This is a genomic window from Tunturibacter gelidoferens (genome assembly GCF_040358255.1).
Taxonomy (GTDB): Bacteria; Acidobacteriota; Terriglobia; order Terriglobales; family Acidobacteriaceae; genus Edaphobacter; species Edaphobacter gelidiferens.
The window spans coordinates 3,747,577-3,804,665 of sequence record NZ_CP132938.1 but is presented as its reverse complement, the minus strand read 5'-3'; the positions used below and the strand labels follow the sequence as shown (position 1 = coordinate 3,804,665).

54 protein-coding genes (1 of these 54 running past the window's edge) are annotated in these 57,089 nt (G+C 57.7%); 39 read left to right on the top strand and 15 right to left on the bottom strand.

What is annotated here, in order from left to right; all coding sequences use genetic code 11:
- Positions 1-37: 37 nt before the first annotated feature.
- The 11 genes from RBB81_RS16635 (at position 38) to RBB81_RS16585 (ending at position 11,470) form a co-directional block, all read left to right on the top strand.
- A complete protein-coding gene (locus tag RBB81_RS16635; RefSeq protein ID WP_246373430.1) occupies positions 38-859 on the top strand; it encodes a flagellar basal body L-ring protein FlgH in 822 nt (273 codons plus the stop codon).
- Between the two features lie 11 nt (positions 860-870).
- Positions 871-2,046 carry a flagellar basal body P-ring protein FlgI gene (locus tag RBB81_RS16630; RefSeq protein WP_353071422.1) on the top strand — a complete coding sequence of 392 codons (1,176 nt, stop codon included), beginning with the start codon at positions 871-873 and terminating at the stop codon, positions 2,044-2,046.
- On the top strand, positions 2,043-2,369 hold the full coding sequence (locus RBB81_RS16625; RefSeq protein WP_179583916.1) for a hypothetical protein: 327 nt from the start codon (positions 2,043-2,045) through the stop codon (positions 2,367-2,369). The genes RBB81_RS16630 and RBB81_RS16625 overlap by 4 nt, the downstream gene beginning before the upstream one ends.
- Positions 2,370-2,409: 40 nt before the next feature.
- Positions 2,410-2,718: a flagellar biosynthesis anti-sigma factor FlgM gene (flgM, locus tag RBB81_RS16620; RefSeq protein ID WP_353071421.1), complete on the top strand. Its 309-nt coding sequence runs from the start codon at positions 2,410-2,412 to the stop codon at positions 2,716-2,718.
- 250 nt (positions 2,719-2,968) lie between these two features.
- A complete protein-coding gene (flgK, locus tag RBB81_RS16615; RefSeq protein WP_353071420.1) occupies positions 2,969-4,381 on the top strand; it encodes a flagellar hook-associated protein FlgK in 1,413 nt (470 codons plus the stop codon).
- A 49-nt stretch (positions 4,382-4,430) separates the two neighbouring features.
- Entirely contained in the window at positions 4,431-5,333 is a 903-nt protein-coding gene (gene flgL / locus RBB81_RS16610) for a flagellar hook-associated protein FlgL (RefSeq protein ID WP_353071419.1), read from the top strand.
- A gap of 957 nt (positions 5,334-6,290) precedes the next feature.
- Positions 6,291-6,980 carry a dienelactone hydrolase family protein gene (locus tag RBB81_RS16605; RefSeq protein ID WP_353071418.1) on the top strand — a complete coding sequence of 230 codons (690 nt, stop codon included), beginning with the start codon at positions 6,291-6,293 and terminating at the stop codon, positions 6,978-6,980.
- Between the two features lie 119 nt (positions 6,981-7,099).
- Complete coding sequence (gene rpsO / locus RBB81_RS16600; RefSeq protein WP_158944128.1) at positions 7,100-7,366, top strand: 30S ribosomal protein S15; 267 nt, start codon at positions 7,100-7,102, stop codon at positions 7,364-7,366.
- Between the two features lie 300 nt (positions 7,367-7,666).
- Positions 7,667-10,081: a polyribonucleotide nucleotidyltransferase gene (pnp, locus tag RBB81_RS16595; protein WP_353071417.1), complete on the top strand. Its 2,415-nt coding sequence runs from the start codon at positions 7,667-7,669 to the stop codon at positions 10,079-10,081.
- A gap of 68 nt (positions 10,082-10,149) precedes the next feature.
- Entirely contained in the window at positions 10,150-11,019 is an 870-nt protein-coding gene (locus RBB81_RS16590) for a hypothetical protein (protein ID WP_353071416.1), read from the top strand.
- Between the two features lie 52 nt (positions 11,020-11,071).
- On the top strand, positions 11,072-11,470 hold the full coding sequence (locus tag RBB81_RS16585; protein WP_257025646.1) for a hypothetical protein: 399 nt from the start codon (positions 11,072-11,074) through the stop codon (positions 11,468-11,470).
- 481 nt (positions 11,471-11,951) lie between these two features.
- Here RBB81_RS16585 and RBB81_RS16580 read toward each other — a convergent pair whose 3' ends face one another.
- The 6 genes from RBB81_RS16580 to uvrB all read right to left on the bottom strand — a co-directional run bounded on the left by RBB81_RS16580 (position 11,952) and on the right by uvrB (position 21,182).
- Positions 11,952-15,026 carry an SBBP repeat-containing protein gene (locus tag RBB81_RS16580; protein WP_353071415.1) on the bottom strand — a complete coding sequence of 1,025 codons (3,075 nt, stop codon included), beginning with the start codon at positions 15,024-15,026 and terminating at the stop codon, positions 11,952-11,954.
- 175 nt (positions 15,027-15,201) lie between these two features.
- A complete protein-coding gene (locus tag RBB81_RS16575; RefSeq protein WP_353071414.1) occupies positions 15,202-15,987 on the bottom strand; it encodes a dienelactone hydrolase family protein in 786 nt (261 codons plus the stop codon).
- Between the two features lie 68 nt (positions 15,988-16,055).
- Positions 16,056-16,400 (bottom strand): hypothetical protein, encoded by a 345-nt coding sequence (locus RBB81_RS16570; RefSeq protein WP_353071413.1) that lies wholly within the window; start codon positions 16,398-16,400, stop codon positions 16,056-16,058.
- A gap of 283 nt (positions 16,401-16,683) precedes the next feature.
- The gene (locus tag RBB81_RS16565) at positions 16,684-17,334 is read right to left on the bottom strand and encodes a DNA-3-methyladenine glycosylase (protein ID WP_353071412.1); all 651 of its coding nucleotides are present in this window, start codon (positions 17,332-17,334) and stop codon (positions 16,684-16,686) included.
- A 37-nt stretch (positions 17,335-17,371) separates the two neighbouring features.
- A complete protein-coding gene (locus RBB81_RS16560) occupies positions 17,372-19,129 on the bottom strand; it encodes a hypothetical protein (RefSeq protein ID WP_353071411.1) in 1,758 nt (585 codons plus the stop codon).
- Positions 19,130-19,193: 64 nt separating this feature from the next.
- The gene (gene uvrB, locus RBB81_RS16555) at positions 19,194-21,182 is read right to left on the bottom strand and encodes an excinuclease ABC subunit UvrB (protein ID WP_353071410.1); all 1,989 of its coding nucleotides are present in this window, start codon (positions 21,180-21,182) and stop codon (positions 19,194-19,196) included.
- Positions 21,183-21,334: 152 nt separating this feature from the next.
- On the opposite strand from uvrB, the gene RBB81_RS16550 reads away from it, so the two are divergent.
- Positions 21,335-21,922, top strand: coding sequence for a histidine phosphatase family protein (locus RBB81_RS16550; RefSeq protein ID WP_353071409.1), 588 nt, complete (start codon positions 21,335-21,337; stop codon positions 21,920-21,922).
- Between the two features lie 106 nt (positions 21,923-22,028).
- Here the strand turns inward: RBB81_RS16550 and RBB81_RS16545 are convergent, their stop codons facing one another.
- From RBB81_RS16545 to lexA, 5 genes are all read right to left on the bottom strand, one after another.
- Positions 22,029-23,246, bottom strand: coding sequence for an FAD-dependent oxidoreductase (locus RBB81_RS16545; RefSeq protein WP_353071408.1), 1,218 nt, complete (start codon positions 23,244-23,246; stop codon positions 22,029-22,031).
- A 48-nt stretch (positions 23,247-23,294) separates the two neighbouring features.
- Entirely contained in the window at positions 23,295-23,999 is a 705-nt protein-coding gene (locus RBB81_RS16540; RefSeq protein ID WP_353071407.1) for an HAD family hydrolase, read from the bottom strand.
- A 196-nt stretch (positions 24,000-24,195) separates the two neighbouring features.
- Positions 24,196-25,056, bottom strand: coding sequence for a DUF4097 family beta strand repeat-containing protein (locus tag RBB81_RS16535; RefSeq protein WP_353071406.1), 861 nt, complete (start codon positions 25,054-25,056; stop codon positions 24,196-24,198).
- 119 nt (positions 25,057-25,175) lie between these two features.
- Positions 25,176-26,384 carry an efflux RND transporter periplasmic adaptor subunit gene (locus RBB81_RS16530; RefSeq protein ID WP_183788105.1) on the bottom strand — a complete coding sequence of 403 codons (1,209 nt, stop codon included), beginning with the start codon at positions 26,382-26,384 and terminating at the stop codon, positions 25,176-25,178.
- 181 nt (positions 26,385-26,565) lie between these two features.
- On the bottom strand, positions 26,566-27,171 hold the full coding sequence (gene lexA, locus RBB81_RS16525) for a transcriptional repressor LexA (protein ID WP_179583881.1): 606 nt from the start codon (positions 27,169-27,171) through the stop codon (positions 26,566-26,568).
- Between the two features lie 117 nt (positions 27,172-27,288).
- Between lexA and RBB81_RS16520 the strand changes: the two genes are divergently transcribed.
- From RBB81_RS16520 to RBB81_RS16390, 27 genes are all read left to right on the top strand, one after another.
- Positions 27,289-28,338: an alpha/beta fold hydrolase gene (locus RBB81_RS16520; protein ID WP_353071405.1), complete on the top strand. Its 1,050-nt coding sequence runs from the start codon at positions 27,289-27,291 to the stop codon at positions 28,336-28,338.
- A gap of 163 nt (positions 28,339-28,501) precedes the next feature.
- Positions 28,502-29,245, top strand: a complete 744-nt coding sequence (locus tag RBB81_RS16515; RefSeq protein WP_179583877.1) for a response regulator transcription factor — start codon at positions 28,502-28,504, stop codon at positions 29,243-29,245.
- On the top strand, positions 29,232-29,495 hold the full coding sequence (locus RBB81_RS16510) for a hypothetical protein (RefSeq protein ID WP_179583875.1): 264 nt from the start codon (positions 29,232-29,234) through the stop codon (positions 29,493-29,495). Before RBB81_RS16515 ends, RBB81_RS16510 begins: the two co-directional genes overlap by 14 nt.
- Before the next feature lie 5 nt (positions 29,496-29,500).
- Positions 29,501-30,901 carry a sigma-54 dependent transcriptional regulator gene (locus RBB81_RS16505; RefSeq protein WP_353073947.1) on the top strand — a complete coding sequence of 467 codons (1,401 nt, stop codon included), beginning with the start codon at positions 29,501-29,503 and terminating at the stop codon, positions 30,899-30,901.
- Between the two features lie 433 nt (positions 30,902-31,334).
- Positions 31,335-31,703, top strand: coding sequence for a flagellar basal body rod protein FlgB (flgB, locus tag RBB81_RS16500; RefSeq protein ID WP_179583873.1), 369 nt, complete (start codon positions 31,335-31,337; stop codon positions 31,701-31,703).
- Between the two features lie 3 nt (positions 31,704-31,706).
- Positions 31,707-32,234: a flagellar basal body rod protein FlgC gene (flgC, locus tag RBB81_RS16495; protein ID WP_179583871.1), complete on the top strand. Its 528-nt coding sequence runs from the start codon at positions 31,707-31,709 to the stop codon at positions 32,232-32,234.
- Positions 32,235-32,311: 77 nt separating this feature from the next.
- Complete coding sequence (gene fliE / locus RBB81_RS16490) at positions 32,312-32,647, top strand: flagellar hook-basal body complex protein FliE (RefSeq protein ID WP_348641529.1); 336 nt, start codon at positions 32,312-32,314, stop codon at positions 32,645-32,647.
- 32 nt (positions 32,648-32,679) lie between these two features.
- Entirely contained in the window at positions 32,680-34,470 is a 1,791-nt protein-coding gene (gene fliF / locus RBB81_RS16485; protein ID WP_353071404.1) for a flagellar basal-body MS-ring/collar protein FliF, read from the top strand.
- Complete coding sequence (fliG, locus tag RBB81_RS16480) at positions 34,470-35,558, top strand: flagellar motor switch protein FliG (protein WP_353071403.1); 1,089 nt, start codon at positions 34,470-34,472, stop codon at positions 35,556-35,558. The genes fliF and fliG overlap by 1 nt, the downstream gene beginning before the upstream one ends.
- Positions 35,539-36,279, top strand: a complete 741-nt coding sequence (locus RBB81_RS16475; RefSeq protein WP_179583865.1) for a FliH/SctL family protein — start codon at positions 35,539-35,541, stop codon at positions 36,277-36,279. The genes fliG and RBB81_RS16475 overlap by 20 nt, the downstream gene beginning before the upstream one ends.
- A complete protein-coding gene (locus RBB81_RS16470; protein WP_353071402.1) occupies positions 36,276-37,616 on the top strand; it encodes a FliI/YscN family ATPase in 1,341 nt (446 codons plus the stop codon). The genes RBB81_RS16475 and RBB81_RS16470 overlap by 4 nt, the downstream gene beginning before the upstream one ends.
- 3 nt (positions 37,617-37,619) lie before the next feature.
- Entirely contained in the window at positions 37,620-38,102 is a 483-nt protein-coding gene (locus tag RBB81_RS16465; RefSeq protein ID WP_183788111.1) for a hypothetical protein, read from the top strand.
- A 68-nt stretch (positions 38,103-38,170) separates the two neighbouring features.
- Entirely contained in the window at positions 38,171-39,904 is a 1,734-nt protein-coding gene (locus RBB81_RS16460) for a hypothetical protein (protein ID WP_353071401.1), read from the top strand.
- Between the two features lie 46 nt (positions 39,905-39,950).
- Positions 39,951-40,415 carry a flagellar hook capping FlgD N-terminal domain-containing protein gene (locus tag RBB81_RS16455; protein WP_179583859.1) on the top strand — a complete coding sequence of 155 codons (465 nt, stop codon included), beginning with the start codon at positions 39,951-39,953 and terminating at the stop codon, positions 40,413-40,415.
- Between the two features lie 83 nt (positions 40,416-40,498).
- On the top strand, positions 40,499-41,944 hold the full coding sequence (locus RBB81_RS16450) for a flagellar hook protein FlgE (protein ID WP_179583857.1): 1,446 nt from the start codon (positions 40,499-40,501) through the stop codon (positions 41,942-41,944).
- Positions 41,945-42,143: 199 nt separating this feature from the next.
- A complete protein-coding gene (locus tag RBB81_RS16445) occupies positions 42,144-42,728 on the top strand; it encodes a flagellar basal body-associated FliL family protein (protein ID WP_353071400.1) in 585 nt (194 codons plus the stop codon).
- A gap of 41 nt (positions 42,729-42,769) precedes the next feature.
- Positions 42,770-43,111 carry a FliM/FliN family flagellar motor C-terminal domain-containing protein gene (locus RBB81_RS16440; RefSeq protein ID WP_179583853.1) on the top strand — a complete coding sequence of 114 codons (342 nt, stop codon included), beginning with the start codon at positions 42,770-42,772 and terminating at the stop codon, positions 43,109-43,111.
- Between the two features lie 85 nt (positions 43,112-43,196).
- Positions 43,197-43,502: a flagellar biosynthetic protein FliO gene (locus tag RBB81_RS16435; protein WP_179583851.1), complete on the top strand. Its 306-nt coding sequence runs from the start codon at positions 43,197-43,199 to the stop codon at positions 43,500-43,502.
- A gap of 68 nt (positions 43,503-43,570) precedes the next feature.
- Complete coding sequence (fliP, locus tag RBB81_RS16430) at positions 43,571-44,386, top strand: flagellar type III secretion system pore protein FliP (RefSeq protein ID WP_246373433.1); 816 nt, start codon at positions 43,571-43,573, stop codon at positions 44,384-44,386.
- Between the two features lie 18 nt (positions 44,387-44,404).
- Complete coding sequence (locus tag RBB81_RS16425) at positions 44,405-44,686, top strand: flagellar biosynthetic protein FliQ (RefSeq protein WP_257025771.1); 282 nt, start codon at positions 44,405-44,407, stop codon at positions 44,684-44,686.
- Positions 44,687-44,694: 8 nt separating this feature from the next.
- Positions 44,695-45,477, top strand: a complete 783-nt coding sequence (locus RBB81_RS16420; RefSeq protein WP_218892452.1) for a flagellar biosynthetic protein FliR — start codon at positions 44,695-44,697, stop codon at positions 45,475-45,477.
- Between the two features lie 54 nt (positions 45,478-45,531).
- A complete protein-coding gene (locus RBB81_RS16415; protein WP_183788114.1) occupies positions 45,532-46,713 on the top strand; it encodes an EscU/YscU/HrcU family type III secretion system export apparatus switch protein in 1,182 nt (393 codons plus the stop codon).
- 35 nt (positions 46,714-46,748) lie between these two features.
- A complete protein-coding gene (gene flhA, locus RBB81_RS16410; RefSeq protein ID WP_353073946.1) occupies positions 46,749-48,833 on the top strand; it encodes a flagellar biosynthesis protein FlhA in 2,085 nt (694 codons plus the stop codon).
- 55 nt (positions 48,834-48,888) lie between these two features.
- Positions 48,889-49,827 carry a sigma-70 family RNA polymerase sigma factor gene (locus tag RBB81_RS16405; RefSeq protein ID WP_353071399.1) on the top strand — a complete coding sequence of 313 codons (939 nt, stop codon included), beginning with the start codon at positions 48,889-48,891 and terminating at the stop codon, positions 49,825-49,827.
- A 49-nt stretch (positions 49,828-49,876) separates the two neighbouring features.
- Positions 49,877-50,890, top strand: a complete 1,014-nt coding sequence (locus RBB81_RS16400) for a flagellar motor switch protein FliM (RefSeq protein WP_179583847.1) — start codon at positions 49,877-49,879, stop codon at positions 50,888-50,890.
- A 26-nt stretch (positions 50,891-50,916) separates the two neighbouring features.
- Positions 50,917-51,213, top strand: a complete 297-nt coding sequence (locus tag RBB81_RS16395) for a FliM/FliN family flagellar motor switch protein (protein WP_353071398.1) — start codon at positions 50,917-50,919, stop codon at positions 51,211-51,213.
- Entirely contained in the window at positions 51,201-52,208 is a 1,008-nt protein-coding gene (locus tag RBB81_RS16390) for a hypothetical protein (RefSeq protein ID WP_353071397.1), read from the top strand. Before RBB81_RS16395 ends, RBB81_RS16390 begins: the two co-directional genes overlap by 13 nt.
- A 70-nt stretch (positions 52,209-52,278) precedes the next feature.
- Here RBB81_RS16390 and RBB81_RS16385 read toward each other — a convergent pair whose 3' ends face one another.
- From RBB81_RS16385 to RBB81_RS16370, 4 genes are all read right to left on the bottom strand, one after another.
- Positions 52,279-52,701 carry a peptidoglycan-binding domain-containing protein gene (locus RBB81_RS16385; protein ID WP_353071396.1) on the bottom strand — a complete coding sequence of 141 codons (423 nt, stop codon included), beginning with the start codon at positions 52,699-52,701 and terminating at the stop codon, positions 52,279-52,281.
- Between the two features lie 223 nt (positions 52,702-52,924).
- On the bottom strand, positions 52,925-54,589 hold the full coding sequence (locus RBB81_RS16380) for a trypsin-like peptidase domain-containing protein (RefSeq protein ID WP_353071395.1): 1,665 nt from the start codon (positions 54,587-54,589) through the stop codon (positions 52,925-52,927).
- A 162-nt stretch (positions 54,590-54,751) separates the two neighbouring features.
- Positions 54,752-55,678: a DMT family transporter gene (locus tag RBB81_RS16375; RefSeq protein WP_353071394.1), complete on the bottom strand. Its 927-nt coding sequence runs from the start codon at positions 55,676-55,678 to the stop codon at positions 54,752-54,754.
- Positions 55,679-57,089, bottom strand: partial view of an amidohydrolase gene (locus RBB81_RS16370; protein WP_353071393.1) — the 3' portion only. The gene runs 383 nt beyond the window's last position; 1,411 of the gene's 1,794 nt are visible here — the last part of the coding sequence; its start codon lies beyond the right edge, outside the window; it ends in the stop codon at positions 55,679-55,681. It abuts the gene before it with no gap.

The following is a 57,089-nucleotide window of genomic DNA, read 5'->3' as shown; positions in this document are numbered from 1 at the left end:
CTGATGTGGAGATGAAACCATGAGGGGGATCCCAGGGATGAGTTTATTTACTAGTTTCATCCGTAAGCCAGTGCTCGATAAGGTCGAAATACTTACAAATCAACCCTCTTTGGTGTTGTTGGGCCAGAAAAGATCAAATCGTTTCGCAGCGAGAATCGCTGTCCCGGTGATGTTGTTTTTGACGTTTCCCTCGCTGCAGGCACAGATCGAAGCGATCCATAAATTGATTGAGCCGAAGCCTAATGTGGCTGCAGCCTCCCTGTCCTCTTATTTGGAGAGAGTGCGGGCGGAGAACTCCAACATCCAGCCTGCACCAGGATCTATCTGGACTGACAGTGGAAGGCTTACTCGCATCAACACGGATGTACGGGCTATGCGGCCACATGATCTGATTTCGGTCGTGGTCTCCGAGAGCCTTGCAGCGTCGACGGACGGCACGGTGAAGAACTCGCGAGCGTCCAACGCCAGTTCTTCCATCTCTGGTCTAATCGGCACTCTGCATGCGGGGAACGCGTTGCAAAACTTAATCAATCAAACGTCCTCGTCAGGACTTAACGCGCAGGGAACAAGTGCAACTAATTCGAGCCTGAGCACTACGTTTGGAGGGCAAGTGATAGAGGTTCTTTCGAATGGGATGCTCGTGATAGAGGCAGCTCGACAGGTGGAGTTTAGTCAGCAGACACAGACGATCGTTTTGAGAGGACTAGTCCGTCCCGAGGATATATCCCAACAAAATCAAGTTCTATCGACAGCGATCTCTAGTCTGGAGCTTGAAGTACGCGGGAAGGGAATTATCAACGATTACACCCATCGTCAAAATGTCTTGGTTCGTCTTCTCCAAAAGGTGTTGGTTTTTTAATGAGGAATTCCATGCATGTTGCTAACAAGCCGGAAAAACTAGAGTTAGATGAAAACCTCCCAAGACTCCCAATCTCCTTTGCATGTCTATTGATTCTTTTTATTGCTTCGGCTCGGTGTGCTCTTCCTTCAGATGCGACAACATCTACGTCAAGGCAGGCGCGCGTTAAAGATGTCGCTTCAATCGAGGGTATTCGTGACAATCAATTGGTTGGATACGGCATAGTTGTCGGCCTTCAAGGTACCGGCGACAGTCAGCAAACAACCTTTCCTGCTCAAACATTGGCGTCAACGTTGCTGCGCATGGGAGTCAGCGTACCAGCATCGGCGATTAGAGTACAAAATCTTGCTGCAGTCTTTGTTTCGGCCACGTTGCCACCCTTCGCTCGTCCAGGCACCAAACTGGATATTACGGTCTCCTCGGCGGGTGACGCGAGAAGCCTCGAGGGCGGACTACTCCTAATGACCCCTCTCTATGGATCGGACGGAAAAATATATGCACAGGCGCAAGGACCATTGGTAGTCGGGGGATATTCGATTAACGTTAATGGAAACGTAAAACAATACAATCACCCCAATACTGCAAGAGTACCGTTCGGAGCGATGGTAGAACGCGGCGTCCCGCTTGATTTGGAAGGGAAAAAGCAATTCTCAATATTGTTGAACGACGCCGATTTTCGTAGCGCAGAAGCGATGGCTCTTGCGATTAATCATTCGTTAGGACGACCTGCTGCCCACGTTCTCGATAGCCGAAGGATTGATTTGCTGGTGGCCGTCGGTGAAGAGGTTCCAGCCCTATTGGCTCAGGTTGAGTCCATAGAAGTACCTGTCTTTCCTCGCGCAAAGGTGGTTGTCAATGAGCGTACAGGAACGGTAGTTATTGGCGGGACCGTCGTCTTGCAGCCGGTGTCTATCCTTCATGGTGGATTAGCTGTCAACGTGGTGAGCGAATTTCAAGTATCACAACCAAACGCATTTTCCTCAGGTGGCACGACACAGGTCGTTCAGCAGACAAGAGTCGACGCTCAAGATAAACCGGTCAACCGAATTGAGCTAAAGCAAGGAGCTACTGTGGACGACCTGGTTCGAAGCCTCCAGACGATCGGGGCCTCCGCGCGGGACGTCATTTCGATTCTTCAGGCGATGAAGTCTGCGGGCGCATTGGAAGCGGAGATTGAAGTCCTATGAAAATAGAGTTAGATGTCTCAATCCCATCTGTTTCCGACGTCCCAAGACAAAAACAAGCCAAGCTGGTGGATGCTGCACAACAATTCGAAGCGACAATGTTGCAGGAGCTGTTAAAACCAATGCAGCATGGGCAAAGTAGTTGGGGAGAAGAAGAGAAGAATGACGACTCTGCTTCCGACACGATGAGCAGCTTCGGGACGGAGTCTATTGCAAAGGCGATATCGAAGGGTGGCGGCTTCGGGATCGCTCGAAGCGTAGTGAAGCAGATCACTAAAGAGCATCAACAAGACTCAGAAAGAAAACCTTCGGGTACTAAAGTTTGAGGGTTGGATGTCGATATAGTCATGTAGACGGAGGCTCATCATGAGCTATATAAGTGGAATTGGCAGTCAACAGACAGCCAACGCGGTCACTCTATCTGAAGCGCAGCCGGTTGTAACCGTGAACGCGCCCGGGACCGTGGACGACAAATCTGAAGCACTTAGCGCAAATGTAGGCCGCGCCGACGATACGGCTTTGAGTTCAACGGGCGGCCTCGTACTTCAGTCTCTTGGAGCTTCAGATACACGAACTGCGAAGGTTTCATCTTTGCAGGAAGCGATCGCCGCTGGAAGGTACACGGTGTCTTCGTCAGACGTGGCAGACAAGATCATGCGGTCCTTACTGGAATAACTATGGCAATTGATCAGACAGTGGCTGACGCACTCGATGAGACGATTAAGGCTCTCACCATTTTGGATCTGAATAGACTACAAACCCTGGAAGAGCGGATCTCAGCGCTTGCGAAATACAGCATCGTATGTAGCACAGGTAGCCTAAGTTCAATTTTGGCAAAGAAGCATCTGCTTGAACTCATTGTTCAAAATTGTGAGTCGAATCTGGCTGCACTTCACCACCTGCACGGGAGAGACACGAGAGACCAATGGGCACACTAACGTCATTATTGAATATAGCCAGCGAAGCTTTACTGGCAGACCAGGCTGCGCTGAACGCGACCGCTAACAACGTTGCGAATCAACTCACGCCTGGCTACACGCGCGAGGTCGTAAGTTTCCAGTCGGGGGATTCCGTCTCTCTCAGTGGGATGGCCCAGAGCTCAGGCGTCACTGCTACGGTTTCGTCTCAGAGGGATCGCGTTCTTGAACAGCGCGTACAGCAGCAAACACAGGCCACGGCGCAGAGCACAGCGCTTCAAACTGCTTTGCAGCAGGTAGAAAACATATTCGGGTTGACCTCGGCTTCAACGGGGTCGGGAGCCGTAGCGTCGTCTCAGCTTGGCACCGCAATTAACGGGTTCTTCAGTTCTCTGTCTTCACTGGAGGCTAATCCGTCTGACACAGCAACGCGGCAAAAAGTACTAACAGCAGCGAGCGCGTTAGCCGGCGCATTCAATACCGCATCGAGTCAGCTTTCCCAGATATCGACTAGTCTCAATCAGAAAGTCAGCGGCGATGTCAGTCAGATAAACTCCCTCACATCTTCGATAGCCTCTCTTAATTCTAAGATCGCCAGCAGCAATCCAAATGGGGATGCTGGCAGTCTCGAAGACCAACGGCAGGAGGATATCGATCAACTGTCTCAGCTCGTTGGACTGGATCAAATTTCAACTTCAAACAACGGCATTGCTCTGACAACAAGCAGTGGAGCAGTTTTGGTTAGCGGTGATCAGTCCTTTCAAGTGAGCACGACGCAGGTGGGAGGCAACACGGACGTGCTGGCAGGGGATCCTCCTCAGGACGTAACTTCAAACCTCAGCGGCGGAGACCTGGGTGGTGCTTTGCAGGCGAGGGATCAGTACTTGCCGGCTTATTCAGCGGCATTAGATAACTTAGCTTTTTCCCTTGGAACTGCAGTAAATCAGCAGAACGAGCTGGGTGTTGACAGTAGCGGAAACCCAGGATTGGCGCTCTTCAGCCTGCCGGGCAGTGCGACTGGTTCTGCTGCATCGATTGCGGTGTCTGCAACTGCCCCAGGGGCCGTCGCGGCCGCTTCTGCGGGCGAGGGGTCTTCGGGCAACGGCAATGCCACTACTCTCGCCGATCTTTCTACGACGAACGTGGTTGGGAGCCAGACGGCCACAGGTTTCCTCGCCTCATTCCTCGATCAGGTTGGCAGCGATGCATCTGGAGCGACCACGGAGAATACAACCCAGCAGGCTACGCTCACTCAGCTTACGACGCAGCGCAATTCGCTCTCGAGTGTGTCTTCCGATGAAGAAGCATCGAATCTAACGCAATATCAGCGCTCCTATCAAGCGGCATCTCAGGTGTTCTCGATCGTTGACACTCTGATGGCGAGCGCAATCAATCTTGGTGAACAAACGACAGTGACCTAGTAGGCCCAGGCACTCTTCGACTTAACGAACTACCAATCAGGAGCGCATCTTGCGAGTAGATCCAACTTATCTCAGCAGCCTTACCGGGGCACTCAACCAGTCCAGCTCCATGATTAACAACCTGACGTCCGAGCTATCAAGCGGACTAAGTATCCAATCTCTTCAGGACAATCCGGTTGCCGTTGCGCAAAGCACCCTCCTGGCCAGTCAGATCGAACAAGCGGACACGTTCGTTCAGTCAGCTACCGGGGTGGGATCGATGATGCAGGTGGCAGACTCGACTTTGGGCGACGTGGTGACTCAGATCGACAAGGCGCTCTCGCTCGCGGTGGAAGCCAACAACGGAACGCAGAACGCATCGAACAACGCCAGCGTTGCTCAATCGCTCAGCGGAATTCTCAGTGAGGTGGTCTCGCTGGCGAATACCAGTTATCAGGGGCAATATCTGTTCAGCGGTAGCCAGGGGTCCGTTCAGCCTTTTACGCTCAATACCGTCGCCACTCCAGCGACAGCTACCTACGCCGGCGACACCAATGTGCAAACCGTCGAAGTGCCAGGCGGACAAAAGCTTCCAATCAATCTGCCGGGCTCCTCTGTCTTCGGTTCGGGAACCACCGGGATTATGGGCGCTCTGAGTCAATTGATCGGCGATATTTCGAGTGGCGCCTCGACCGCGAGCCTCTCGACCGATACGGCCGCGCTCACCACCGCTCTTGGTCAACTGTCCGATCAGCGGCAAATACTCGATAGCTCTTTGAGTCGGCTCAACTCCGCCAGTACCTTTGCACAGACCAGTGAAAGTCAGCTTCTGGTGGCGCAGGGCAGTCTGGTCTCCGCAAATCCGGCGGTAGTGGCGACGCAACTGTCGTCTGCCGAGACTCAACATCAGGCCTTGCTTAGCGTCATGAATACCCTGGCAAACCAACAAGACCTCTTTCAGCTCATGAGATAAACGGATTCCGGCAGTTTGTCCCGCTGCTCCAGGATGCGAGCAGTTCGTTGGCCGCGGCGGGACGCTTGCTGGCTATCTAGCTCCGAAGATGGACTTTATGTACCACCCCGTACCCTTCAATTGATAAAGTATCTGTTTTCATGTGTTTGCGCCCCGCTTTGAGTGCAGAGTATTCATTATAAAAGGTTTGAAGCTAAAGTATTCAATTCAGGTGACTTGCTGCTTTAAACGCGTCGGACAAAAATAAGCCCCGATTCTTATCGGGGGCTTCCTAACAATCTCTTATTTAAGTATAGCTGAATGGTATGACTCATGCGCCACGCGTATGTGACTGTGTAGGCTGGAGTTAGGAGTTTTTGGGGTTGACAGAAACTGCAGGGCTGAGCGGTTTTGCCTGCGATTGCTCTTGAACTGTGCAACTGTCGCTTTTGCCTGAGTTAGAAAAAGTAATTGTCATGGCCGGGGGCTGGACGATAGAGAAGACAAAAGACAGGCAACGGCAAATGCTTACGACAACCGCAACCGCAGATCCCCTTCGGGGATGACAACAAAAGAACAGGCAACGGCAAAACACCTTTGAGGTAGTGCCTATACTTTTAATTTGAGGACTCCTGATGGGTGCAGAGGTGAGATTTCTTTGGAACGCGACGCGCGGTAACAGATTGAGGCCGTGGCGAAGCCCCTATCTGCGATGGAGACTCGAGACCTATTCGGGCCAACGCGCGGATACCGTACGCGCGCTCGATTTCTGGAACCTGTTCTGGAGAGAAAAAAAACAACTCTTTCGATTTCTTCGCTGGACGCGCGAGATCAAAAGTTACACCGACTCAACAAACAATTAGAACCAGGAGACAGCAGATCTCCCTTGAAGATCTCGCGGCTTCAAAGGGTGACTTTTACCTTTATTTGACAACCCACCGGGGCCAGACAGCTCGATGGATTGGATATGATGGAGTTATGAATGAGTGGATCAAGCTGAAGGCAAAAGACGGTCATGAACTGGGAGCGTATGTTGCAAGGCCCAGTGGGGAAGCAATCGGGGTTTTAATTCTTGTGCAGGAGATATTTGGCGTCAACGCCCACATCCGCAGCGTGGCGGATGGGTATGCCAAAGATGGGTTTCTGGTGGTTGCGCCTGCGATCTTCGACCGGTTCGAGCCTGGTGTACAGCTGACGTACCAGCCCGAGGATATGAAGCGGGCCTATAACTTCTATGGCATGTTGAAGCCCGAGACGACGCTGATGGATGTGGCCGCGGCGTATCAGTGGGCTAAGCAAGCCGGCAAGAAGATTGGTGTTATCGGCTATTGTTACGGCGGGTTGACTAGTTGGCTGGTGGCAACGCGCGGCAAAGACTATGAAATGCAGCCTTCCGGCTGCGTCGGCTACTATGCGGGTGGGATTGGGTCGGTGGCGAAAGAAGATCCTAGCTGCCCGGTGATGTTGCACTTCGGAGCGAACGATAGCCATATTGGGCAGGATCAGGTAGAGGCAGTTCGTTCGGCTCATCCTGAGGTGAAGGTCTTCCTCTACGAAGGTGCGGGGCACGCCTTTAACCGTGACGTCGATCCGAGCAGTTACCACGCCGCGTCGACCAAGCTGGCACGAGAGCGTTCGCTCGAGTTTTTGAAGACGCATATCGCATAAATGCTCCCAAAAATCGTTAGCATCGCTGGCGGCTCTCGATTGCCCGGTTTCGCCAGCGGTGCTATCCTTATGTGGACACTAAGAGTGAATTAGAAAGAAGATTAGGAGTAGAAACAGCTGTGTTGGCATCCGCTAAAAAGACAGACATTATTGAGAAGTTCCGCACGCACGACTCAGATACCGGGAGTCCAGAGGTTCAGATCGCCATTTTGAGCGAGCGTATTGGCGAGTTGACGGAACACTTCAAGGCACACAAGAAGGACCACGGATCGCGTCGCGGGCTTCTGATGCTTGTGAGTAAGCGTCGCCGCTTGCTTGATTACCTGAAGAAGTGTGACGCGGACCGTTATCGCGAGGTCATCGGCAAACTCGGAATCCGCAAGTAACCGCAACATCCCCGGAGAAACCGTTCAAACTATGGGAGCATACACGGCCCGTTCTCATTCGGCTGCCAACTTCGTGCAAGGTCCAGTAAGACCTTGTCGCCGGGGTTGCTGACGATGGGACGCCGCGGTGCCGTATCCCTGGTTTTCAAGTCACGCGGGTGTTGGCTCATGAACAACCTACTCCAGCGCAGCTTGCTGGCGGCTTACTAGTCGCCAGCGTCGAGCTGCGCTTTTTCGCGCCCGATCAACGGATGACGCGATTCAAGCTTAATCGATAGAACACGAGAGAAGAGAGGCAACATGAAACAGGATGTGACAGTTGAGCTTGCCGGCGGCAAGCAAATTAAATTCGAGACCGGACGCATGGCGAAGCAAGCCCCCGGTGCGGCCCTTACTTCAAGCGGCGATAACGTAGTTCTGGCGACGGCAACCGCCTCACCCGATCCGAAAGAGGGAATCGATTTTTTCCCGCTCACAGTTGAATACCGCGAATTTACCTATGCCGGCGGCCGTATCCCGGGTGGGTTCATCAAGCGCGAAGGCCGTCCGAGTGAAAAGGAGATCTTGACGAGCCGTCAGATCGACCGCCCTATTCGCCCGCTATTCCCTGAGGCGTTTCGCAATGAAACTCAGGTTGTTGCCTTCGTCTACTCCGCGGATAAAGAAAATGATCCCGATGTGCTTGGCATCAATGGCGCCAGCTGCGCTTTGGCGTTGAGCGATGTTCCTTTTCACGGTCCGGTTGGTGCGGTGCGAATCGGTCTGATCGACGATCAGTTTGTCGTGAATCCTACGTACGCCGAACGGGCGCAGAGCAAGTTGAACATTATGGTCGTCGGTACGAAGGACGGTATCGTGATGATCGAGTCCGGTGCAAAGGAAGTCGCAGAAAACCGTGTGGTGGATGCGATTGAGTTTGCTCATGAGCAGATCAAGAAGATTTGCGCGGCGATTGAAGACCTCGTTACTCGCGCGGGTAAGACCAAGCGCACCGTCAGCGAAGTTGAAGTTGATGACGAGTATCTGAATCAGCTGACGGCAAAGGTTGGTTCGCAGTTGAAAGATGCCCTCGACACCGAGAAGCACCCGAAGTTCGAGAGCTATGCGCTGGTCAAGACGATCAAGGATGAACTGAAGAAGGATCTCCCTGAAGGGGATGCAGCCGCTGCAAAGAAGCTCAGCAAATACTATGAGCTTTTGCGCGAGAAGATCTTCCGCGACCAGGTTTTGCATGATCGAATTCGTCCGGATCATCGGGCCTTCGATAAGATTCGTGACCTGAGCATCGAGGTTGGTGTGCTCCCGCGCGTTCACGGTTCGGCCCTCTTTACACGCGGTGAGACGCAGGCGCTGGTGAGTGCAACGCTGGGCACCACGGATGATGCGCAACGCCTTGAGAGCTATGAGGGAGAGCAAAAGCGCCGCTTTATGCTGCACTACAACTTCCCGCCGTTCTCGGTTGGTGAAGTCGGTCGTATGTCTGGCGTGGGCCGGCGAGAGATCGGTCACGGTGCGTTGGCTTCGCGTGCGATTGAGGCAGTGCTGCCGGCTGAGGATGAGTCGCCTTATACGCTGCGTGTCGTTTCAGACATCCTGGAGTCGAATGGATCGTCCTCAATGGCTACGGTGTGCGGAGCGTCGCTTGCGCTGATGCAGGCTGGTATTGCGATCAAGGGATCGGTCGCGGGCGTTGCGATGGGTCTTGTGAAGGAAGGCGAGAACTATGCCATTCTGACCGATATCGCCGGCGCGGAAGATCACTATGGCGATATGGACTTCAAGGTCGCGGGTACGCGTAACGGAATCACGGCGCTGCAGATGGATATCAAGATCATGGGCATCACTCCGCAGATCATGCGGGAGGCTCTGGAGCAGGCGCGTAAGGGTCGGCTCTTCCTACTGGATACGATGGATGCTGTGATCTCGGGCGCGAACCAGGAGAAGTCGCAGTTTGCTCCACGCATTCACACGTTGCAGATTCCAACCGATAAGATCCGCGATTTGATCGGACCGGGAGGCAAGGTGATTCGCGGCATCATTGATGCCACGGGCGTTAAGATCGACGTGGACGACACTGGGCGGGTCAATGTGGCGTCGAGCGATGCGGATGGTCTTGCGCGCGCGATCCAGATGATCAGCGATCTGACTGCTGTGCCTGAGATTGGGAAGACCTATCTCGGGAAGGTGGTTCGTCTTGCGGAGTTTGGGGCGTTTGTCGAGATCTTCCCCGGAACCGATGGTCTTCTGCATGTCTCCGAGATTGCAGAGCATCGCGTGAAGGAAGTGAAGGATGAACTCCGCGAAGGCGATCAGATTCTGGTGAAGGTTCTTGCGATAGAAGGGAATCGGATCAAACTTTCCAGAAAAGCTGTTTTGCGTGAACAGCGCGCCAAGCTTGGTCTTCCGGAGCCAGGTCAGATTGGTACGGATGGAGGCAGCGTCGCAGCCGGTGGACAGGGTCGTCAAGACGCTGTTGTCGGTGATGTTGCCGGAAGCGACGATGACGGTGAGGACTTCGACGATGATGGGGACGAGTCGACGGAAGAGCCCAACTTTAACCGCGAGGAGGGCGCTGTTCCTGTTCAGGCGGGCGGAGCTCCGGGGCCGAATGGACCTGGTGGGCAGCGGCGGCCGGGGGGCGGAAGACGTCGTCGCGGCGGTCGTCGACCGGGCTCCGGGTCCGGTGCTCCTCCTTCGGGCGGCGGCAATCGGTAAGGTTTCCTAACGGATTGGAGAGACCGCGCACTTTCGCGCGGTCTTTCTGTCTCTGGGTGAGAGTCGAGATGGTTAGACGCGTGTGGCTTGCGTTTGCAGCGCTTTGTATATTGTCGGCTACGTCCTGGGTCGTTCCTCGAGCGGAGGGTTTGCCTGCGCTTGAGTTGCAGGGGCTTCGTTATGGGTTGATTGGGTTAGTTGCGTTTTTGTTTGTGCGAGGCCGGGTTCGGTTTCGGAGGGTGGGGCCGCGGGTGGCTGCGGGTGGGGTGGGGTTCTTTGGGGTTCCCATGGTGGTGGGGGAGTGGGCGCGGGTTGGTGTGCCGGAGATCAGCCGGTCGGCGTTGTTTGCCATGGTTCCTGTGGTTGTGGTGATGGTGGTTGCGGCTGGAGACGAGGAGCGTGGGGCTCGGCGGTTTCTTGTTCCAGCTTTGGTGGGACTCGGCGGACTTCTTCTGCTGTTGCCGCTCGAGTTCTCTGGATCGCTTCGTGGGCGGTTGATGCAGGGGGCGGTGTGTCTTGCCGTGGTGTCGGTTGGGCTTTCGAGCGTGTGGCTTTTTCGGCTGCTGCGTGGGTTGGTTCTGACGGAGGCGGTTGCGATCATTTGTCTGAGCAACGGTGTGTTTCTGCTGGTTTCCAGTGCGGTTAGGGAGGAGTTCGTTTGGCGGTGGAGCGGGTTGGCTTCGGTGGTGTCGCTTTCTTCGCTGGTGGATGTTGCGGAGGTGGTGTTGCTGGTGTGGTTGCTGCGGGAGATGATGCCGGTGCGTTTTGCTGCTCGGTACCTGGTGATTCCGTTACTGACCTTGCTGGAGAGTTATGCTCTGATGCGGCCTGAGCTGACGGTGAGGGTGATCTGCGGAGTGGTACTGCTTGCGGCTGGTGCGGGGATGCTACTGGCTTTGAAGACTGGCGAGGAAGAGACGATGCTGTCTCTTCGTTGATACTTTTCTGTGTAGACTTCTGCGCGGTACACTTTGGGCAATGGCTGCTTCCATGTACATTGTGGTCGAGGGCGACGACCCTGGGTTCGATATCTTTGTAAACGGGCGATCGCTGGCGCGACATGAAGATGCGCTGGAGCGTCTGGCTCTGCGACTTGGAGTCAGGCCACTGATTGAATTCTTTTCGGCGGATGAGAATTCGATGTCACTGCTGATCGAAGAGGGTGCTGGGAACCAGGAGCTTCTTCGTCGGCTGCCCCCGCCGCAGTGGTACTCGCCTGCGGATGGATTGAAGACCGTGCGTGCTCTGTTGAGGACGCTGGAGGCTGATCCGCAACAACTGGGGACCGAGGGCGAGCAGGTGCTCTCGGAGCTGCTGGAATACGCCCACGTGCTCGAGAAGACGATGGATCGGAAGATGCGGTGGCATCTGGCTGTAAGCTGGAGATAGTACGGATCCTGCGCTGGACTGCGGCGGGTACCCCCCTCCCCCATATGCGCTCACAAGTAACTTATTATCATATAGTTAGCGAAATGGCGCTTTTGTAAAATAGTCATTACAAAAGGTTTACACTCAAATACGTCCAAACAAAGGGTTTGCAGTCGTTTGCTCCTTCTTAATAACAAGAGCCCCGGCGGTAGCCGGGGCTTTTTTTGATTCTTTATTGATTATAGCGTTTGGACCATAACTCATACGCCACGCGAATGTGCTGGACTGGCGCGGGGATTTTCGGTTTGGGGGCTTGACAGGAATTTTGAGCTGGAAGGACGCAAAGAGGCAGGCGGGAAGCATATAGGGACAAAGTCTCAGAGACATCGATCGAAGATTGATCCCTGGCGTTGATCCCGTTGCACCGGTCGACGCAAACGTTAGAGGGCGGATGCGGCGGTGGTCCTCTGAGTGGAACGCCGCCGGCTCATACGAAAGGTCATCAGGGCGTCGATGAGGTGATGGTCAAAGTTCCGTCTACAAAGTTGAAGGTGTAGTCGGACGCTTCCAGAGTTCCCTTTCCAATCTCGATGGTGTAGACACCTGCAGGCGATCCTTGTCTGGCATGCGTGACTTCTCTGGCATCTCCTGTGACTACTGTCGGCTTGTCGCCGTTTACGAAGCCGGCGATAGAAGAGGTGAGCGTGGGGATTGCGTGGCCAACGGGCACGCTCACACTTTTCGCGGTGACCGTTAGTTGGGCTCTGGTTGCTGTCAGTGCGAATGTGGCCGGGGCCGATACGCCAGAGACCGATGCCTCCGCCGTGAGGTTGCCGGATGCTTCAGCGGTTGCGTCTACAGACGCTTCGCCGTTCGCACCGGTGACGGCGGTAGCGCTTGAGAACTTGATCCCTGCGCCGCTGAAGGTAATTTTGACACCCGAGACCGGAGTGCCATCGATGTCCTTTACGAGTGCAATGAGTGGCGCTGCAAACTTCGACCCGTAGATGGCTTTCTGATGAGAGCTTGAGACGGCGTCTATTCGGGTTGGGGGGCCGATGACCTTCTCCGAGAGGGCGTCGCTGCTGCTGGGCAAGTAGACTTCATCGCCAAGGTAGCGGGCCTTGAATCTGAATTTGCCGGGTGTTCGAGCGGTCCAGGTGACGGTCGCTTGGCCAGTCTCGTTCAACGGCACTGTGGCGAAGGTGACAGCATCAACATTGATCCTTAGATATCCGGTTGGAGTTCCGGTTCCCGAAGCCGCTCGGACATAGGCTGTGAAGGTGATTTTGTCGCCTACTCTGACGGGATTGGCATTGGCAGTCAGTTGGGTGGTCGTCTCGAGCCGGACTGAATGTTTGGCAAAGACAAATTTGGAGACGAACGCATTGGCGTTGTCGGTCGAGCCGGTCGGATCGACTGGTTGAAATGCTCCGGCGGTGGTCGGGAAGTTCTGTGAAGAAGCTATTCCGGTCAAGTAAGCGTTTCCTGCGAGGTCGAGAACGATGGCTCTTCCATAGTCTCCAAATGCAAATGAATAACCTCCGTTTCCGCCGAGATAGGTCGAGTAGTCGAGAGCTGTGCCGTTGGGAGCGAGTTCCGTGACGAAGGCGTTGGAGGTACCGGCTGGTTCGGACCCTCCGTTGGAGCTTTGAAAGGCATCCTCGGTAACAGGGAAGTCGTGAGACTGTGTGTATCCGGTGACGAGTGCGTTTCCGAAGCGATTGACTGCCATGCCAAGTATCGAGTCGGAGTAGGTTCCGCCGAGATAGGTGGAGTAGATGAGAGCGGTCGCGTCGGGATTGAGCTTTGTGATGAAGCCGTTGGTCTCTTCGATGCCGGTGCTGCGCTTGATCGATTGAAATGCTCCGGCGGTGACGGGGAAGTCGGTAGATGCTGTAGATCCCGCCACGTAGGCGTCGCCTGACGAGTCGATCGCGATGGCGTTGCCGGAGTCCCCGCCGCTTCCGCCGAGATAGGTGGCATAGATCAGCCCCGTGCCTTGTGGATTCAGCTTGGCAACGAAGGCGCTTCCATTGAAGGTTTTGGCGGTTGTTTGAAAGACTCCGCTGGTCACGGGAAAGTCAGAGGAGCCAGAGACGCCGGTGACGTATGCGTCGCCTGAGTCATCGATCGCAATGCCGTTACCGTAGTCCTGCGTGCTGCCACCGAGGTAGGTGGAGTAGAGGAGCGCGGAGCCGGTTGGATTGAGTTTGGACACGAAGATTGACTTGCCGTAATCGTATCCAGCGGTGTCTGGGTTTTGGGTCTGAAAGGCTCCCGGAGTTACTGGGAAATTAGTCGATCCGGTATCTCCTGCAAGGTAGAGATCGCCAGCTGCATCTACTGCGATGCCTTCGACACCGTCGGGTCCGTTGGCCTGATCTCCGCCCAGGCGAGCTGAATAGAGCAGCGCGGTTCCAGCCGGGTTGAGCTTCACAATGAAGAGGCCACCGCCTGGAGCCTGGAAGGAGCCTGGTGTTACGGGAAAGTTGCTGGACGCGCCACCTGTGACGTAGGCGTTTCCGGAGCTGTCTACTGCAATGTGTGAGGGAGTTGAGTCGCCAAAGATCGCAGAGTAGACAAGTGCTGTGCCCGTCGGATTGAGCTTTGTGACGAAACCTCTTTCGATAGACGTCGATGGTCCTGCAAAGGCTCCGGGGGTGGAAGGGAAGGTATCGGATTCGGTGTATCCGACGACGTAGGCATTGCCCTGTGGATCGACGGCCATGGAGGACGGTGAGGTGTAGTAAGGAGTCACTCCTCCCAGATAGGTGGAGTAGGCGAGGGTGGGGTCGATGACCAGGGTTTGGTGGTGATCGTAGGCGCCCAGGGTGAAGGTGATGGAGTTGTCAGCCAGTAGTTTGAATTTGCCATCGATGGTTTGGCGGCGGCCGTTTTTTTCCTGGTAGACGAGTGGCTTCTGGAAGGCTATCTCGCCATTTTTTGCGCGGACGGTGAGGTTGCCGCTGGGGTCGAGCGTGAGCCTTTGCGCGCCGGTGAAGTGGAGGCGCAGTGGTTTGGGGTCGGCTCCGGGAGCCAGGATGAAGTCGTACTCGAGATGCTGCTGGTTGCCGTAGTAGACCAGGTCGACTCCGGGGTAGACGCCTGTGTAACTGACCCGGGCGTAGGTTGGGATGTTGGTATGCCACTTAGTGGAGTCGCGTCCGATGAAGTAGTTGGCCGTCCCTGACAGTTGCTCGGCGCCGGTGACTCGTTGGGGGTGCGATGCTCCGACCAGTTCCATGCACACTGCGTCGGTGTTTATGGATCTGGCGGCGTGATTCTTTTGCGGTGGAGACGAGTAGTCGGAGGCTGCTGGCGGTTCGGGCCTGGCGAGCGTGAGGACCGCTGCGGAGTCGGTGAGGAAGAGCGAATAACCATGGCCGCGCGAGAGAAACCTGACCTGGGAATCGGTCTGGCCCTGATTGGCTTCGAAACTTAACGGTAATTTTCCGTAGTCTGTCGCTGGGACAGGGTGGGCAGGATGATTCGACGCGGCCGCAGACGTCTGGGCCATTGCGGGTAGAGGAAGAAGGATGACGAGAAGGAGGGGTAATGATAGGTGCGGGTTCATAGACGCTCCATGGGCGCGATCAGAGGAGGAGGGAGAAATGCTACAGAGAAATAAAGGCCCAGGGGAGGAACGCGCAACGATAGTCTCGCAAATACTTGTGCGAGTCAACTGAAGTGTGAGCAAAGATTCAGGCCGGAACGTTGTGCGTGGGCTGCCGGTCCGGGGCGAGCCGATTTTAGTGGCGGGTCTCGGTGGAGGCGGTGGTTTGGGTGGTCTGGTCGCCTTCGCCTAGTTTGCGATGGAAGAGATTAAAGACCAGGCCGTAGAGGGTATGGGCGAGTTCGGGGTCGTAGCGGATGCCTTCGTCGCGCATGAAGGCGTGGGCTCCGTTGACCTCGTGCCAGCTGAATTTCTTTTCGAGTTCGTTGAGACGGGCGAGGACGGTCATGCGGCCTTCGAGGGGGATGTGCGGGTCTTGGCGGCCCCAGATTAGGAGGAGTTCGCCTTTGATGTCGGCGGCGCGTTGGAGGGAGTCGTCGCCGCCTTTGCCGAGGGAGCCTTTGTGGATGTCGGTGGCGTAGAAGCAGGCGGTGGCGAGGACGTCGGGGTTCATGGCGGCGCGGAAGGCTAGGTGGCCGCCGATGCAGATGCCCATGGCTCCGAGATGGCCGGTGCAGTCGGGGCGGGATTTGAGGTGGTCGAGAGCGGCGCGGGCGTCGGCGTCGTAGCTGGAGAGTTCTTTGGTGGTCTTGAGGACGTTGCCGCGGTCGGAGCCGGTTTGGTCGTAGGCGAAGACGGTTCCGGCGGATTCGAACTCGTGGTAGATCTCGGGCATGGCGACGATGTAGCCGTGGCCGGCGAGCATGGCGGCGGTGCGGCGGATGGGCGCGGTGATCTGGAAGATCTCGGAGTAGAAGACGATGCCGGGGTAGCGGCCGGGGGCGGCGGGGCGGACGATGTGGGTCCGCATGGGGCCTTTGGGGGTGTCGAGTGTGACGTACTCGTCGTTGACGATGATCATTTTTCCTCTGAGTGTTGCTGGGGATTCGGGTTATTCCGCAAAATGATCTTACTGTTTCGTGGCGCAGGTTACTGCGGTGAATGATTTTTGATTTGTGGCGAGTTCCGGTTGATATTGTCCAGGGCAGTGAGGATCATGCCAGCGCGGCGGTTGCTGATCTGGTTGGCGGCGAGACGCCGGATCACTTCGTAGACGGCTTGCTGGAGGTCAGACTGGCCCGAGGGGAGCGGAAGATCGAAACCGTGAAGGCGGCTGCGGCGTCGGCTGGGGTTCTGGACGGGCTTGCGGGTGGGGTGGTGGTAATAGCAGAAGGTCTCGCGCTGGAGGGCGGGCGAGGCGCATCGGTGGCCTCCTTCGAAAACGTGGGTGCAGAGGGTGCGGATGTCCTTGATGACTTCTATTGTCTTGTTCATGAGTGCCCCCTCCCCGGGATCCTTTGTTGCGCAAAGTCTAGTGAAGAAAAGGCTTAGGTCTGGACTTCGGTATGTTGTGAGGCATACCTGATCCGGACCTAAGCCTTTTTGTTGGGTTAAATGCGAAAGCCCGGCAGGTGGCCGGGCTCAATCTTGACTCTATAAGTTAAGTATATGTGGGCGAGTCAAGCTTTTGGTTGTGGAAATCGTTGTAAGTGATTGGTGGGGATGCAGTAGTCAGCTGGACTTAAGATGCAACTAGAGGGGTCAGGTAACACACATCTCAGGAGCGGGAGGTGGAGCGCCTGGCTTTAGCGACTTCGCCGATGAGGAAGCGGAGGGGGCGGTCGGCGGCTTTGCTGATGCCGATGCGTGGGGTGGTTTGGATTTCGGTGGGATGGTGGCCGTCGTCGGCGATCCGGATGGCGGAGATGGGTGAGGTTACGTCGAGGCCACTGGAGTTGCTGCGGGTGATGTCGAGAGCCTGACAGAGACGGCCGGGGCCTCCGGTGAGGAGTTTGGGTTTTGCGTTGTGGGGAAGGCCGCGGAGATCGGCCATGGTTTCGCGGCCGTCGATTGGATCGAGGGCTCGGATGAGGACTCCTCCGGCTTCGCCGGGAAGATGCGCGGCGACGTTGAGGCAGTAGTACATGCCGTAGATGAAGTAGACATAGACGTGTCCGGATGGGCCGAAGAGTATTGCGTTGCTGGGAGTGAGACCGCGCGATGCGTGTGATGCCGGGTCGATGAGGCCGAGGTAGGCTTCGACTTCGGTGATGCGGGCGGTAAGGCGCTTGCCTTGGAGGTCGCGGATGAGGATCTTGCCGAGGAGGGCTTTCGCGACGATCTCGGGGGAGCGGGAGTAGAAGGTTCTTGGGAGGACCTTAGGGAGGTGATGGGCTTGTAGGCGGGCGTTCATATTTTTGAGTGCCAATGTTTTTTAGCTTGCATCCTATCCGCACCTGTTTTCGTCATTTGGTAGCCGAAGGAGGTTCAGCGTTTTTGTATTTCATCACTAGATCTGCCAGCCGCCCCTCCCAACTGTAGACAGAGACAAAATGAAAGTGTGTGGGGACATAAGATTGACGCTGGTATTGTTGGAGACTATCTAGAAATTGGCCCAAGATGACGAGTCGTTGGTCGGGTGTCTTTCCTTGGAATGCAGAATTGAAAAGACCCTGTTCTACAGTAAGATTTGTGGGGAATATATCGCGTGTCGCGATGAAATCGCAGAACTGTTCGGCCATGGGAACTGTCAAGTGCAATGAGTATGCGAAGAAATCGGGGTTGTATAAAAAAGATCGCTTTGCAGCATTTTGTTCGAGCCATCGTTTAAGAACGGCATTGTGAATGGCGTTCACTCCTAAGAAAGAGTTGAATTCAATTATGAATTCCAGCTGGCACGAGGCATTTATAAACCGATCATAGTTGCCAAAGTAGTGGCCCCATGAACTCGATATCCTCTCTTGCCAATAAAAAGTGCTCCGACCTTTATCAAGCTCTCCTTTTTCAAACACAGAAGGAATTGGCCAAAATAACATCGGGGTACTTAGCTCCTGCCTCCCATGAAAATCCATCCGTTCAGCGAAGCGTGGCAGAAGTGCACCCAAATATGCCAATCGATTCCTCGCTACGGCATACGCCGCAAGGCATCTGAAGCCAAGAAATACTTCAAAACCTGGTCGCCACCACTGAAGAGACGTTGATTCTCGTGCGATTGCAACTGCCTTCAATGGCTGAAGATTTTTGCTAGTCTCGAATGTTTCAAGAAGTACATCAACCGAAAGGTTCAGCCATTCAAAATCACAACCGTATTTGATCAGCAAAAGCCCCAACACTACCAGTGAGCGAAGAGAGGGCAAGAATTGGTCTCGAAAGAAAATCTCTATCTCAGCGGCCTCTTCACTTTGCGGTTTTGAGCCAGAAAGTAAGTCGAGTCGATCCCAACCCTCGATCAAGGCTTCGCGGATGATCTCCAGAAGCATACGAAATCTAGGGCCATCATTTTCAACTATAAGCTCTTCGACAAATCGCCGGAACGTTCCCTCAGGCTCGACAAGCATCTCGCGGACGGGCAAACGGGCACGAGGATTTACATTACTTATTGCACTTCCTGCCAATTCACTATATTGACGAAAGCGCTTCCTAGCGCGATCCTCAGCCTCTTCCTCGATTTTTTGCTTGTACATCTGATCGATGTCAATGCGGCTTGCAAGCTTGAGGGATGTGTTTTTCTTGATCCAAATTTCTCCGACTTGTAATCTCGCTTTTCCGTCGCTACGTTGACCTTCAGTTTTGATTAGGATTGGCCGAGCCTGAATCGCATCAAGAACGATGAGAACGAATATGCTTCCATTTGCGGTTTGCAAATTATTAAATACTTGCATTCTTGGAAGTGGATCCAAGTATTTCGCTAGAACAGAGGAAAGTGCAGCTTCGTCGAATTCCTCGCCATTCGACACAGAATAGAACTTTCTTTCCTTAGGATCTCCTCCGATGATTATGAATTTTTCTTCGGGAAGGTCTGCGTTCGCTAAGCCTTGAACTAACTTAACAAAATCGAGTCGATCGTTTAGATTCTCGCGGGTTATAGTTAGTGTCCTTTTAAACTCATACCGTGGATGTTCCACGCCCTCATCAATCAACATCTGAACTTCATTGCAATATATAAGTATTCGTTCAGACAAGCTTGAAGGGCTTTCTTGTCCATCTTGAAGAGTAATAGCCATAGATATTTAATCCTTGAGCGTCCTGGGCCGCCTGACATCCTGAACTTAACGGCTCATGTTCACCTTAGCTGAAGAGGAACTCTTTGGTGCGGAGTTCTTTTACTGTGTCGCGGAGCTTGGCGGCTTTTTCGAATTCGAATTTTTTGGCGGCTTCTCGCATGTCGGATTCTAGTTTGCCGATGTAGGTGTCGAGCTCTTGTTGGGTGGAGAAGTCGGGCATGCCTTCGGCTTCGTCGGTGAGGTCGGCGTAGTCGGCTTTGAGGATGCCGGCGAGGCCCATCTCTATTGGGCGGATGATGCTTGCGGGGGTGATGCCGTTTTCTTCGTTGTAGGCGACTTGCTTTTCGCGCCGGCGGTCGGTCTCGTTGATGGCGCGCTGCATGGAGTCGGTCATCTTGTCGGCGTAGAGGATGGCGCGGCCTTCGACGTGGCGCGCGGCGCGGCCGATGGTTTGGATGAGAGAGCCTTGCGAGCGGAGAAAGCCTTCTTTGTCGGCATCCAGGATGGCGACGAGGGAGACCTCCGGAAGGTCGAGGCCTTCGCGTAGGAGGTTGATGCCGATGAGGACGTCGTACTCGCCTTTGCGGAGGTCGCGGAGGAGCTTGATGCGTTCGAGGGTTTCGATCTCGGAGTGCATGTAGCGGCAGCGGACGCCGACTTCGGTGTAGTAGCTGGCGAGATCTTCGGACATTCGCTTGGTGAGGGTGGTGACGAGGACGCGTTGGTTTTTTGCGGTGCGGTCGCGGATCTCGGCGAGGAGGTCGTCGATCTGGCCTTTGATGGGACGGATTTCGACCTGAGGATCGATGAGGCCGGTGGGGCGGATGATCTGTTCGACGACTACGCCGGCGGATTTTGTGAGCTCGTAGGGGCCGGGGGTGGCGGAGACGTAGATGATCTGGCCGGTGCGGGACTCGAACTCCTCGAAGCGGAGGGGGCGATTGTCCATTGCGCTGGGGAGACGGAAGCCGTAGTCGACGAGGTTCTGTTTGCGGCTGCGGTCGCCGTGCCACATGCCGTGGAGTTGGGGGACGGTGACGTGGGACTCGTCGATGAAGAGGAGATAGTCCTGGGGGAAGTAGTCGAGGAGTGTGGGCGGCGGCTCGCCGGGGAGACGGGCGGAGAAGTGGCGGGAGTAGTTTTCGATGCCGTGGCAGAAGCCGACGGATTTGATCATCTCGAGGTCGAAGCGGGTGCGCTGGTGGATGCGCTGGGATTCGACCAGGCGGCCTTGGTTTTCCAATTCCTTTTCCCACCACTCCATCTCTTCGATGATGGAGTTGACGGCGGTGGTCTTGCGCTCGGGTTGAACGACGTAGTGGGATTTGGGGTAGATGGGCAGGCGGGAGTATTTTTGCCGGATGGTGCCGAAGAGGGGGTCGATCTGGGAGAGTGAATCGATTTCGTCGCCGAAGAGCTCTATACGGTATGCGTTTTCGTCATAGGTTGGGTAGACCTCGATGATGTCGCCGCGGACGCGGAAGGTGCCTCGGCGGAAGTCTACGTCGTTGCGCTCGTAGAGGATTTCGACGAGGCGGCGGGTGATGTCTTCGCGCTTAATCTTCTGGCCCTTTTCTAGGAGCATCAACATGCCGTAGTAGGCTTCGGGCGAGCCGAGGCCGTAGATGCAGGAGACCGAGGAGACGATGATGGCGTCGCGGCGTTCGAAGAGGCTGCGGGTGGCGGCGAGGCGAAGTTTATCCAACTCTTCATTGATGGTTGACTCCTTCTCAATGAAGAGATCGCCGGCGGGGATGTAGGCTTCGGGTTGGTAGTAGTCGTAGTAGGAGACGAAGTACTCGACAGCGTTGTTGGGGAAGAAGGTTTTGAACTCGTGATAGAGCTGGGCGGCGAGGGTTTTGTTGTGAGCGAGGATGAGGGCGGGGCGTTGCAGCTCTTCGATGACCTTGGCCATGGTGAAGGTTTTTCCGGAGCCGGTGACACCGAGCAGGACTTGATCTTTTTCTCCGGCGTGGATGCCGGAGATGAGCTCGGCGATGGCGCGGGGCTGGTCGCCCTGGGGCTTGTAGGTGGTCGAGAGCTGGAAGTCCATCTCTATAGGATAGTTTATTGAGAGGGTTAGTTGCGAAGAGTGAGAGTAGCAACAACAAAGAGAAAGGCGAAATGCGGGGGTCTCTCCACTTCGGCGGCAAGTGCGCCGCCTACGGTCGAGATGACGGCATTTTTTGACTCAAGGAGGTTGGGATGAGTGTGGGAACTGAGTTGTGGCTGGTGCGGCACGGGGAGACGGAGTGGAGTTTGAGTGGGGCGCATACGAGCCGGACGGATATTCCGCTGACCGACCATGGGCGAAAGCGGGCGGAGGAGCTAAGAGATTACTTGAGGGGCACGAAATTCGATGCTGTGTTTGAGAGCCCGATGCAGCGGGCGCGGGAGACCTGTGCGATTGCGGGGTTTGGAGATCGGGCGGTGGTGGAGAACGGGTTGAAGGAGTGGGACTACGGCGTGTATGAGGGCAAGACGACGAAGGAGATTCAGGCGGAGATTCCGGGATGGTCGGTGTGGAAGAACGAGATTGTTGGCGGTGAGACGGTGGAGCATGTTGGGGAACGCGCGGATGGAGTGATTGCGCGTGCGCTGGCGGCCGCTCCGCAGGGAGGGAAGGTGGCGCTGTTTGCGCATGCCCATATTTTGCGAATTCTGGCAGCGCGGTGGATTGGGTTGGCTGCTACGGGTGGGAGTTTGCTGGCGCTGGGGACAGGCAGTGTGAGTGTGATGGGGTGGGAGCGGGAGACGCGTGTGATTTCGAGCTGGAATCGTGGGTTTGAGTAGGGCTAGAGCCGATTTGCTGTTGGTGTGGAGGAAGGCAACCGCAGATTCCCTTCGGGAATGACAAACAAAAGGGCACGGCAGACTCTACGCCAACTGCTACTTTGCTCTAGAAGTTTTTGATGTGCTGTGGTTGTAGTCCTACTCCGACGAAGCGGGCTGGGAGATTTTGGAAGCCCGGGATGCTGGTGAGGATGCGGAGAGCGAGAGGTGGGTGGATGGGTCCGGGGTTGCGGAGGACTCGGTTGAGTATGCGGTGAGCGAAGACTTGCACGCGCTGAGTGTTGCGAACTGCGTTTGCGCGATAGTGCTGCACCTGGGCCAGATTGTGCGGGCTGAGGGTGTTGGAGAGTAGAGCTTCGGTGAGGATGTTGGCTGCGGCGACGGCGTCCTGGATGGCGATGTTGATGCCGATGCCTCCGACGGGAGACATGGCGTGGGCCGCGTCACCGATGCAGAGGAGGCCGGGGGAGGACCACTCGAGGAGGCGGTTGACCTGGATGGTGAGCAGCTTGACTTTGTCCCAGGAGTCGATCTCGGCGGTGCGGCCGGCGAGGAAGGGCACGATGCGTTCGATGCTTTGTTGGAAGGCGGGTAGACCTTCCTGCTGGATGGCGGGGAAGGTGCCTTTGGCGATAATGTAGCCGACCTGGAAGTAGTCGTTGCGGTTGATGAGGATGATCAGTCGGCCGTAGTTGATGTAGCCGAGTGCGTTTTCGGGGTCGGAGGGTTGGCGTGCGAGCTTGAGCCAGAGGACGTCGACTGGGACGCCGACATCCTGGAGCTGCAGCTGGCCGGCATCGCGGGAGATGGCGTGGCGGCCGTCGCAGCCGACGGTGAGGGTAGCTGGAATTTCGGCTGGGCCGTCGGGTGTGTTGGCGCGGACACCGATGGTCGCGTCGTTTTGCTGGATGAGGCCGGTGGCTTCCCAGCCCATGCGCAGAGTGAAGGTGCGCAGATGGATGGCTTCGCTCGAGAGAAAGTTGAGGAAGTCCCACTGCGGCATGAGGGCGATGAACTTGCAGCGGGCAGGGACGTGGGAGAAGTCGGCGATGGGGAAGCGCTGTCCGCCGATGGTGGCGGAGAGTGCTGCGACCTGAGAGTGTGGGATGGTGAGGAACTTTTCGAGCAGGCCTAGTTCATCCAGGAGATCGAGCGTGGAGGGGTGGATGGTGTCTCCGCGGAAGTCGCGGAAGAAGTCGTTGTGTTTTTCGAGGATTGTGACCTGCACGCCGGCGCGGGCGAGGAGAAAGCCCAGCATGATGCCTGCGGGACCGCCGCCGATGATGCAGCAGGTGGTGGCGAGCGGGTTGGGCGTAGCGGCCATGCGTGGTGTTGAGGGTAGCAAGCCGCGGGGAGGGCGTCAAAAGGTTTGCTAAGAATTTGCGAGGACGAAGGAGAGCCAGTCGGCGGGGGCGTGCGCGAGGTGATCGGGCGGGGCATCTTCGAGGGAGTGGGGCTTGAGGCCGAAGGTGCAGCCGATGCTGCGGGCGCCACAGTTGCGGGCGGTGAGGACGTCGATGTCGGTGTCGCCGACCATGATGGTTTCGGCGGGGGTGATGGTGTGGCCGGAGAGGGTGGAGGCTTCGGAGATGAGGGCTTCGAGGCCGTGGGGGTCGGGCTTCTTGGTGTGGAAGCTGTTGCCGCCGTAGTTCTGAAAGAAGAAGCGGGAGAGGCCGAAGTGATCGCAGATGTCGCGGGAGGGGTGGACGGGTTTGTTGGTGAGGACGGCCATCAGGAGCTCGGGGTGTGTGGCGCGGAGGGCTTCGAGAGCTTCGAGGACGCCGGGGTAGACGTAGGTGTAGTCGAGTTTGTGGATGCGGTAGTAGTCGAGGAAGAATGTAAGCGCTTTGGTTACGTATTGCTCGTCGGTGATGTCGCCTTCGGGATCGCCGATGGCGCGGCGGACGAGCATGGAGGCTCCGTCGCCGATGTAGCCGGAGATGACGGCTTCAGGGAGGGTGGGTTTGCCGAGATGGGCGAGGGTGGCGTTGACGGAGTTGCAGAGATCGACGCGCGAGTCGATGAGGGTGCCGTCGAGATCGAAGACGATGAGGCGGGGAGGGGCTGCGAGAAGCATTGGTTAAGGGTAAACGATGGCGCGATTGCATCAGAGCGGATTTGCTGTTGGTGTGGAGGAAGGCAACCGCAGATTCCCTTCGGGAATGACAAAAAAAAGGGGCACGGCACACTCTACGCCTACTGCTACTTTGCTCTAAAAAAGACGGTGGCTGTGGTTGTGTTCGCGGCCACCGTCTTTTGTTTTGGGGGAAGGACTACTTGATCTGGATGTCGCCGGAGCCGGTGCCGATGCGGAGCGTGGGGCCACCGCCGCCTACGACCGCGCTGACGTGGTGACGGTTGAGGCTGCCCTGCATTGTCATGGGCTGAGCGACGCTGATGTTTCCGGAGCCGGTGTCGGCGTCGAGGTTGAAGTGAGCGTTGCCGACGGAGAGATGAACGTTGCCGCTGCCGGTGGAGAGCTTCCAGTCGCTGGTGGGCTGGCCTTCGGCGGTGATGTCGCCGGAGCCGGTGCTGGCTTTGAGTGCTCCGGAGAGGCCGTGGAGCTGGATGTTGCCAGAGCCGGTCTCAGCCTTGACGTCGCCGGGGCCGGTCTGTTGTAGTTCGATGTCGCCGGAGCCGGTACCGAGTGTGGTCATGCCCTGAACGCCGTGGACGTGGACGTTTCCGGAGCCGCTTTGTGCTTTGACGGAGGCGCCAACGTCCTGAATTTCAATATCGCCGGAGCCAGTGGTGGAGTTGATGGTGGAGGCGTGGGGGAGGGTGATGTCGTAGTCGATGGAGATGTTGCGGAAGAGGTCGTTGTTGTGACGTTCGCCGATAGTGATGTCGTTGCCGCTCTGGACGATGGGCGGGTTGCTGATAATTTGCTGGATGCGGCTGTCGGTGTCGGAGCCGCCACTCATCCAACCGTGGCTGGAGTGAAGGTGCGCGACGATGTGGACCTGATCTCCAGAGCCAGGATGAAGACGGATCTGGCCGGAGCCAGTGGAGACTGAAACGTTGGGAGAGCTGCCGGCGCTGAGGGTGCGCTCGAAGTTGCCGTCGGCGGCGAAGGCTGTGGCTGCAGCGAGAGTGAGCATTGCGGCGGTGGAGGCGAAGACTGTTATCTTCATGGCGTTCCTTTTTTCGACTTTTCGACTCTGGGTAACTGCGGTTTAGATGTTAGCTCGTCGGGTTGCGATCTTTGTGCGCTCGATCTGGCGGACTTTATTGTTGCCACTGGCCTAGCAGGTTATTGCTGAAGGATGACGGTGTCGCCGGGGTTGAGGCCGGCGAGGATCTCGGTTTTGGTGCCGTTGGAGATGCCGGCCTTGATGTCGATCTTTCTGCGGCCGGTCTTCTGTTTGGGGTCAGGGACTTCGACGGAGGCGTTGCGGTCTTTGTCGTAGAGAACGGCCTGCTCGGGTACAGTGAGGACGTTTTTGTGCTCTTCGAGGAGGATCTCCGCGTTCGCGGTCATGTTGGCTTTGAGTTCGCCGCCGGGGTTGTCGATTGAGACGCGGACCTCAAAGGTGGTGACGTTATCCTTCTCTACGCCGAGGGGTGCGATCTTGGTGACTTTGCCGAGAAAGGTCTTGTCCTTGAAGGACTCTACTTTGATGCGGGCGGCCTGGCCCATGTAGACCTTGCCGATGTCGGACTCGTCGACCTTGCCCTGAACGTAGACCTGGTTGGTGTCGCCGATGGTCATGACGAGGGTGGCGGTGGAGCCGAGGACGAGGATGGAGCTGACGGCGTCGCCGATCTCGACGTCGCGGGAGAGGATGGTGCCGTCCATCGGAGAGATAACGGTGGTGTAGCCAAGTTGCTCTTCAAGTTGCTTGAGAGATGCCTGATTCTGGGCTACCTGGGCCTGTGCCTGGCGGAGCTTAGAGGTATCAACGGAGATTTGAGATACGGCCTTGTCGCGGGTGTTGGCGGCAGAGAGGTACTTCTGCTGAGCATCGTCGAGGGCCTGCTGTGAGACCACACCCTCTTTGGACATCTGGAGGTTGCGATCGTAGGTGTGCTTATACATGGGCAGGTCGGGCGCTTCGGCGTTGACCTTGTCGTACTGGATGGAGGCTTCGGCGGCGCGCGCGTTTGATTCGGCGGCGGCGAGCTGGGCCTTCTGCGCGGCTACCTGATCAAGGATCTCCTGCTGGTCGAGTTGAGCGAGAACCTGGCCCTGATGGACGTGGGCGTTGATGTCGGTGTCGAGGCGAGTGACAATGCCCGAGGCTTTGGATTTGACCTCTACTTTCGTGATGGGCTGGACCTTGCCGGTGGCGACGACGGACCGGGCAATGTCTCCGCGCTCGGCTTTGGCCAGCTGGGAGGGCTCGAACTTGGTGGTGTTGCCACGGGCAGCTGCGACCACCCCGAGAACGACCGCCAAGACGACGACGCTGAGGCCGACCCAAAGCCATGTTTTCCGTTTATTTTTACGCTGCGTGGCCAATTGCTTGCTCCCGTTGGTGCTGTGGATATGAGTCTTCGGAAGGTGGTTACGCAGGAATACGCTGCGCGGTTCCGTCGACTGCGAAAAAGTTTACGTGAAGGTGCGGCGATGTTGCAGAGTCGACGTTTAGACGGGGGAGTTGGGAGGGAGGAAGCAGTGAGGCAGGAGCGAGTCTGTGAATTTATGCGTACTTTCGGAGTACGCCGAGAACCTTGCCCTGGATGCTGACATTCGCGGCCGGGGCGTAGATGGGAGACATCTCGGTATTGGAGGGTTGGAGACGGATCATGCTGCCTTCGCGGTAGAAGCGTTTGAGGGTTGCGTCGGAGCCGTCGATGAGAGCGACGATGATCTCGCCTTCGCGCGCGGTGCGTGTGCGCTCGACGAGAACATAGTCGCCGGAGACGATGTGCTCGTCGCGCATGGAGTCGCCTCGTACTTCGAGGGCGAAGACTTCGCGATTGCCGATGATGTCCGAGAGGGAGATGCTCTCTGCGCTCTCGATTGCTTCGACGGGCTTGCCGGCGGCGATGCGGCCGAGCAGAGGCAGACGGTCTGAGCCCTTTCTGCCGCTTCGAACGGGGAGCACGTCAATGGAGCGGCTGCGGTTGTGTGCGCGCTGGAGGAGGCCTTTGTTCTGGAGATTGGTGATGTGTTTGTGGACGGTGGCGAGAGAGCTGAGACCCAGGCCGCTGGCGATCTCCTCGTAGGAGGGCGAGTAGCCATTCTTCTGAGTGAAGCTGGAGAGGAAGTCGATGACCTCTTTTTGTCGCCGTGTAATTGCCATGCCGATGATTGTAGCGAATAAAAAGCGAATTGCAAGGTGGTTTAGAGATTTATTTCCGGGAGGTATTCGAAGCGGTCGCACGCGGCTTGGGGCAAGAGCGAGAGATATGCTGATTTCATGAAGATTAAGGAAGGTTGGATTCGGATCTTTGGGTTGGCGATGGTGTGGGCGCTGATGGTCTCGGTGGGGTGGGCGCAGGAGCGTGCGCAGAAGATCGCGGAGCTGGGTAGTTGTCCTTTGGAGAGCGGGAAGGTGGTGCTGGATTGCCAGGTTGGGTACCGCACCTTCGGTGCGATGAATGCTGATGGGTCAAATGTCGTAGTGATGCCGTCCTGGCTGAATGGGCGAAGTGAAGATCTGATTCCTTACTTCGGCGAGAAAAATACAGGACATCGGCTCGTGGATACATCGCGATTTTTTGGGGTGGCGTTCGATGCGTTTGGGGATGGGGTTTCTTCGTCACCATCGAATAGCAAGAGACAGCACGGGCCGGAGTTTCCGGTTTTTACGATGGAGGATATGGCGCGGGCGCAGTATCGCGTGTTGACGGAGGTGCTGCATGTGCGTCATGTGCACGCTGCAGTTGGGCTGTCGATGGGCGGCGAGCAGGTGTTTGCATGGGCAGTTCTGTTCCCGAAGTTTATTGATCGTGCAGTGCCGATTGTGGGGACGCCACAGGTGACGAGTTTTGATCTGCTGTCGAAGCAGATCGTGATCGACGCGATTGAGGCGGACCCTGAATATAGGCATGGACGCTATGTAACGGAGCCGCAGTTGAAGCTTGCGAATGCGATCGGGACGTTGATTGTGACCGCACCGCAGTATAGAAATGCCGAGGTGCCGAGGGAGCAGTTTGCGGAGTGGTTGAAGACGGTGGAGTCGCCGCAACGACAAGATGCGAATGACAGGGTGTGGCAGGCGAAGGCGGTTATGCATCATGATGTGCTGCATGGAAGAACGATAGAAGATGTTGCGCGAGGAGTGCCGGTGAAGTTTCTGGTGATTGTGGCGGCGGAGGATCGAATGGTGACTCCGCAGCCTGCGCTGGAGTGGGCGAAGGCTGTTGGGGCGGAGACGTATATTTCGGCGGGAAGCTGCGCGCACTTGATCATGAACTGTGACGCTGAAGCTGTGTCGTTACGGGTGGAGCGGTTTTTGGCGCAGTGATGCGGCTATTCCCATTTTGAAATCGGTCACAGAAAACTTCGCGAAGAAGTCTTGTCAGGACAGGCCGGATGCACCAAGGTAATAACACGCAACCGAAACGGTAATGTGATTTCGGTTGAGTGTGATGACCTGAAGATCTTGATTGTGCCTTGGGAGACACGAAATGCGAGTTTTGATTGTGGAAGATGACGCAGCACTGGGATTGTTTCTCCAGAAGGGCTTGAAGCTGGAGGGACACCAGGTGGATTGGGTGGGAGATGGCGAGGCTGGGTTGCGGCACGCGGAGGAACATCGTCCGGACTTGATCGTGCTGGACCTGAGTCTTCCACGAAAAGATGGGACTGAAGTGCTGGAGGAGATGCGCGGGCGCTTCGATGAGACCTCGGTGCTGGTGCTGACTGGCCGCAGCTCGGTGGAAGAGCGGATCAAATGTTTGAACCTTGGCGCGGATGATTGCTTGTTAAAGCCCTTCAGCTTTCATGAACTGACGGCGCGGTGCCGGGCGCTGCTGCGGCGGAGGGAGCAGTTTGCCGATCCGGTGTTGCGGCATGGCGACGTCGAGCTGAACCGGATGGAGCGCAAGGTGATGCGGAATGGACAGCTGGTGGATCTTACGGTGAAAGAGTTCAGCCTGCTGGAGTTTTTGCTGATGCGGCGTGGGCAGTGCTGCAGCCGGAGCGAGCTGCTGCGGGATGTGTGGCAGATGTCTCCCGATGCCGGGACCAATGTGGTGGATGTTTACATTAACTATCTGCGGCGCAAGCTGGCGGCGGCTAGTGTGGATGGCGACCTGGGGTACTCGGTCATCGAGACGGTGCGGGGAGAGGGTTATCGGATGAGTAGCGGGCGCAAGAGTGTGGGCCGGGTTGGCGTGCTTCCGGTGAGTGCGGCGTATGCCGGTGCGTGAGCTGGTGCAAGAGGCAGGTCGCGCAGAGTTTGTGGAGCGCCTTGATGTCGCGTTGCACGGTCTTTGCCAGCCGTTGACGGTGTTGCAGTGCAGGCTGGCGATGGGCGAGATGATCGGAGAGCCGGATGCGATGCTGGAGGCAATTCGAGAGGCTTTGAAAGAGTGTGTGCGGTTGAACCAGACCGTTGGAACGATGAGGACGATGTTGCAGCAGGTGAAGGCGGATACGAACGACGAGAGGATAGGGTGACGGAGATGGGCATGGGACGGGAGTCGGTGTTGAACTCATTGTCAAATATGGATGCAGCCGAGGCGGCTGCTACGCGGACGGTGGTGTTGGCGAGTGCGGATGCGGGGTTGCGGCAACGGCTGCGTGCTTCTCTAACGGGGCTGCGGTGGCAGGTTCGCGAGGCCAGTGGAGGGGCGGAGGCGATGGCGCAGCTTGAGGACGCACGTTCAGAGGCGCTGCTGGTCGATAGCTGGCTGCCGGATCTTGAGGTGGGGGAGTTCGCGAGCGTGATCCGGATGATGTATCCAGCGATGGAGCTGCTTCGGGTGGATGGCGGTGTGGATGGCGGAGCGCGGAGTCCACGGCGTAATGAGTTGCTGCATGCGTTACGAGAGGCTCAGAACGCTCCGGTGAACGATACGGCGGCTTGGGCGGCGGCTCCGGTCTCGGTGCCTTCGCCGGCTCCGGCAGCCTCTGCCTCTGGTGTGGGAGCGAAGGCGCCGATTCGGATGCCGTCTCCGGTACGAAAAGATGTTGGACAGGATGAAGCTCGGGAGAGAGAAGAGCAGGTTCGGCTGGAGTCGACGCGGCAGGCGCTTGCGGTTCTGCTGGGGCGGGAGGAGGCAACGCGGCCGGTAGCGAAGAACGAGGCGATGTTGCCTGAGATGATTGGTGCGAGCGAACCGATGCGCGAACTGACGCGGTTGATTCGGCTGGTGGCTCCTCGGTCAACGACTGTGCTGATCGAAGGAGAGACGGGAACCGGGAAGGAAGTTGTGGCGCGGGCGTTACATCGCCTGAGCGAGCGCGCTGGGAAGCCGTTTGCTGTGTTGAACTGCGCCGCGATTCCTGAAGCTCTGCTGGAGGCTGAACTGTTTGGACATACGCGCGGAGCCTTTACTGGGGCGGTGCAGTCGCGAACCGGACGGATTGAAGCGGCACATGGGGGAACGCTCTTTCTGGATGAGATTGGTGAGATGCCGATGGCGCTGCAGGCGAAGATGCTGCGGTTCCTGGAGTGTGGCGAGTTGCAGCGGGTTGGCGATAACGAGACGATGCGCGTGGATGTGAGGGTGATCGCGGCGACGCATCAACCATTGGAGAAGCTGGCTACGAGCACTGGCGCGGAGAGAACGTTTCGATTGGATCTCTACCATCGGCTGGCTGTTTTTCCGGTGGAGGTGCCGGCGCTGCGGGATCGGATGGAGGATCTCGGGTTGCTTGCAGAGCATATTCTGGAACAGATGGGGAAGGAGATGCCGCGTAAGAGGTTGACCGTTGAGGCGGAGGCGAAGCTGTACGAACATACCTGGCCGGGAAATGTGCGGGAGCTGATGCATGTGCTGGAGCGTGGCGCGATTCTGGCAGGGGAGAAGATGGAGATTGGGGAGGAGGAGATTCGTTTCCGGCGGGCTACTCGGAGTTAGGACGGGTAGCCTGGAGTTAGGTGGCTGGCTTGGAGTCAGGGGCGGCTGGCTGAATTCAGAATGAGGTGTTCGGAGTTCGCAGGAATTAGGATGAAGTTTTTTTTGGCGGCTGGCGGTTGGTGGTTTTTGCAGGGGTTTCTGGGAAAATGTGGGTTTCGCTGTGGTGTTTTGATGGTGAAGACGTGGTGAGATGTGTGGTGAAGGTGGTGTTTTAGCATCCACTTTTTGCGTGACAAAAGGTACGCCACCAATTTCAAACATATTTAGACAATCGCGGTTTCTGGTTTTTAGATAATCACGATTTCGAACTTTTTCAGGCAATCTGTGGTTGAAAGATAATTCGGGGTTGGAGATTGATAAGAGCGCTCTCATTTGAGAGCGCTCTTGTTTGGTCGTACGACTGCATATGTCATGGCGTGGAGGTGCAGGACATATGCAGACGACAACAGCGATGGGCGACGCGTTGGGACGATATCTGGATCTGACCAGTCAGCAGATGCAGGGGACTGCCAGGAATATGGCGAATGTGGATACGCCTGGGTTCAAGACCCAGGGCTTCGATTTCGAAGAGGTGTTTGCGCAGCAGTTGAACGATGGCGCGGGCGCGGCGGGTCTTGAGGGTGTGCAGGCTCCGATGCAGGATGTCGATGGACTGGTGGCACGGCCGGATGGAAATAACGTGTCGATGGACCGCGAGGGCTTGCAGCTTGCTAAGGCGCAGATGCAGTTCAAGCTGGGGACGCAGCTTTTGAAGGGCGAGTTTGCGACGGTGATGAGCGCAATTCATATGGATTCGAAATAAGCCATGAATATCTTCGGAGTGATGGATGTGAGTGGTTCGGCGTTGAAGGCCGAGCGGGTACGGGCTGAGGTGGTGGCTTCGAATATGGCCAACGCCGAGACGACACGGACGCCTGAGGGCGGGCCGTATCAGCGGCACCATGTGGTGTTTGAAGCCCAGGGTGGCGGGACGTTTCAGGAGTCGATGGCAAACCAGTTGGGCGGTGGCTCGAGCGTTGGTGCTGGGAGTGGCTTCAAAAATATCTACACCGGTGGAATCAGCGGTGGTTTGAGTGGTGATCTGACGGCTGCCAATCCGACGCCGGGCGGAGTTGAAGTGACTGGTGTGATCGCAGATGCAAGTAAGCCGCTCGAACGGTATGACCCCTCGCATCCGGATGCGGGGGCGGATGGATTTGTAGCGTATCCGGATATCAACCCGCTGACCGAGATGGTGGATCTGATGGGGGCGACGCGGTCGTATGGGATGAATGCCTCGGCGATTACGGCGGAGAAGAGCATCTTCAACTCTTCGCTTGATCTATTGAAGTAAAGAGCCAGTGCAGGTGAAGTAAGGCGATCGTGCAGGGCGTGAAGACAGAGAAGAGATAAGAAGGAGAGGGAGGGATTGTGGTCGGATTACCTGTTGGTTCCGGAGTGATGAGCGGAGTGGGGATGGGGGGCCTCGATGATGGCTTTCTGAGTGACGCCGGGGTTGCGGCGTCGAACGCAGGGGGCGCGGGCAGCGTGCCGTTTGCGGGGGTGTTGCAGTCGATGGTGAAGGAGACGACGAAGCTCGACCAGAAGGCGTCGGAGGCCGTGACCGGATTGTTGAATGGCTCGGGTGTTGAGGTTCACGACGCAATGATTGCGACGCAGAAGGCGAATATGGCGTTTGAACTGGCACTGCAGGTGCGAAACAAGGCAGTAGGCGCTTATCAGCAGATGATGGGCATGCAGTTTTAGGAACTTAGGGTTCAGAGAGACGCTGGGGCGAGATGGCTGAGACAGAACAGGTTGGCGGGGCAGGGATTCAACGAGCGGGACAAGCCGGCGCTGGTGTGGCTGGCGGTACACCGCTCGAGAAGACGCAGGCGATGGTTTCGGCGATGCGTGAGCGGCTGATGGCGATGCCTGCGGCGAAGAGAACGTGGCTGATTGCGGCTGGAGTCTTTCTAGCGGCTGTGTGCGCTGGGATGGTCTGGTTGGCGGGGCGTCCGGATTGGCGCGTGCTGTTCAACGGTCTCGATGGGAAGGACGTGCAACAGGTCTCGCAGGAGCTTGCGGCGGCGGGGATTCCGTACGAGACGACGGCGGATGGTGCTGGGGTCCAGGTGCCGGCGGATATGTTGGATAAGGCTCGGATGGAGGTTGCTGCGAAAGGAATGCCGCAGACCGGGCGACTTGGCTTTGAGTTGTTTGACAAGCCGAACTGGGTGGGTAGTGAGTTCGATGAGCGGGTGAACTATCAGCGTGCTTTGGAAGGCGAGCTCGAACACACGATTGGAACGCTGGGAGTGGTGAAGTCGGCGCGTGTGCACCTTGTGCTGCCGCAGCCATCCTTGTTTACAGCGGAAGAGAAGGTGGCGAAGGCGTCGGTAGTGTTGAAGCTGAAGCGGGCGGCGCTTGATCCGGAGCAGGCCGATGCGATCCGCAGTTTGGTGGCGGGGTCGGTGGAGAATCTGAGTGCGGACCAGGTGACGCTGGTGGATGCGGATGGGCGCGTGAACTTCAAGCCGCGTTCGAGCAATGCGGCAGAAGCTGATGCGGAGCAGGCGATGGAGGCGAAGCTGGTCGCGATGCTGGAGCCGCTGGCTGGACGCGACAATGTGCGGGCAACGGTGAATGTGAGTTACGACGAAGGCAGCGAGGAGCGGACCGACGAGGTTTACGACCCGACTGAAGTGGCGACGTTGAGTATGCAGAAGAGCGAACAGGTATCGACTGGGCGGGGAGGGCCCTCGGGTATTCCTGGGACGGCAAGTAATTCGCCTGGCGCGTCGCCTGAGGGTGCGGTGGCGGGATCGCAGGTGGCGGCTGCGCCGGGTACTCCACCGCTGCTGCAGAAGCAGACCCAGGCGTTGCCGGTGTATCCGCAGCAGAATGGAGCTCAAGGGCAGAGCATCCATCAGGAGAATGAAACCTATGGAGTTACAAAACATCTGGTGCATACGGAGCAGGGGCCGGGGCGGGTGCGGCGTGTGTCGGCTGCGGTGGTGGTGAACGATCGGAGCGTGACCGAAGGCGCGGGCAAGCTGGAGCATGTGGTTTGGAAGCCGCGGAGCGCGGAGGAGATGCATCGGCTGGAGGAGCTGGCACAGGCCGCGGTGGGCTACGATGCACGGCGCGGTGACCAAGTGGTGATGCAGAACGTGAGCTTCAGCACGAACGCGCCTGAGGTGAAGCCGCCGACGATGGACAGGCTGATGGAAGAGGTGCGTGGATTGCTGCACACGCAGCCGGGACTAATGCGAACGGCGGTGATCGGGCTTTGCGGCGTGCTGCTGGTGCTGTTTGTGTTGCGTCCAGTGGCGACCCAGATGACTGCGACCTTGCGCGAACCGATGCTGCTGCCAGCCGAGACCGCACACGTTGGGATGAATACCGACGAGGAGCAACTATTGGCCTCGAGTGAAACGCCGGACGAGATGCTTCCGCGAACGAGGAACAAGACCTACCAGTTGCAGCAGGGAATCTTTGAGCAGGTGTCGGAGCACATTCGACGAGAGCCTGGGCAGAGCACACGGTTGATCGAGGCATGGATTGGGACGTCTGAGGAGAGGTCGTAATGGGGACAGCGATGCAGTTTTCAGGGGCAGAGACGACGCGGCAGAATCCACTGCTGTTGACACCGGAGTCGGGGTTTGTGCCGGCGGATATTCCAGGACTGCGGAAGGCCGCGATCCTTATGGTCGCGATCGGTGACGAACTGGCGAAGACGCTCTTCTTGAGCCTTTCGGAGAATGACGTACGCCGGGTAACCGAGGAGATAACGCGGTTGGGAGATGTTCCGGCGGCGCAGTTGACGCAGGTGCTGACGGAGTTTTATGGACTGCTGGAAACGCAGCAGTACATGGTTCGCGGCGGCCCGGACTACGCGCTCAAGCTGCTGACGGAGGCATTTGGGGCGACCAGAGCAGAGGAGCTGCTGCAACAGGTAAAGAAGATTCGCGAACGTACGAACGGCGACATGGCGATGTTGCAGAACATGGACGCACAACACCTGAGCAAATTTCTGGAGAACGAACACTCGCAGACGGTCGCTCTTGTGCTGGCGCATCTGGATGCCAAGCGTGGCTCGACGGTGTTGATGAATCTGCAGGGAGCGATGCGCGTGGATGTGGTGCGGCGGCTGGCGGAGATGCGGCAGTTCTCGCCGGAGATGGCGCAGACGGTTGCGATGGCTTTGCACAAGCGAATGGAGAAGATGGGGTCGAGCGGGCGGAAGTCCTATTCGGGTTTCAAGGCAGTCGCGGAGCTGTTGAACCGGTTGGACCAGGGCGAGAGTCGCGGAATTTTGGAAGAGATCGAACAGAATGAGCCGAAGGTGGCGATTGGAATACGGGAGCTGATGTTTGTCTTCGAAGACCTCTGCACGGTGCCGGCGGAGAGTATTCGCGAGTTCGTAAGTTCTGCCGACAAGAAGGTGCTTGCGATGGCGCTGAAGGGTGGTAAGGACAATGTGAAGGCTCATCTGTTCAAGGCGATGAGTTCGCGCGCGGTCGATATGTTGAAGGAGGACATGGAGGTGATGGGGCCGGTACGGATGCGAGACGTCAACGCAGCGCAGCAGGAGCTGTTGGCATTGGCAAGGCAGCTCGAGAGCGAGGGCAGGATGATCTTGAAGATGGAGGTGGATGATGATCTCGCCGTCTGAGAACGCCGGGACAGATGCAGTCCGCAGCGCTGCAATGCGGTTGCCGGAGAGGTTGGTGAAGCCAAGTGCCAGGAGCGTTTCGCGGCTTGAGTTTTATCCGGTGGATCGGCAGGAGCCCGCTGCAGAGATCGTGACAGAGGACAAGATTGTTGATGTGGAGACTTTGCTGAAGGAAGAAGAGGCACTGGACGGACGGTTGCGGTCGCAGGCGGAGCAGATGTCGGCACAGGTTGGAACAGCGCGGAGTGAGGCGGTGGTTGAGGCTCGTCTTTTGTGGGAGGCCGAGCTTGAGGAGAGGATTGCGAAGGAGCGCTCGCAACTGCAAAAAGTTGAAGAGGAGTTTTTCCAGGAACGGACGAGGTATTTTGCCGGAGTGGAGGGTGAGGTCGTTAAGTTGGCATTGGCAATCGCTGCACGGGTACTCCATCGTGAGGCGAAGCTTGATCCACTTCTGTTGACAGGCGTGGTAAGAGTAGCGCTCGAGAAGGTTGCAAAGGATAGTGCGGTAGTGCTGCGCGTGCCTGCCGGCGAGGTCGAGATGTGGCAGGGAGTATTTGCTGCGAATCAGGAGTCTGCTCTGAAGTTGGTGGGAGATGAGCGGCTGGTGGCTGGTGAATGTGTGCTCGAAACCAACGTTGGCAGAGTGGAGCTGGGCGTGAGTGCGCAGTTGGAGGAGATTGAACGAGGCTTCTTCGATCTGATGCAGCAGAGGCCAGCATGAGCAACGATGCACAGGGCACGGTGGATGTGAGTTCGAACGGCCTCGGGAATTACATGACCCAGTTGGCAAATCGACCGGCCTGGCGGTGGAGTGGACGTGTGGTGGAGGCAAATGGACAGACGGTGGAGGCTGAGGGTCCGCTGTGTTCGGTGGGGGAGTGCTGCGAGATTGTCGATAGCGAGGGGCTGAGGCACAGGGCGGAGGTGATTGGGTTTCGCGGACGGCATGTGCTGGCGATGCCTTTGAAGGAGACACAAGGAATTCGATACGGGGATGCGGTGCTGGCGATGGGAGTGACACCGCAGATCGCCGTAGGGACGGAGATGGAAGGACGGATCGTCGATGCTTTGGGGGCTCCGCTTGATGGGCTGCCGACGCCGAGGGCGGCAGAGATGTGGCCTCTTGATGGGACGGTGCCGCACCCGATGGAGCGTGAGCCGATTCGAGAGCCGCTGCAGACGGGGCTTCGTGTGTTGGATGGAATGTTGACGGTGGGGCGTGGACAACGAGTGGGGATCTTTGGCGGCTCGGGTGTAGGCAAGAGCACGTTGATCGGGATGATGACGCGGAACACGGCGGCCGATCTTACGGTGGTCGGGCTGGTGGGAGAGCGTGGACGCGAGGTCCGGGAGTTTGTAGAGGATTCGCTAGGGGAGGAAGGACGCAAGCGATCGGTCGTGTTGGTTTCGACGTCGGATCAGAGTCCGTTGTTGCGAATGCGGGCGGCGATGGCGGCGACGTCGGTGGCGGAGTTCTATGCGGCGCGTGGGAAGCATGTTCTGCTCGTGTTGGATTCGTTGACGCGGTATGCGATGGCGGCGCGAGAGCTGGGACTTGCGGCGGGAGAGCCTCCGGCTAGTAAGGGGTATACGCCATCGGTGTTTGCAAAGCTGGCGAAGCTGGTAGAGCGCGCGGGCAACTTCCGCAACGGGAGTATTACGGCGTTTTATACGGTGTTGATGGAGGGTGACGACCAGCAGGATCCGGTGGTGGATGCGGTGCGATCGCTGCTGGATGGACATGTGGTGCTGTCGCGGTCGATGGCAGCGAGTGGATGGTATCCGCCCGTAAACGTGTTGGATTCGCTAAGCCGGTTGATGCCTGCGGTGACTATGCCGGAGCATCGTGCGCAGGCTTCGAAGGTGCGAAGACTGCTCGCGGCACATGCGCGGTCGGAGGATTTGATCCGCATTGGAGCTTACAAGGCAGGGACCGATGAGGACCTGGATCGGGCGGTTCGGGCGATGCCGGCCCTGCGTGCATTTCTTGAACAGGGAAGCGACGAGCGCGTGACGATGCAGGAGAGTGTGGCACGGCTGAACGCGATGGAGCTATAGAGAATGTCGACACGTTTAGAGACCCTACAGCGATTGATGAACCTGTACGCCGCAGTCGAACAGATGCACTCGACCGAGTTGCAAAGGTTGACAACAGCTGTCCGCGAGGCACAGCAGGCGATTTCGGTAGAGCAAAGTGTGGCGCAGACGGCTCGTATCGATGGGCGTGAAGCATTGACCGTGGGTGATCGTGTGGGTTGGATGATGTCCGAAACCCAACAGGAGACCGCGGGGTGGAGGCGGCAGAAGCTGGAACATATTCGTGTCGAGCGCCAGGAGCTGAGTGATGCAGCGAGAGAACAGTATGTCGCGAGCCGATTGAAGAAGGAACAGATGAAACGTGTCTTCGAAGAGATGGAGGCGCGGGCGGCGATCGAAGAGGGCAGAAGGGTGCAATCCTCCTCCGATGATCTTTTTCTGTCGCGACGGCGATGGACCGACGTGAAGGAGAAGGCAGAAGAGGGTGAGCAGATGAAGGCCTCCTAATCATTTCGCGGCGAGTTTGGAACGTGGATTGCATTTGCACCAGTCGCAGGAGATGGGCGAGGACCGAGATGATGAGTACGGCGATTCTGATGGCTATGGGTGCAGAGCTGAGCAGTAAGCAGACGGTTGCTCACGACATAGAGCAGCTCGAAGGGCCGACGTTCGCGCAGACCCTCGATGCTCGCGTAGAGATCGCTCCTGGAATTTTGGCGAAAGACTCCATGGTTGCGACGCCAACCGATACGTCGAATGGAAAGATGGAATCAACCGCGAAGAACCTGATCGACATGCCCGACTTGGCGAACGTTGCTAAGGCAAGGGCGGGCGGCGGCCAGGAGATACGAGCCCTGGTTGAGAACAAAGACATCCATGAAGGAAAGACTGTGCCATTGCATACTGCGACCGCGGCGGGGACGCAGGTTCAGACGAAGACAAAAGATACAGAGACGCAGGTTGCCGAACTTCCCGTGAACACGGAAGAGAACGAGGCTGAGACCCCAGCGGCTCCTTACGTTGCCTCGACCGATCCCTTGCAGGCGGACGAAGCGATACCACTGGAGCATCAAGCGGGCAAGAGTCAGATTCAGATGTCTAATGTTCAGGCACCAGTGGCTCAGAGAGAGACCCTGGTATCGGGCAAGACCCAGGAAGTTGCTCCGGTGAAGAAGACAGCAACGAAGACGCAGGAGGGAGAGCCTTCTCAGACTGCTGCGGCTGCGAAGAGCGGTGCCGCAACAGTGCCTCCGATAGCCAACGATACGAAATCGACGCATGTAGTTGTTGTCCCGTCGTCCAATCCGACCGCAGGCCATAATACGGCTGTGCCTGTTGTGATGGGTGTGCCTGTCGCGCCCGTTGCGACTTCGAATATCACACTCAAACCTGAGGGCGACAAGAGCGGAGTAGGCTCTGGCAGCGCTCCTATGACAAGCAGATCCTTCGGGGTTACGCCTTTGTCTGCGCCTACCAACGAGTCGGCCAGCGAGAATTCTGTGCATGACACGAAGACCTCCGTTTCGGATCGTGAGACAACGGTGGCAGCTCCAGGCGACTCGATTGCACCGGCGAAACCCGATGCGAAAGGAGAGAGATTGCAGGTGGTAGCGGCGAGTGCGGGAGGTGACAGTGATACGAAGACACGGTTGACTGGCGAGCCTTCTGTGGCAACGGTTCATGCACCGGCGCCGGGAGCTGATGCTACGGCAGGAGCGGCAACGTCGTTTGTCACGGGATTAGCGAAGCTGCCCGGCGGAGGAGGCAGCACCTCTACAACGAGCTTGTCGAATGGATTGAGAGAGCAGGATGGCTTGGGTAGTGTCGCACGATCCACAGAGCCGATGCCGCGAACCTTGTCTGCGACTCCAACGGCGCTTGAGGTTGGTATCCCGGATGGAACACATGGGTGGTTGAAGGTTCGGGCAGAGATTACGGACGGCGGGGTGGTGAACGCATCGGTGTCGGCGCCGTCGGCGGCGAGTCAGGAGATGCTGCATCGGGAGCTTCCATCGCTGACGGCTTATCTTCAGTCGGAGAAGGTTGCGGTGAACACGGTTGTCGTTCATCCAACGGCGAGCGCGGGGGCGGAGTCTCGCGGTACCCCTGTTGGACCAGAGAGTGGAGGGAGCGGGCAGACGCCGCGGCAGAGCAATGAAGGAGCACAACAACAGGGCTCTGTGAAGGCGGCTGCGGGGGGTGCGAAAGACGTTACGAGTTATCAGAGTTTGCACGGAGTTGATGAGGATGGGACGTTACCGCTGGCGACGTATGGGAGCGGCGGAAGCTGGTTAAGCGTTAGGGCATAACCGAGGGAGTTCATTTCAGCAGCAGCAGGACACGAGGAGAGGAACAATGGATTGGTCTTTGGGAAATTTGATTGCAGGATCAGGGAGTTCAGCAGCGGGAACAGTGGCTTCGGCTCTGGCTCCGCGAAGCGCGGCGGTAAAGGCGACGCCAAAAGATTCAAGCAGTAGTCCGAGTAGTGCGAGCAGTTCCTCGGCTGGTTCGTCCGATATTACGTCGCAGGACTTTCTTACTCTGCTAGTCAGCGAGTTGAAAAATCAGGATCCTACCCAGCCGACGGATCCAAACCAATACATTACGCAGTTGGCACAGGTGAATAGCCTTGAACAGCTGATTTCGATTAATCAAGGGATTGGGACACTGGATGGTGCAGTGTCACCTTCTTCCGGTTCTGGCTCTGGCTCCGGATCGGGCTCGAACGCGGCTGCCGCAGTTGCGAGTGCGAATGCTGCATCGGGTCTGCAGACGATTCCGGGACAGAACGCGATATGGGGCGGCTCTACCGCGAGCTAAGACAAACATTGACAGTCCGTAGCGTTCCTTGAGAGCGGACCGCTATCAGCAGAACGACAAACAGAAAGACCAAGGAGAAGACGATGGGAAATTTTTCGATTGCACTGTCAGGATTGGAAGCTGATTCGACGGCGCTGAACACGATTGGAAACAATCTGGCGAACCTTAACACAGTTGCCTATAAAGGGCAGACCACCTCGTTTGAAGATCTGTTCCACCAACAGCTCGGAGAGTCGGGAGCGGGCGATCCGATTCAGGTTGGATCGGGAACTAAGGTCGGCTCGACGAGTACTGACTTCAGTGAGGGAACACTTTTGCCGGATGCCAATGGGAATACGAGCGATATGGCTCTGGATGGGAATGGCTTTTTCATCGTGGAGCAGAACGGTCAGCAGTCTCTGACCAGGGCGGGTAACTTCACGGTGGCCAATAACGGAAGTTTGACTACTCAGGACGGTCAGTTTGTTCTGGGCTATCCGGCGACGGCTGGCGTGGTAAACACCAACACCAATCCGCAGCCGATTACGCTTCCGGTGGGTGCCACCGAAGGAGCGCAGGCAACACAGAATATTTCAGTGACAGCTAACTTGAACTCTGGAGCAACGGTTGGCACAACGTTTACGACGCCGGTAGAGATCTTTGACTCGCTCGGTCAGAGCCATCAGGCAACGATTACCTATGACAAAACCGCTACGAACACCTGGAGCTACTCTGTGACACTGCCTGCGGGCGATGCAGCCGGATCGGCGAACGCGACTGGGACTCTAAGCTTCGACACGTCGGGGAATCTGATTCCTCCGCAGACGCCGACGACGCCAACGTGGCCGACTTCTACTGCGGTGACGGTCGGAAGCACTGTCGTTGATTCGAACGGCAATCTGGAGAAGGTGACCTCGATCTCAGGCACCGGCACTACCGGGGGCGCGGCCCCGGTCTGGGGCGCGGCACCAGGATCAACTACAACCGATAACGCGGGAGCCAATCAGGTTGTCTGGACGAACCTTGGTCCGGTGAGTACGGTTCCGGGTCCGATTACGTTTACGGGATTGGCAGATGGAGCGAGCAATCTCAGCTTCAACTGGAACCTGGATGGCGCCGGCACAACCCCGCTGATTAGCCAGTTGGCGTCTGCGAACAGCAACGGGGCGACTCCTCAGGATGGGTTTGCGAGCGGCAACTATACGGGATTCACCGTAGACCCCAGTGGCGTGATTCAAGCTAAGTTCAGCAACGGCAACTCGGAGACGATCGGCCAGGTTGCGGTGGCGAATGTTGCCAACGTGCAGGGATTGGTGTCGGTCGGGGGGAATAACTTCCAGACGACTGGGGCCTCGGGGCAGGCGGTTGCAGGAGTGGCCGGAACTGGCGGGCGCGGTGCCGTGGATGACAGTACGCTCGAGCAGTCCAACGTCAATATCTCGACAGAGTTCTCTAATCTGATTGTTGCGCAGAGAGCGTTCGAGGCCAACTCGAAGACGGTGACGACCTTCGATACGATCTCGCAGGATGTGATCGCGATGGTTCGGTAGCATTCTTCTGAAGCGGGTTGAGGCGGCTTAGCGGGTGCGGGACCTGGAAGATGGGTTCTACCGGCTGGCCGCCTCGACTGTTTTTTTTTGTTTGCATAGGTCGAAGGCTCGGGGGTGAGCCTTTCGTTGGCGATCCTGAAGAATCGCTAATGTTAGCGAACGTTGGACTGGCCACCCGCTTGCAATCTCTCCAGGCATCATGGCTACTTCACCTACAGTTCTTGCTGGCGTCTCTTCTACAGTTCCTCCGGGCTCCTCTCCCACTTCGGTGGCGGCTCCGGTGGCAGCTAAGTTTCCCCTTATTCCGTTGTTGATTGCTGTGGTGGTGGGAGTTCTCGTTGCCACGTTGGGTGTTGGTGGCGTTGTGTATTATTTGGCGCGGACAGGCCGGCTGCCGGGGCGAGAAAGCTCGGCTCGTAAGGCGGAGGTCGCCGCACCGACCACGACACACGCCATGGTGTTGGAACCGCTACTGGTGAACCTGGCGGATGCGGGTGGCAGCTCTTACCTGCGTGTGGCGATGACCCTGCGTGTGGCTGACGCCGCGGAAGGCAAAGAGGCCAAGCCCAAGGAAGAGAAGCCCAAAGATAAGGAGACCAGTGATGCGGTGGCGTCGGTGCGAGACACGATGCTGACGGTGCTGGGGAGACAGACTGCGGATCGCTTGCTGGCTGTCGATGGAAAGGAACAACTGAAGGCCGAGTTGAAAGCTGCGTTGGCCGAACACAACACTGATTTGAAGGTGATGGATGTGTTCTTCACCGATTTTCTGGTTCAGCGCTGACACAATATCTGGCTTGCTGCAGAGAAGAAGAGGGGGGAGAGATGATGACAGGGACGGAGCTGGCGGTGCTCAGTGCAGAGGGTGCGGGGAAGACAAGTCTGGATCTAGTCAGGACGCCGCCGGACGCACCATGGATGACACGGATTGAGGCACATCCCTCGTGGGAGACTCTGTCGCAGCTACGGATCACGATGCGGGTTGGAGTGGCTCTGAACCGATTCAGGGTCCGGGACCTGTTGACGTTGAAGGTAGGGCAGGTCTTTGAAAGCGTCTCGCCTGAAACCGAGGACGTGCCGCTGATGGTTGGCCAGGTGCAACTGGGTTGGAGTGAGTTTGAGGTCGTGGACCAACGAATGGGACTTCGGGTGACGCGGCTGGGCTAGGGGCCGAGTGGGCAGTGGCGGGCTACTAGTAGAGACGATCAGACGAAGTTACAAATAGGACAAAGTGTTGAGACGGAGAGTTGAGATGCGGCTTTTGCGGGGTGTGAGACCGAATTTGGACGAAGCGTCGGCATACGAGGTAGAGGGCCTGGCCGGATGGGTACTTGGCTTAGTGCGAGGTTGGCGCGGGCAACGAGTTTCTCAAGAGAAGAAGCTTCAGCTGGTGGAGACGTTGCCTCTTGGCGGGAGACGTCAACTGATGCTGGTGACCTGTGCAGGGGAGAGCTTTCTGGTTGGAGGCAGCTTCGAAAGTGTCGATACGATTGTGCGGTTGAAGGCTGAGGCAACGCTCGATTTCGCTGCGGATAGGTGGGACGAGTCATGCCGATGATGCTGGGATTGGCCTTGGCAGGGTTAGCAATGGCTTTGCCTGCGAACCATGCTCGGGCAGAGAGCTCGATGATGGTTGCCGCCGTTATGGCGCCGGAGTCGTTCTGGGTCAAGAAGTCCGCAGGAAGCTCTGTAGGGGAGCATGAACAGGCGGCTTCAAAGACTGGCAAAGCAGGCGTGAAGGTGCGTGGTTTAGGCGCGAGCGCGGGGCCAACTTCGGGAGCGAAGAAAAACGATTCGATCGCATCGGAGCTTGCGGGAACCAAGAGCGTTCCGTGGTCGATCGTGGTCGGGTTGACGCTGTTGACTCTGCTGCCGGCGCTGCTGTTGTCGATGACGCCGATGGTGCGGCTGCTGGTGGTGTTTCACTTTTTGCGGCAGGCGCTGGGGACGCAGACTGCTCCGTCGAACCAGATTTTGATGGGGCTGGCGTTGATGATGACCTGGTTCCTGATGCAGCCGGTTCTGCTTGAGGTCGAGCAGACTGCGGTTGCTCCTTACAGCGCGGGGACAATCACCGGGGAACAGGCGCTGGACCTGGGCGTGGCTCCGGTAAAGCGCTACATGCTGCGTTATGCCCGGGAGAAAGACCTGGCTGTGTTTGCGTCTGCAGGAATGGCTGCGCGGCCGAATAAAAGAGAGGACCTGCCGATTCAGGTGGTGGTTCCGGCTTACATTCTGAGCGAGTTGAAGGCTGGATTTCAGATTGGCGCGATCTTGTTTTTGCCGTTCCTCTTAGTGGACCTGGTGGTGGCGAGCATTACGACTTCGATCGGCATGATGCAACTGCCGCCGGTTGTGATCTCGACTCCGTTGAAGATTCTGCTCTTCGTGATGATCGACGGTTGGAGTCTGCTGGCGGATCAGTTGATCAAGAGTTTTTAGGGAAGCGCGCACGTGGCGATGGGAGCAGGGATGGGACCGGATCAGACAGTGGAGATTATGCGGCGGGTGTTGATTGAGGCGATGCTTTTGAGCGCGCCGCTGCTGGTGACGGCGGCCCTGGTGAGTCTCGCGGTGAGTTTGCTGCAGACCCTGACGAGCGTGCAGGAGCAGACGCTGACGGCAGTGCCTAGGTTGGTGGTGGTCTTTGTCATCACGGTGGCGGTGCTTCCATGGATGGTGCACCGGTTAGTGGGCTTCACGGTTCGGCTGTTCACTGACTTTCACAGATACCTGGGATAGAGGCCGCTATGAATCGTGAAGTGAGTGGATTGATGGCGGATTGGCCGCAGTATTTGTCGGCAGCTGTTCTGGTGATGGTGCGGCTGAGCGGGCTGATGGTATTCGCTCCGGTGTTCTCTTCCTCGGCAATTGCGCCGCGGATCAAGGCTGGGTTTGTGTTTGCAATGACGATTCTGCTGGCGCCCGCGGTGGCGACGGTTCCGGGCGCGCGTGCAGTGCTTGATGGGAGGGCGCTGCTGGGCGAGTTGAGTGTGGGGCTGCTGTTTGGGCTTTCGTTGATGTTGTTGAATGAGGCGCTGACCTTTGCGGGAACGCTGCTGGGACTGCAGTTCAGCTTTTCGCTGGTGAATCTGCTGGATCCGAACTCGATGATCGAGACGGCGGTACTGGGGCAAATGCTCAGCTGGTTGGGAGTGCTCGTGATCATCGGCTCGGGGCTGGATCGGAGCTTGTTGGCCGCAGTGGTAAGGAGTTTTTCGGCTGTCCCTGTGGGACAGGCAGTAATGCAAGCAAAGACCGGAGTGGCACTGGCCATGATGGCGAGTGGGATCTTTCTGGCGGGGGTGCAGCTTGCTGCTCCTGTGATGGCTGCCGCGCTGGCAGTAGAGGTGACGATTGCGTTAGTGGCACGACTGTCCCCGCAGCTGCCTTCGATTGTGATTAGTGTCCCGATCAAGACGATGGTGTCGTATGTGGTCTTGATCGCGAGCCTTGCGGTGTGGCCTGGATGGATTGAGCGGCACTTCACGGCTCTGCTGGATGCTGCGGCAAAGATGCTGGTGCGGGCATGAGCGTCGTGATGGTGAGTGAGAAGAGAGTGGCGTACTGCATGAGAGGGAACCCTCATGGCAGATAAGGGTACAGAGCAGGCTACACCACTACGAAAGAAGAAGGCGAAGGAGAAGGGCGACAGTGTTCATAGCCGTGAGTTGTTGTCGGCGATGGCGATGCTGGGCGGCGTGGTGATGCTTGGTGCGATGTCGAATGGGTTTGTTGCTAGCTGGGGCAAGGTGTATCAGGAGAGCCTGCGCTCTGCTACGACGAACGCGAGCGGGTTGAACGGAGAGCAGCTCTTCAATGTTGCGGTGCGACGAATCCTGGTGCCGTCGCTGCTGCCGGTGGGGTTGGTGATGGCGGCGAGCTTTACCGGGGCCCTGGTGTCTGGCGTGGCGCAGAGCGGTGGGGTGCAGATCTACCCGAGCGCGGTGGAGTTGAAGTTTTCTAAGTTGAATCCGGTTACGAATCTGGGAAACCTGTTCAGCTTGCGGTCGGCGACAAGACTAGTGAAGTCGCTGGTGCCGGCTTCGGTAATGGTCGTGTTGGGTTGGGGAGCTCTGAAGGCGTTGATGATTCCTATGCCAGTGATGAGTCTGCTGCGACTGCCGGCGACTTTTTCTGCAGCGTATGGATTGGCGCTCGATGCGGCCTGGGTGACGCTGGCGTGGTCCGCGCTGGACTACGCGATCGAGTGGAGGAGTTGGAATCAGCGGCTGAAGATGAGCAAGCAGGAGATGCGCGAAGAAGTGCGCGATGCAATGGGCAATCCGCAGATCAGAGCGAAGATCCGGCAGATTCAGCGGGCGATGCGTAAGCGCAAGGTGAAGGCGGATATGTCGCGGGCGAGTGTGGTGATCACCAATCCCACGCACTATGCGGTGGCGCTGGAGTTCAGCTTCGAGACGATGTCGGCTCCGACGGTACTGGCCAAGGGGCGTGATCTGCTGGCCGCGGAGATTCGCGAAGAGGCACGATGGGCGGGGGTTCCGATCATCGAGAATCCGCCGCTGGCGCGGAGTTTATACAAGATGGTCGAACCGGGGCAGTCGATTCCATTCGATCTGTATGCGGCGGTAGCTGGAATTCTGGCCTTTCTGTATCGGCAGAAGGTTGAAGAACGAGTGCGCCAGGATCGCCAGGCAAAAGAGAGAGAGCAGAAGGCGCAGATTGCCGGACGGCTGCTCGATGGGAGAGGCAATGTGGGTACGACTGGGATGGTTGGAATGCGTGGCTTTGGAGGTGGGATGTGAGTGAAGCAGCGATAAAGAAGAGTAGTGGCTTTCAGATGGCGAAGCTACAGACGTTGATGCTGCCGGTGGCTGCTATCAGCATGGTGTTCGTCATGATTATCCCAGTGCCGAGTGTGGTGTTGGATATCTTGCTGGCCGCGTCCATTACGGCTTCGGTGATTGTGTTTCTGACGGCGGTGCAGGTGCGGAGAGCGGTGGATTTCTCCGTGTTTCCTACGTTGCTTTTGCTGCTGACACTGTTTCGACTGTCGTTGAATCTGGCTTCGAGCCGCAGGATTCTGCTGCATGGTCAGGAGGGAACACACGCTGCCGGCGCGGTGATTGAAGCGTTTGGGCAGTTTGTGGTGGGCGGGAACTATGTTGTTGGGCTGGTGCTGTTTCTTGCGCTGATCGCGATTCAGTTTCTTGTGGTGAGCCATGGTGCGGTAAGAACTGCGGAGGTTACGGCGCGGTTCACTCTGGATGCTCTGCCGGGTAAACAGATGGCGATCGATGCGGATATGAACGCCGGTCTGATCGATGAGCAGGGGGCGAGGAAGCGGAGACAGGCCATCGCGCGGGAAGCTGAGTTCTATGGCGCTATGGACGGTGCTGCGAAGTTCAACCAGCGGGACTCGCTGGCGACGATCTTGATTACGGCGATCAACATTGTGGCTGGATTGCTGATTGGTGTGCTGCAGCATGGTACGGATCTCGCGACGGCCGTGAAGACTTACACCATTCTGACGGTGGGCGATGGCCTGGTGACGATGATCCCCAGTCTACTCGTCTCGATTGCGGGCGGCATGGTGTTGACGCGGGCTTCGTCGGCGGGATCGCTCGATGAGGAGTTGGGAACGCAGCTTCTGAAGGGGCGCAACACGCTGTGGATTGCTTGTGGAGTGCTGCTTGGACTGGCTTTGATTCCTGGATTGCCGAAGCTGTCGTTTGTGTTGCTTGCGGTTGGGGTTGGGTTGATTGCGCGGCGACTGCCTGCGGCAAAGAACGCCTCTCTGTTGTTGGCGGAGGAGGCGGCTGAAGCGAATGTGAAGGGGGATAAGGCGAAGGCGGGAGATGCGGCGAAGGGCGAGAACCTCGCTTCGTTGCTGAAGATGGATGAACTGACTCTGGAGATCGGATTCCAGCTGATCCCGATGGTGGATGAGAAGCAGGGCGGGCAGATGCTCAACCGCGTTCGCGCGCTGCGGAGGCATCTGGCGACTGAGCTTGGTTTTATTGTTCCGCCGATTCATATCACGGACAATCTGCGGCTGAAGCCTCGGGAGTATGTGGTGAGTCTTCGCGGGATTGAGATTGCGCGGTGGCAGACGGAGCAGAACTGGTTGCTGGCTGTGAACTCGGATCCGAAGGCGCGGGTGCTGCCTGGTGTGGAGACGAAGGAGCCGGCGTTTGGCGTGCAGGCACGGTGGATTCAGCCGGGTCTGGAAGAGCAGGCTTTGGCTGCCGGCTACTCGGTGGTGGACCAGACGACTGTGATTGGAACGCACCTTGGCGAGTTGATTCGCCGACATGCGCATGAGCTGCTGGGTCGACAGGAGGTAAAGCGTCTCCTCGACAGCCTCAACGAGAGTCATCCGAAGCTGGTGGAAGAGCTGGTGCCGAAACTGATGACGTTGGGCGAAGTGCAGAGGGTGTTGCAACAACTGCTTCGAGAGCAGGTTTCGATCCGCGACTTGGGGGCGATCCTCGAAATTCTGGTGGAGGCGGCGCAGCAGTCGAAGAACGTGGTGCACCTGGTGGAGAGTGTGCGGCAGTCGCTGGGGAGAGGGCTCGTGCACTCTTTGCTGGATAACGAGGGCGGCCTGAAGGTGCTGGTGCTGGATCCGGAGCTGGAGAGCGAGCTGCAGCAGACCTTCGATCCCCAGGGAGCCGGGTTGCTGCTGGGGGATGGTGCGCGTCCAGCGGGGATGCGGTCGGACTTCTTGAAGCGGCTTGTGGAATCTGTGAAACGCCTAACCGGAGGAGCCTCGACCTCGGCACTCCCCGTGCTTCTATGTCCGAGTCCAGCCCGATATCACGTGCGGCGCTGGCTGGAGCCGTTTCTGCCCAAGGTGACGGTGCTGGCGCCAGGAGAGATTCCTCCGGAGATTCGGGTACGGAGCATCGGCACGGTTGGGTAGAGACGGTATGTAGGACGGCTGTAAGGAGTAGCGGCAGATGAGGAATGGAGGAAGTATGAACACAGGGAGTTCGATTCCGGTACAGGTTGGGCAGAAGTTGCCGAAGGGGAAGCTGACGGGCGAGCAGTGGACGTCGCTGGAGGCTGCACGGTTTGACGAGGTGACGGGTATTGCGGAGGCGGGGATATTCACTCCGTTTACCGGAGAGGGACTGGCAGCATCAGGGGATGGCAGTGCCACGGAGCGGGACCTGCTTTTGATGGAGCATCTGCCGACGGTGCGTTACCTGGCACGACGCATCCACGAACGACTGCCTCAGCATGTGGAGTTGGACGACCTGGTATCGGCCGGTGTCGTTGGGTTGATCGATGCCTTCTCGAAGTTTGATCACAAGAAGAAGGTGCAGTTCAAGAGCTATGCGCAGTTCAGAATTCGCGGGGCGATTCTTGATTCGTTGCGGACCCTGGACTGGAGCCCGAGGGAGCTGCGACGGAAGGGCAGGGCGGTCGAAGAGGCGATCCGTGCGGTGACACAGCGGGTCGGACGAGCGCCGTCGGAGCAGGAGATTGCGCGGGAGATGACGTTGACGCTGGCGGAGTATCAGGCGCTGCTGGGCGATCTGAAGGGGCTCGAGATTGGAAGCCTGCACATGGAGCGCTCGGAGGACTCCGGTGACGAGGAACTCGCCTATGTTCCTGGTGCGCCTGAGGACGATCCGCTGTTTCGCTGCTTGAAGGGTGAGATGAAGCAGCGGCTTGCGGATGCGATCGACGAGCTTCCGGAGAAGGAGCGCATGGTGTTGACGCTTTACTACTACGAAGAGCTGACGATGAAAGAGATTGGACTGACGTTGGGCGTGGTGGAGTCGAGGGTCTCGCAGATCCACTCTTCGGCGGTGGTGAGATTGAGGGCGTCGCTTGCGAGTCTGCGGCCAGGGGACTCTGCTGGGATTGTGAAGGCCAAGGCTTCGAAGCGCAAGACTGGAACACGTTGACGCTCTGATCGAGTCGTTGTGAAAGATCTCTAACCAAAGAAAGGAATGCATGGGAAAGCAGCTTGGGCAGGGAGATATCGATGCGCTGTTCGCGGCAGCCGGGGCGAATGCTTCAACGCAACCGGAGGGTGCCGAAACCGAGGCGCCGCTGGAGCAGTATGACTTCAGCAGCGCGGGGCAGATCAGCAACGATCAGATGCGAGCGATCAGTTCGGTGAACGATCTGTTTGCGAGGAATCTGATGCACACCCTGGGGGCGTGGTTGAGGACTCCGTTCAAGATGAAGCTGGTCGCGGGGGAGCAGCTTCCTTTCAGTGAATTTCTGGAGCGACTCTCTTCTCCGAATTACATCTGTTCGATTCGGCTTGAGCCACTGGGAGCGGTTGGGTTGCTGGAGCTGGAGCTTGCGCTGGCATCGCCTATCGTGGATGTTCTGCTGGGTGGGGTAGGGCGTGCGTGGCCGGCGCGGGAGCTAACGGATATTGAAGACGCGATTCTGACATCGGTCGTGCAGATGACGGTGCAGGAGCTGAACCTGGCTTGGCAGTCGGTCGGGCTGGAGTTCGTCTTTGAGAAGCGAGAGTCAGAGGCGGCGGTGGCCCGGATGTTGACTTCCGGAGAAAAGACGCTGTGCGTAAGCTTCGAGGCGCGCATGCCTGAGGCTCAGGGGGCGATGAACATATGTCTGCCGGCGGTTGTCTTGAATGCGATTCTGCGGCGCTTAATCTCCGAGGGGGATCGTCCAAAGAGGCGATCGAAGGAGGCGCAGGCGAGGATGCGGGAGCTAGTAGGTGGGGTAAAGTTCGGCGCTGCGTTGCAGTTTCCGTCGATGCGGCTTAAAGCGAGTGAATTGGCGGCTCTGGAGCCGGGGATGGTTTTGCGTCTCCCGTTAGCGAGACACTCTATCTCGGAGTTACGGGTTGGTGGTTTGCAGTTTGGGAGAGCGCACCCGGTAAGAACTGGGGAGCATCGCGGAGCCCAGCTGGAGGGCGGTATCGATAGCGATAGCGGGATCGGTGCTCTGGAGACTCAGAGCGCGGTCGAGACGATGAGTGTGAACTAGGAAAGGAAGGGGACATGGAGAAGGTGATGGGTTCTGGTGAGGTAGCTGGGGTTGAGCCGGGGATGGGATTGTTGAGTGACATCGAGCTGGATGCGACGCTGCAGTTCGGTTCGCGCGATATGTCGTTGAGGGAGGTGCTGGAGCTGGGACCAGGGGACGTGGTGGAGTTGGACCGTCATGTGTCCGAGCCGGTGGACCTCGTAGTGGGTGACAGGATTGTGGCTCGGGGCGAGGTGGTGGTTGTCAGCGGCAACTTCGCTCTGCGCATTACCGAGGTGGCGACGCCGCAACTGAGACTGGAGAGCATTCGATGCCTTTTCTAACGAAGAAGACGGGAGCGATGAAGGTAAGCGCACTGATGCCGAGTGCCTTGAGGGTAGGGAATGGAGTGGCCTGGCAGGAGGATGAGTACAGGCCGTCGCACGAGCTTGCGGGGCTTCAGGGGTATGGTCTTCCGGCTGCTGTCGGGAAGTCCTCGCAGCGGAGGGTGTGCGGGAACTCCGAGTGTGAAAGCGGTTGGACGATGCCCTGGAGAAATCGGCGCAGACCGATCTTCGAGGGGCAATGGGGGTGCAGCGGACGTTGTGTGCTGGCGATGGTGCGCGCGGCAGTGCGTCGCGAACTGGGTGATGGAGGAACCTCCGCGGCTCTGTCTCCGCACCGGCACAGAGTTCCTCTCGGTCTGCTGATGCTGGCTCAGGGATGGATTACTCATCCCCAACTTCAGAGGGCGTTGGCGGCACAGCGAGAGAGCGGGACTGGAAAGATCGGCGAATGGCTTCTGAGCGAGTGCGGCGTGGAGGCTGAGCAGATCACCCGCGGATTGAGCATGCAGTGGGGATGTCCGGTGCTTACGACTGAGGGATTCTCTCCAGAGTCGATGGCCCTGGTGATGCCTAAAGTATTCGTTGAGAGATTCGGGCTGCTGCCGCTGAGGGTGGCGGGCTCACGAATTCTATACATAGGCTTTATGGATAATCAGGATGCGTCCTCCGCGCTGGCGATCGAACAGATGACGGAGTTGAAGGTTGAGAGTGGAGTTGTGGAGGGGGCTCCGTTTGAGGCCGCTCGAAGCAAGCTTCTTGCATGTGACGGAGTGGAGACGAAGTTGGAGACAGCGGAAGATAGGGATTCGATGGCGGCACGGATCACCGCGATTCTAGAACAGAAACAGCCGGTCGCAGCTCGTTTGGTTCGACTTCACCAGGACTATTGGTTAAGGATGTGGCTAGAGAGCGGCACGGTGGGAAGAGCGGGTAGTTTGCCGGTGTCGCACGAGGATGTTAAAGATCACGTCTTTACCATCAGGGTCCAGTAACAACGAAGTATGTAGGGTTGTTGAAGAGAAAAGAGGGCCGGCTGGCCCTCTTTCTTGCGTAAAAAAGCTTCTATCGTTGCAGGAAACTTGAGGCCGGGGATGCCGTGGGAGCGGCCAGTGCGGAAGTACCGGTGCTCATTTTGGAATCCTGCTCGGGGCCAAGCCCCAGCTTGATGATGGCTCGGGAATCGGGAATCAACTTTGTCTGCCAACCGTTGTCTTCCTGAAACTTCTGCATCGCCGCTTGGGTCTCGGAGTCCCAGTGGCCTGACGCCTCGCCGGAGAGATAGCCTGACTTGATGAGCGAAGCCTGGATCTGGGTCGCTCGCGCATCATCGATGGTTCGCTGTCCTGCTGGCTTTGCGGCGGATTTTGAGTGCTTATTCGACACCCTGGGCGATGTGGGGCCACGACGCGAGTGAGTCAATGCCAGGCATGGCATCGCGGTTACCAAAAGCAGCGTCGAGGTTAGAAGTGATCTGACAAACTGCATAGTTAAGACATCACCTTAGGATAAATATCGGTCAATGGATACCGAGACTGGCGTCGATGTTGAGAGTAGAGTATCCCGATAGTAATGTGCGTTGCAACAAAAAGGTTGACTAATGGGAATACATCTTTTGGGTTGGGTGTTTGAGTAATCCGTTGAACGCTTGGGGAAGGAGTGATGCTGAGATTGATCAGGATCACTCCTTCTTCGGTTCGGTTGGGTGTCTCTACGGGAGTGTGCCACCCACATAGGAGTTAAGGTTTTTCTGGGTAGGAGACTGAATAACGAAGACAACGTCGTCCTTCGATTTCAGGTTGGAGACGATGGCTCGATAACTGGCCTCATCTGTTACGGGTTTGCGATTGATTGCTGTGATGATCGTGCCTTTGCCCAGGCCGATCTCGTCTGCGAAGGAGCCGGGGCGGACGGTGGTGACGATGACGCCACCCTTGATCCCGACCTTGGCTGAAATGGAGGCCGGGATTGCCGAGACGGTAATGCCGAGCTTGCCCTCTCCTGCGTCAGACTCCTGCGGGGTGGAGGTGTCGTCCGGCTGGCCGGTGATATCTGCGTATGTCTTGGCGCGATCTCCGATGACGACATTCGCGGTGTTCTGCTTGCCGTCGCGCAGGTATCCGAGTTTTACCGTCGAGCCGACATGACGAGCTGAGATGTCGTTGACCAGGTCGTCGCCATCTTTGATGTTGCGGCCATCGATCGAGACGATGACGTCGCCTGCTTGAATGCCCGCCTTTGCCGCTCCACCGTTAGGGGTGACAACGCCGACGATCACACCGCTCGAGAAGCCATACACCCGGTTGACAGCAGAAGATTGGGCTACCTGAAACTGAATGCCGATGGAGCCGCGAACGACCTTATGTTCCGGTCCGATGAGCATGTTATAGACAGTTGCGATGATGTTGGCGGGCATGGCGAATCCAACGCCTTGAGAGCCCATCGATTGGGTGTAGATGGCGGTGTTCATGCCTACAACCTGACCGGCCATATCGACGAGCGGGCCGCCGGAGTTACCTGGATTGATGGCGGCATCGGTCTGGATGAAGCGCTGGAACTGGGTTTGAGAGACGCCGTTGGGGCTGGGTTCGTCGATGCTGCGGTTTTTGGCGGAGATGATTCCTGCGGTGACCGTCTTCGAGAGGGCGAAGGGGCTGCCGATGGCGAGGACCCAGTCGCCGACCTGTGCGCCGTCGGAGTTGCCGAGCTTGACGGTGGGGAGGGGCTCTTTGCTGTCGATCTTGATGACGGCGATGTCGGTGTCTTTGTCGACGCCGATTACAGTTGCGGGACGGCCTTCATCACCAGGTCCGCCGTCCGGGTCGGTGGAGAGCTTCACGTAGATCTTGTCGGCTTTGTCGACGACGTGATTATTGGTGATGATGTAACCGCGAGGATCGACGATAAAGCCGGAGCCGAGTGCGCGGCGTTCGCCAGCGGCACCGCCGTCGCCATCGTCGCCACCTTGCCCACCGAAGAAGCGGTTGAAGAAGTCCTGCATGTCACCTGGGGACTGCTGGCTGTCGTCGTCACCGTTCGGGTCGTTGGGCTGGGGTGTTCTCTGCGTGCCGCGTTTGCCACGTCTGTTGGCCGATGGCTTGGGCAACTCTTCCGTATTGATATTGACTACGGCTGGGCCGACTTGCTTGACGATCTGAGAGAAGCCATTGGAGAGCGCCACTGGAGAGGGAATGACGAGAGGTTTCGCGTCGGTAGAGTTGACCTCGGACTGCTCTTTGCCGCTGACATTGCGCGTAAGAATGGAACCGGCGAGTATGCCGACCGACAACGTTGCCAGGAGCGTGAACGTCGTGGTCAGGCGATGTGTGCGGATGCGCTCGAGCAGAGTGGAGGAAGTGTTCTTCGGTGTGTCCATTAGTAGGTCTTGACCTCGGTGTTGTGTGTTGCGGTGCGCCGGAGTGTGTGCGCGGCATGAACTTTAAGTATAGTCGCTGCGCCACATTGTGGTTTGGGCTGAGGTGAGGTCGGTTTCACAATGTGATTAGACGCAAAAAGAAGACGAAAGTCTTCGTGAAGCTTAGGCGGGATACGTGGGGATCGGAGCTTCTGAAGGGAAAAGCTCGATGAATGCTATCCCGGTGAGGATGAGAACGGCTCCAAGAAGAGAACGGCGGCCTAGATGTTCGTGCAAAACGAGGAATGAGGTAAGGCAAGCGAAGACGGGCTCCAGTGTGAGCAGAATGGCGGTATGGGTAGGGGGAATATGCTGCTGGGCCCAGCTCTGGATGGTGAAGGCTGCTGCGGTGGCCAGGAGGCTGGTTATCGCTAAAGCGGTGACCAACCTAGGGGTGAGGGTGAGGTGAAGTGTTCCGCCTAAGGGCAGAGTAACGGCCATGAGAAGCGCTGCTGTCCCAATCTGCAACGTGGCGAGTTGGGCTGTTGGGACGGTCCTGGAGGTGTGAGCCAACGACAGGAGATGGGCGGCGAAGGCGATTGCGCAGGCGAGTGTAAGGAGGTCCCCCAGGCCGATGCTGCTGAGGAGATTCTTCCAAGATGTTCCTGCAGGCGTTGTCAGCAGGAGAAGGCCGGAGAATGCGAGGAGTGCTCCGACGGCGGTAGTCCAGCGGGGAGGCAGCGTTCTTGAGGGGCGAATCGCGGGTATGAGGGTGAGGAGAGGGACGAAGACAACCACGAGGCCAGTAATCAGTGCCGATTTCGCGGCGGTTGTGCGGGCGAGTCCGGTGGTTTGAAACTGGTATCCGGTGGCGAGAAAGAGGCCCACGGCAATGCCCGAGACTATGCTTTTGCGGTTGGTGCTGCGCAGTTGACGGTGGTTGACGATAACAAGAGCGACGAAGGCCAGAGCCATTCTGAGCAGGTTGAAGACAAAGGGTGAGGCGTCTTGGAGAGCATCTTTTACTAAAACGAAGGTGGCTCCCCATATGAAGACGACCGCGAGGAGCAGGAGATGGGCCAGGCTGGTGGGGCTCAGTCGGCGGGGCAACTAGTTGTTCGCTCCGGTCTCGGGCTTTGGTGACTGCGCGTTCGGTGATTGTGAGTAGACGGTTTCACCGTTCACGATGGTGCTGAGGACCTTGGTGCGGAGAAGTTGTTGGGGCGTTGCGGCAGTGATGTCACGGTCGAGAACGACAAGGTCGGCGAGGTAGCCGGGTTCAAGGCGACCCTTCTGATGTTCGCGGAACTCGGCGAAGGCGGAGGATTGGGTGTAGGCGTAGATCGCTTCGTTGAAGGAAATCTTCTCCTGGGGTTGGAAGGTCTGGGTGCCTGATTCGTTCTGCCGAGTGATGGCGGAGTAGAGGCCGCGGAAGGGATTAATGGACTCCACCGGGTAGTCGGTGCCGAAGGCGAGGGTGACGTTGTGATCGAGGAAGCTCTTCCAGGCGTAGGCGTACTTCGCGCGGTCGGGGCCGAGGCGGTCCGGGGCCCACTTCATGTCGGTGAGTAGGTGGGAGGGTTGCATGGAGGCGATGACGCCCTCGCTGGCGTAGCGATCAAAGTCTTCGGGTAGAAGGACCTGGGCGTGTTCTACGCGGAATCGGAGGGCGGCCGGGGCGGGATCGGGTGGGGGTGGGGTGGTGATGATGTGGGCGTCGGTGGTGTTGGGGCTGGCGGATGGGGGGGCGAGGGTGGCTACCTGATCGGCGGCTCCGAAGGCATTGAGGGCCATCGCGTTGGCACGGTCGCCGATGGCGTGGAAGCCCAGCTGGAAGCCTGCGGCTGCGCGCTCGGAGGCCATCTGGGTTAGCTTGTCCTGGTCATAGCGGGGAAGGCCGGAGTTGTCGGGGTCGTCGGAGTAGGGTGCGTCGAGGGCCGCGGTGCGGGAGCCGAGGGAGCCGTCCATAAAGCCCTTCAGCATGGTGAGGTGGAGGAGCGGGTCGTCGGTGGGGTGGCTGGCGCGGCGCTCCTTGAGGACCTCGAGGGGCTTGTCGAAGGGGAGCCACTCGGCGAATCGGAGATGGAGTTCGTGGGCGTCCTCGAGTTCTTCGAGGGCGAGGAAGTCTTCCCAGTCGGAGTTGTCCTGGACGCTGGTGACGCCGTGGGCGAGGGCGTCTTTGATGGCCAGGTTGAGGGCTTTGGTGCGTTCCTCGGGGCCGGGTGATGGGATCTTCCTAAAGACCAGGTTGGTGGCGGCGGTTTCGCGGAGGATTCCGGTGGGGTTGCCGGAGGAGTCGCGGTCGATTTTGGCGCCGGCGGGGTCGGGGGTCTCGGTTGTAATGCTGGCGGCGGCGAGGGCGGCGGAGTTGGCGAGGGCGATGTGGCCGTCTACCCGCTCGAGGATGCAGGGGTGACCTTGGGTGATCGGGTCGATGTCCTCACGGGTGGGGAGTTTGGCTCCGGGCCAGAGGGTGTGGTCCCAGCCTCCGCCTTCGAGCCAGATGCCGGGTTGGGCTTTG

Coding starts and splice junctions, on each gene's coding strand:
- RBB81_RS16635 (WP_246373430.1), top strand. CDS start 38: ATGAGTTTATTTACTAGTTTCATCCGTAAGCCAGTGCTCGATAAGGTC.
- RBB81_RS16630 (WP_353071422.1), top strand. CDS start 871: ATGCATGTTGCTAACAAGCCGGAAAAACTAGAGTTAGATGAAAACCTC.
- RBB81_RS16625 (WP_179583916.1), top strand. CDS start 2,043: ATGAAAATAGAGTTAGATGTCTCAATCCCATCTGTTTCCGACGTCCCA.
- flgM (WP_353071421.1), top strand. CDS start 2,410: ATGAGCTATATAAGTGGAATTGGCAGTCAACAGACAGCCAACGCGGTC.
- flgK (WP_353071420.1), top strand. CDS start 2,969: ATGGGCACACTAACGTCATTATTGAATATAGCCAGCGAAGCTTTACTG.
- RBB81_RS16605 (WP_353071418.1), top strand. CDS start 6,291: ATGAATGAGTGGATCAAGCTGAAGGCAAAAGACGGTCATGAACTGGGA.
- pnp (WP_353071417.1), top strand. CDS start 7,667: ATGAAACAGGATGTGACAGTTGAGCTTGCCGGCGGCAAGCAAATTAAA.
- RBB81_RS16590 (WP_353071416.1), top strand. CDS start 10,150: ATGGTTAGACGCGTGTGGCTTGCGTTTGCAGCGCTTTGTATATTGTCG.
- RBB81_RS16585 (WP_257025646.1), top strand. CDS start 11,072: ATGTACATTGTGGTCGAGGGCGACGACCCTGGGTTCGATATCTTTGTA.
- RBB81_RS16580 (WP_353071415.1), bottom strand. CDS start 15,026: ATGAACCCGCACCTATCATTACCCCTCCTTCTCGTCATCCTTCTTCCT.
- RBB81_RS16575 (WP_353071414.1), bottom strand. CDS start 15,987: ATGATCATCGTCAACGACGAGTACGTCACACTCGACACCCCCAAAGGC.
- RBB81_RS16570 (WP_353071413.1), bottom strand. CDS start 16,400: ATGAACAAGACAATAGAAGTCATCAAGGACATCCGCACCCTCTGCACC.
- RBB81_RS16560 (WP_353071411.1), bottom strand. CDS start 19,129: ATGGCTATTACTCTTCAAGATGGACAAGAAAGCCCTTCAAGCTTGTCT.
- uvrB (WP_353071410.1), bottom strand. CDS start 21,182: ATGGACTTCCAGCTCTCGACCACCTACAAGCCCCAGGGCGACCAGCCC.
- RBB81_RS16550 (WP_353071409.1), top strand. CDS start 21,335: ATGAGTGTGGGAACTGAGTTGTGGCTGGTGCGGCACGGGGAGACGGAG.
- RBB81_RS16545 (WP_353071408.1), bottom strand. CDS start 23,246: ATGGCCGCTACGCCCAACCCGCTCGCCACCACCTGCTGCATCATCGGC.
- RBB81_RS16540 (WP_353071407.1), bottom strand. CDS start 23,999: ATGCTTCTCGCAGCCCCTCCCCGCCTCATCGTCTTCGATCTCGACGGC.
- RBB81_RS16535 (WP_353071406.1), bottom strand. CDS start 25,056: ATGAAGATAACAGTCTTCGCCTCCACCGCCGCAATGCTCACTCTCGCT.
- lexA (WP_179583881.1), bottom strand. CDS start 27,171: ATGGCAATTACACGGCGACAAAAAGAGGTCATCGACTTCCTCTCCAGC.
- RBB81_RS16520 (WP_353071405.1), top strand. CDS start 27,289: ATGAAGATTAAGGAAGGTTGGATTCGGATCTTTGGGTTGGCGATGGTG.
- RBB81_RS16515 (WP_179583877.1), top strand. CDS start 28,502: ATGCGAGTTTTGATTGTGGAAGATGACGCAGCACTGGGATTGTTTCTC.
- RBB81_RS16510 (WP_179583875.1), top strand. CDS start 29,232: ATGCCGGTGCGTGAGCTGGTGCAAGAGGCAGGTCGCGCAGAGTTTGTG.
- RBB81_RS16505 (WP_353073947.1), top strand. CDS start 29,501: ATGGGCATGGGACGGGAGTCGGTGTTGAACTCATTGTCAAATATGGAT.
- flgB (WP_179583873.1), top strand. CDS start 31,335: ATGCAGACGACAACAGCGATGGGCGACGCGTTGGGACGATATCTGGAT.
- flgC (WP_179583871.1), top strand. CDS start 31,707: ATGAATATCTTCGGAGTGATGGATGTGAGTGGTTCGGCGTTGAAGGCC.
- fliF (WP_353071404.1), top strand. CDS start 32,680: ATGGCTGAGACAGAACAGGTTGGCGGGGCAGGGATTCAACGAGCGGGA.
- fliG (WP_353071403.1), top strand. CDS start 34,470: ATGGGGACAGCGATGCAGTTTTCAGGGGCAGAGACGACGCGGCAGAAT.
- RBB81_RS16475 (WP_179583865.1), top strand. CDS start 35,539: ATGATGATCTCGCCGTCTGAGAACGCCGGGACAGATGCAGTCCGCAGC.
- RBB81_RS16470 (WP_353071402.1), top strand. CDS start 36,276: ATGAGCAACGATGCACAGGGCACGGTGGATGTGAGTTCGAACGGCCTC.
- RBB81_RS16465 (WP_183788111.1), top strand. CDS start 37,620: ATGTCGACACGTTTAGAGACCCTACAGCGATTGATGAACCTGTACGCC.
- RBB81_RS16460 (WP_353071401.1), top strand. CDS start 38,171: ATGATGAGTACGGCGATTCTGATGGCTATGGGTGCAGAGCTGAGCAGT.
- RBB81_RS16455 (WP_179583859.1), top strand. CDS start 39,951: ATGGATTGGTCTTTGGGAAATTTGATTGCAGGATCAGGGAGTTCAGCA.
- RBB81_RS16450 (WP_179583857.1), top strand. CDS start 40,499: ATGGGAAATTTTTCGATTGCACTGTCAGGATTGGAAGCTGATTCGACG.
- RBB81_RS16445 (WP_353071400.1), top strand. CDS start 42,144: ATGGCTACTTCACCTACAGTTCTTGCTGGCGTCTCTTCTACAGTTCCT.
- RBB81_RS16440 (WP_179583853.1), top strand. CDS start 42,770: ATGATGACAGGGACGGAGCTGGCGGTGCTCAGTGCAGAGGGTGCGGGG.
- RBB81_RS16435 (WP_179583851.1), top strand. CDS start 43,197: ATGCGGCTTTTGCGGGGTGTGAGACCGAATTTGGACGAAGCGTCGGCA.
- fliP (WP_246373433.1), top strand. CDS start 43,571: ATGATGGTTGCCGCCGTTATGGCGCCGGAGTCGTTCTGGGTCAAGAAG.
- RBB81_RS16425 (WP_257025771.1), top strand. CDS start 44,405: ATGGGAGCAGGGATGGGACCGGATCAGACAGTGGAGATTATGCGGCGG.
- RBB81_RS16420 (WP_218892452.1), top strand. CDS start 44,695: ATGAATCGTGAAGTGAGTGGATTGATGGCGGATTGGCCGCAGTATTTG.
- RBB81_RS16415 (WP_183788114.1), top strand. CDS start 45,532: ATGGCAGATAAGGGTACAGAGCAGGCTACACCACTACGAAAGAAGAAG.
- flhA (WP_353073946.1), top strand. CDS start 46,749: ATGGCGAAGCTACAGACGTTGATGCTGCCGGTGGCTGCTATCAGCATG.
- RBB81_RS16405 (WP_353071399.1), top strand. CDS start 48,889: ATGAACACAGGGAGTTCGATTCCGGTACAGGTTGGGCAGAAGTTGCCG.
- RBB81_RS16400 (WP_179583847.1), top strand. CDS start 49,877: ATGGGAAAGCAGCTTGGGCAGGGAGATATCGATGCGCTGTTCGCGGCA.
- RBB81_RS16395 (WP_353071398.1), top strand. CDS start 50,917: ATGGGTTCTGGTGAGGTAGCTGGGGTTGAGCCGGGGATGGGATTGTTG.
- RBB81_RS16390 (WP_353071397.1), top strand. CDS start 51,201: ATGCCTTTTCTAACGAAGAAGACGGGAGCGATGAAGGTAAGCGCACTG.
- RBB81_RS16385 (WP_353071396.1), bottom strand. CDS start 52,701: ATGCAGTTTGTCAGATCACTTCTAACCTCGACGCTGCTTTTGGTAACC.
- RBB81_RS16380 (WP_353071395.1), bottom strand. CDS start 54,589: ATGGACACACCGAAGAACACTTCCTCCACTCTGCTCGAGCGCATCCGC.